Here is a 57671-nt window from a genome sequence, read left to right as displayed (position 1 = left end):
CGATGGAGATCAGCGACCAGGGGGCACCCTCCTGGGTCTCCCCCATCTCGAAGGCCCACAGGCTGTAGGCGGTCAGCGTGACCGCGGCCGACAGGCTCCAGACGAAGCGCAGGTAGCTGGCGGAGTACTCCTGCAGCGTCTTGCGGGTGGCCGCGGCGTCACCGATCAGCACCAGCTCGGAGTAGCGCTTGCCGGCCACCATGAACAGCGAGCCGAACGCGGCGACGAGCAGGAACCACTGCGACAGCTCGAGCCCGGCGGCCACACCGCCGGCGATGCCGCGCAGCAGGAAGCCGGAGGCGACGACCGCGAGGTCGATGACCGGCTGGTTCTTGAGGAACATGCAGTAGCCGAGCTGGATCACCACGTAGCTGCCCAGCACCCAGGCCAGCGCCGGGCGGGTGAGCAGCACCGCGACGACGAGCGCGACGGCGAAGAACAGCACCGCCATGGCCAGGGCCAGGCCCTTGGGCACCACGCCCGCCGCGATCGGCCGGAACCGCTTGCGCGGGTGCCGGCGGTCCTCCTCGACGTCGATCGTGTCGTTGACGAGGTAGACGCCCGAGGCCGCGACGCAGAACAGCAGGAAGGCCACCGCGGTGGGGCCGAGCACGTCGAGGTCGAAGACCTTCCCGGCGGCCAGAGGTGCGGCGAGGACCAGGACGTTCTTCGCCCACTGGCGGGGCCGCCACGAGCGGATGACGCCCCAGGCGAAGGTGCCGCGCCAACCGGGCAGGCGCGGGGCCAGCGGCGGGGCTGCGGGCGGGCCGGCCGGCGCCGGGGCGCCGGCCGCCGGGGCGGTGGCGGCATCCGGCGAGGCGGGTCCCGGGGGGCCGGGCTGGGAGATCGTCACGGTCATGCCTTCCTACCTTCGAACCGGGTCAGGCGCCGCCGGACGAGGGTGGCCGTGCCGGCCCCCAGCGCCGCTCCCGAGACGACGTCGGACGGGTAGTGCACCCCCAGGAGCACCCGCGAGACGAGCATCAGACCCGTCACGCCGGCCATGGGGAGGCGGCCGACCATGGGGCCGAAGCCCACGGCGGCCGCGGCGGTCGAGCAGCTGTGCGCGCTGGGGAAGGACAGCCGGCTCGGCGTCGCCACCAGGGCCGGCACGTCCTCCAGCGCCGGGCGCACCCGCCGCACGACGCGCTTGACGACCACCCCGGCGGCGTGCGCCGCCAGGACGCCCGCGGTGCCGGCCAGCCACTCCTCGCGGCGGCGGCCGGACAGCCAGCCGGCCGCGCCCAGGGCGACCCAGCCGAGCGCGTGCTCGCCGAAGTGCGAGAGGCCCTGGGCCACCGGGACCGCAGGGGTCGAGCCCAGCGTCCGCCGGGTGGATCGGAGCAGCGCGTGGTCCAGGCGGAGGAGCCCGGACCCGGCGCCGTCGGCAGTCGCGGTCATCGCGAGAACTGTAACCGCGCCGTGACCTCCGAGCCGGTGACGCGCGGGGCGAACCGCCCCGTCACAGGGCACTCTCGTCACGTGCGCACCACGCGGCCCTCCACCCCGTCCGACGTCCTCCGGGCAGCGCTCCGCCGCGCCGCGGCGGCCCCTCTGCTGACCCACTACGACGACGTGGCGGCCTCCCGCGTGGAGCTGTCGGCGGCGACGTTCGCCAACTGGGTGGCGAAGACCGCCAACCTGCTGCAGGAGGAGTTCGACGTCGGCCCGGGCAGCCGCGTCGCCGTGGTGCTGCCGGCGCACTGGCAGACGGCCGCGGTGCTCCTGGCCACGTGGAGCTGCGGCGCGACCGTGGTGGAGACCGCCGCCGAGGACGACGGCGCGCTGGCCGGTGCCGACGTGGTGCTCGCCGACGAGGGCCGGCTGCCGCCGCTGGAGGAGCTCGACCTCCCCGAGCTCGTCGGGCTGTCGCTGCACCCGCTCGGGACCGGCATGGCCGGCTACACCGGCCCGGCCCGGGACTACGCCGTCGAGGTGCGCACCCACGGCGACACGTTCACCCCCTGGCAGCAGCCCGACCCCGCCGCGCCCGGGCTGGCGGCCGGCGGGCTGGAGCTGACGCTGGGCGGCCTGGTCGAGACCGCCACCGAGCTGGCCGGCCGGCTGGGACTGGCCGAGGGCGACCGGGTGCTCGTCGACGCGCGGACCGCCGCCGAGGCCGGCCCCGTCGCCTGGTTGCTGGCCCCGCTGGTCGCCGGCGCCTCGCTCGTGCTCGTCACCGCGCCCGACCTCTCGCGGCTGCCCCGGCGGGCCGCCGACGAACACGTCACGGCTACGCTCGGCACCAAGATCGAGGGCATCCGCGAGCTGGGCCGCCCCGCCTGACGCGGGAGCCGGACGGCCGCCCGGACGGACGGTGGATCGGCGCATGGACAAGGTGGTGGCCTCCGCGCGCGAGGCCGTGGCGGACGTCGGCGACGGCGCGACCCTGGCCGTCGGCGGTTTCGGGCTGTGCGGCGTCCCGATCAAGCTGATCGACGCCCTGCTGGAGTCCGGGGTCCGGGACCTGACCACCATCTCCAACAACTGCGGCGTCGACGACCAGGCCCTCGGCGTGCTGCTGTACGCCGGCCGGATCCGCAGGACGATCAGCTCGTTCGTCGGCGGCAACAAGGAGCTGGCCCGGCTGTACCTGTCCGGCCAGCTCGAGGTCGAGCTCACCCCGCAGGGGTCGCTGGCCGAGCGGCTGCGCGCCGGCGGCGTCGGCATCCCGGCCTTCTACACCCCGACCGGCGTGGGCACGATGGTGGCCGACGGCGGGATCCCGGTGCGCTACGACGCCGAGGGCAACGTCGTCGCCACCTCCGCGCCGAAGGAGGTGCGGGAGTTCGACGGCCGGCAGTTCGTGCTGGAGACCGCGCTGACCGCCGACTTCGGGCTGGTCCGCGCCGCCGTCGGCGACCGGCACGGCAACCTGGTGTTCCACGAGTCCGCGGCGAACTTCAACCCGCTGGCCGGGATGGCCGGGCGGATCACCGTCGCGGAGGTCGAGCAGCTCGTCGAGCCCGGCGAGATCCGCCCCGAGCACGTCCACCTGCCCGGCGTGTTCGTCGACCGGGTGGTCGAGGTGGGCACCGACGGCAAGGGCATCGAGAAGCGCACCACCCGACCGCGCAGCCAGGGGATCTGACATGACACTCACCCGCGAGCAGCTGGCCGCCCGGGTGGCCCAGGAGCTCACCGACGGCGCCTACGTCAACCTGGGCATCGGCATGCCCACCCTGGTGCCCAACTACGTGCCCGACGGCGTGCACGTGGTGCTGCACTCGGAGAACGGCGTCCTCGGCGTCGGGCCCTACCCCTTCGAGGGCGACGAGGACCCGGACCTGATCAACGCCGGCAAGGAGACCGTCACGATCCTGCCCGGCGCCAGCTTCTTCGACTCCTCGACGAGCTTCGGGATGATCCGCGGCCAGCACCTCGACGTCGCCGTCCTCGGCGCGATGCAGGTCAACCCCCGCGGCGACCTGGCCAACTGGCTCATCCCCGGCAAGATGGTCAACGGCATGGGCGGCGCGATGGACCTCGTCCACGGCGCCCGCCAGGTGATCATCATGATGGAGCACGTGGCCCGCGACGGGTCCCCGAAGCTGGTCGAGGAGTGCACCCTGCCGCTCACCGGCAAGGCCTGCGTCGACCGGGTGATCACCGACCTCGCCGTCGTCGACGTCACCCCGAGCGGGTTCGTGCTCCGCGAGACCGCTCCCGGCGTCACCGCCGACGAGGTCGTCGCGGCCACCGGCGCCCCGCTGGCCGTCGCCGACGACGTCCGCGAGATGTCGCTGCCGGCCACCGCCTGACCGCTCCGCAGCCCGTACGGCCGCCCCGGTGACCTTCTCGATCGTCGCCCGCGACCCGGCGACCGGCGAGCTCGGCATCGCCGTCTCCTCCTGCATCCTCGCCGTCGGCCGGGCCGTGCCCCGCGCCCGGCCGGGCGTCGGCGTGGTCGCCGTCCAGGCGCGCAGCCCGCGCGGCCTCGGGGGCGTGCTGCTCGACGGGCTGGCCGAGGGCACGCTCCCGGCCGACCTGGTGCGGCGTGCGGCGCACGCCGCCGAGGACGCCGACCGGCAGCTGGCCGTGCTGTCCGCCGGCGGCGCGATCGCCGCCGACACCGGGCCCGGCGCCTTCCCGGTGAGCGGGCACGTCGTCGCCGAGGCGGTCAGTGTGCAGGGCAACATGCTCGCCTCCGACGACGTGCTGCCGGCGATGCTGCACGCCTTCACCGTCACCGCCGGCGCACTGGCCGACCGGCTGCTGGCGGCGCTCTGCGCCGGGCAGGACGCCGGCGGGGATCTCCGTGGTCGGCAGTCGGCGGCACTGCTGGTGGTCGGCGGGGAGCCGGCGACCGAGGAGGACGACGGGGTGCGCGTCGACCTGCGGGTGGACGACTCCGGTGACCCGGTGGCCCAGCTGCGGGTGCTGCGCTCCCTGCAGGGCGCCTACGCCGAGCGCGACTACGACACCCTGGCCGTGTTCGCCCCCGAGGGGGCCCGCGACCTCTACGCCGCGCTGGCCGCCTCTCGCCGCGGCGACGCGGCCGCCGCCCGGCAGGCGCTGGAGGCGATGCGGGCGCGGCCGGGGTGGTCGCGGTGGCTGGCCGCGATGGCCGGCGACCAGCGGCTGTCCGCCGTCACCCACCTGCTCGGCTGACAGCGCCGGCGTCCGGGCGGTCCCGGCGCCGGCGCCGTCGCCGGCTCAGCGCGCTCCGGCGCCGACCGGCTCGTGCTCGGCCGCGTCGCGCCGCTGCAGCGCCGCGCCCTCGACGTCGAGGTGCGGCAGCCGGCCCAGCCAGCGCGGCAGCCACCAGGCCCGGTGGCCGAGCAGGGCCAGCGCGGCCGGCACCAGCACCATGCGGACCACGAAGGCGTCGAACAGGATGCCCATGGCCAGGGCGAACGCGATCATCTTGATCGTCGGCTCGCCGGCCGGCACGAAGCCGGCGAAGACCGAGAACATGATCAGCGCGGCGGCGACGACGACCGGGGCGGCCTGCCGGAAGCCGGTGCGGACCGCCGTCAGCGGATCGGCGCCGTGGCTGTGCGCCTCGTGCATCCGCGAGACCAGGAAGATCTGGTAGTCCATCGCCAGGCCGAACAGGATCCCGATCACCAGGATCGGGGCGAGGCTGATCAGCGGGCCGGTGTCGTCCAGGTTCACCAGGTCGGCCAGCCACCCCCACTGGAACACCGCGACGGTCGCACCGAGCGAGGCCCCGACGGTGAGCAGGAAGCCCAGGACGCCGATCACCGGTACCAGCACCGAGCGGAAGACCAGCACGAGCAGCACCAGCGCCAGGCCCACGACCAGCACGAGGTAGACCGGCAGCGCGTCGTCCAGGGCCTGGGCGACGTCCACGCTCACGGCCGTCTGACCGGTCACCGACACCTCGACCGCGTCGAGGTCCCCGAGCTCGCCGCGCAGGTCGGCGACGAGCTGCTCGGTGGCCGGGTCGGACGGTCCGGACTCCGGGATCACGTTCAGCGTCGCCGCGGTGCCGTCGGGCGTCGCCTGGCCGGGCACGACCCGGGCGACGTCGTCGGTGCCGGCGACCACGCCCAGGGCCTCGTCGCGCGCCGCCGCGGCGTCCTCGCCCTCGAAGAGGACGACGAGCGGGCCGGTGAAGCCGGCTCCGAAGCCCTCGACGAGCAGCTCCTGGGCCCGCTGGGCGGTCGTGCCCTCCGGCGGCTCCTGCACCAGCGTGGTCTGCATGGAGCCGAAGGGGATCGCGATGGCGCCGAGCGCGAGCACGGTCGCGACGAGCGCCAGGACCCGCCGGTGGGTCACCGTGGCGATCCAGCCGGAGAGCAGACCGCCCCGCCGCGCCGGCCGGCCGGCCCCGTCCCCGCCGGCCGAGGCGCGCTGCCGGCGCGGCAGCGCCCGCGGTCCGAGGAAGCCCAGCACGGCCGGCACCAGGGTGAGCGCGACGAGGACGGCGACGACGATCGTCAGCGCCGCGGCGATGCCCATCTGGGTGAGGAAGGGGATGCCGACGACGGACAGCCCGGCCAGCGCGATCACGACGGTGAGGCCGGCGGTGACCACGGCCGATCCGGCCGTGCCGACCGCGGTGGCCACGGCCGTGGGCACGTCGGCGCCGCGGCGCAGCTCCTGCCGGTGCCGCGTGATGATGAACAGCGCGTAGTCGATGCCGACGGCCAGGCCGAGCATCGCCGCCAGGATCGGCGTGGTCGAGGAGAGCTCGGTGACGCCGGTGGCGATCGTGATGCCGGCGACGCCGATCCCGACGCCGACCACCGCGGTGAGCAGGTTCAACCCGGCGACGAGCAGCGAGCCGAAGGTCACCGCCAGGACGACCAGGGCGACGACGACGCCGACCACCTCCGCGGGACCGCCGACGTGCGGCGGCTCCTGCACCGCCTCGCCGCCGACCTCGACGGTCAGGATGCCGCTGCCGGCGTCCTCGACCGCGGCGAGCAGCGCGTCCTGCTGCTCCGGGGTCACCTCGCCGGGCGCGGCGTCGTAGGCGACGGTGCTGTAGGCGATCGTCGGCTGGGCCGAGTTCACGCCGGGGTTGGCCGGGTCGAACGGGTCGCTGGCCCCCACGACGCCGGGCAGCTGCCCGAGGTCGGCGACCAGGGCCTGCACCGCCGGGACGTCGATCACCCCGCCTTCGGGCGAGGCGAAGACGACCCGCGCCGTGGCCCCGGAGGGACCGTCGGGGAACTCCTCGGCGATCCGCTCGAGCGCGTTGGTCGACTCCTGCCCCGGGATCGAGAAGCTGTTGTCGGTCTCCCCGGACAGGGTGACGGCGCCGACGCCCCCGCCCACGAGGACCACCAGCCAGACGAGCACGACGGGCAGCCGGCGCCGGTACGCGAAGGCCCCGAGTCGGGACAGCAGGACAGCCATGCGGGATCAGGCCTCCACCTGGTGGGGATCGGGGGGCGGCGCGCCGGGGCGGCGGTGGCCCAGCGCGTCGGAGCAGGTGGCGACGATGTGCCGCCGCCACTCGGTGGTCGTGCCCGCGGAGTGCGCGGCGAGGGTGAGGACGGCGAGCGCGGACAGGGCGCCGACGACCCGGACGAGCCGCTCGGCCTCGGCCGTCTCCTGCTCCACGCCGAAGGCGCGCAGCACCTCGGTGCCCGCCGCCGCCGGCTCCTCGGTCGCGGGCCCGGGATCGGTGGCCGGTCCGAGCATCAGGGCGACGATGCCCGGGTGGGCGAGGGCGACGTCCACGAGGATCTCGAGGGCCCGCAGGTCGCGCTCGCGGCCCGGCGGCAGCTCCGCCACCGCGCTCACGACTCGCCGCCCCATCCCCTCGGCGTGCGCCAGCACGGCCTCGTAGAGGGCGTCCTTGCTCGGGTAGTGGTGCAGCAGACCGGCCTTGGACAGGCCGACGGCGACCGCGATGTCCTGGACCGACGTCTTCGCGAACCCGCGACGGGCGAACAGCCCGGCGGCGCGGTCGAGGATGCCCTCGTCCACCTGCTGCCGGAACGGTCGTGCCACGTGTCCACGGTAGGCGGATGCCGACCGGATCGGTCGGGAAACCGGCCGTAGGGGTCGGGTGGGTTTCGTCACGGCCCCTGGACACGCCGGTACGAGCAGTGCGGACGCCGAGCATGATCTGCGTCACGACGACAACTGACATCTCCATACGTAGCGTCTTGGCAGCGTTCCGCACAGTGAACGCGGCGACCGGTCCGCCCAACCCTGCCCACCGGTCGTCATCCACTCCTCCCAGGGCAGGGGTGGGGGACCCAGGTCTCCACGGCGCATCCGCGCCTCGGGGTGAAGCCGCGCAGCGGCCGGGCACCGATCGCCCGAACCCGACAGCTCACCTCACCGGCGGTGATCGGAGAACTCACACCCCGTGTCCAAGCACCGCGCTCCCCGCTACGTCCGCACCAAGAAGGCCCTCTCCCGCGCTCCCCTCGCCGCCGGCGCCACCGTCGTCGGGCTCGGCGTCTTCGGCTCGCCGGCCACGGCGCAGGCCACCCCCGCCGTCCCCGACTGGTCCGGCGCCGCCGACGCCCACGTGCAGCACGCACACGGCTCGGCGTCCTCGGCTCCCGAGACCTACGAGGACACCACCGCGAGCTACGGCCGGCACGCGGCTCCGGACGGCACCTACACCGTCGTCCGCGGCGACACCGTGTCCCGCATCGCCGCCGACTTCGACCAGCCGTGGCGGGAGCTCTACCACCGCAACGTCTCGGCGATCGGCGCCGACCCGGACCTGATCTTCCCCGGCCAGGTCTTCACCCTGAGCGGTTCGGTCGGGACCGTCCCGGGCACCAACGGCCCCGCGGGCGACTCGGTCCCGCCGGCCCCCGAGCCGGCTCCGGCCCCCGACGCCGCCCCGGCACCCGAGGCCGCCCCAGAGCCGGAGCCCGCGCCCGCGCCCGCGCCCGCACCGGAGCCCGCGGCGGAGGCGGCCCCGGAGCCGGCCCCTGCGCACGCCCCCGAGCCCGCGCCGGCCCCTGCTCCCGAGCCGGCCCCTGCGCCCGCCCCCGAGCCGGCTCCGGCTCCGGTCGCCGCAGCGGCCCCGGCTCCGGCGCCGGTCGCCGCGGCCGTCGAGGCGGTCGCGCGCATCACCAACAGCGCCGGCCCGATCCGGCCGCCGGCGCAGGCCGCCGCGAACGCGGTGGTGTCGAACGTCCCGGGCGCCGCCGCCATCACGCTCGGCGGCACCCGCGCCAGCGCGGTCGACCCGCACGGCCACCCCTCGGGGCTGGCCGTCGACTACATGGTCATGCGGGACAACGCCCTCGGCGACGCCATCGCCCAGTACCACCTCGACCACTGGGGCGAGCTGGGTGTCGAGTACGTCATCTGGGAGCAGCGGATCATCACCTCCCCCGGTGGCGCCTGGCGGGCGATGGCCGACCGCGGTGGCGTGACCGCGAACCACTTCGACCACGTGCACGTGAACTACGTCGGCTGAGCCGACACGGCGGGCACCCCCGCAGCACGACGACGGCCGCCCGGTCCTGCACCGGGCGGCCGTCGCCGTCGCGGGGTGTCCCCGGACCGGCGGACCGGCCCGCCGGTCATCCCCGGCCGGTCACCTCGCCGCGCCCCACGTCCCGGCCTCCTCGAGGAGGATGGCGGCACCGCTGTCGGCGGCCGCGTGGAAAGGCCGCAGGACGACGTCCACACCGGCGGCCTCGAGCCGGTCGGCATCGTGGTCGTTGTGCGCGGTCAGCGCGACCGATCCGGTGAAGCCGGCCTGCTCCAGACCGTGCAGGAGGGCCAGGTTGACCGACCGGTCGGGCACGGTGCTGACCACCCACGACGCGCCGCGCAGCGGCAGCGCGTCGACCAGCTCGGGCTCCTCAGCGTCCCCGTAGAGGGTCTGCGCGCCGTCCTTGCCGACCCGCTCCAGGGCCTGCGGATCGCTGTCGACGACGAGCACGCGGGCCTCCCGGGCCAGCAGCTGCCGGACGAGCCGGCCGCCGTAGCGGCCGGCGCCGACGACGACGAGGTCGACGCCGCTGTCGGCGGCGTCCCCGCTGTCGTCCGCGTGCCGCGGCCGCGCCCGCTCGAAGACCGACAGGAGCGGCGCCAGCCGGGCGTAGAGCGCTGCCGAGTAGAGGATCATGTAGGTGGAGAGCGCGATGGTGATGACGCCGACCGCGGTGACGAGCCCCACGGTGTCCGCGGTGATGTGCCCGAGGCTCAGCCCGAGCGCCGCCAGGACGAGGGAGAACTCGCTGATCTGGGCCACGGTCAGCCCGGCGAGGAGGCTGGTCCGCTTCCGGTAGCCCATGAACCCCATGATCACCAGGACGATCAGCGGGTTGCCGACGAGGACCAGCAGCGAGAGGGCGACGGCGGGGCCGATCCGGCCCAGCGCCTCCGCGACGCCCAGCCGTGAGCCGAGGTCGATGAAGAAGAACAGCAGCAGGAAGTCCCGGAGGCCGATCAGCCGGGAGCCGATCGCCTCCCGGTAGGGCGTGGCGGCCAGGGAGATCCCGCCGAGGAACGCGCCGACCTCGATGCTGAACCCCAGCGCGTCCCCGAGGCCGGCCAGGGCGATGCCCCACGCGAGTGCGGACAGCAGCAGCAGCTCTTTCGAGCGGGCCAGCCAGGCCAGGGCGCGCGGCAGCACGTACCGCATGGCCAGGAGGATGCCGCCGACGAAGAGCACGCCGCGGCCGAGGACCACGAGCAGATCCGGGACCAGGTCGTCACCCCGTCCGGCGGTGCCCACGGCGGTCAGGGTGACCATGACGATCACGACGACGATGTCCTGGACGATGAGGAAGCCGACCGCGATGCGGCCGTGCAGCTGGTCGATCTCCCGTTTGTCCGACAGCAGCTTGACGATGATGATCGTGCTGGAGAAGGCCATGGCCACGCCCGCGTAGAGGGCCGGGACCACCGGCAGCCCGACCAGCCGGGCCAGACCGAAACCCACGGCCGAGGTGAACGCGACCTGGCCCAGGCCGGTGGCCACGGCGACCGGTCCGGTCGTGCGGATCAGCTGCGGATCCAGCTTGAGCCCGACGAGGAGCAGCAGCAGGGCGATGCCGAGCTCGGCCAGCAGGGCGACCTGGTCGTTGCCCTCCACCCACCCGAGCCCGGCCGGGCCCACCAGGACCCCCACGGCGATGAACGCGATGATCAGCGGCTGGCGGAGCCTGACCGCCCCGGCGGCGACCACCGCGGCGACCGCGAGGAGAGCGGCGACGACGTGGAACGCGTGCTCGGGCACCTCACTCCCCTCCGGCGGTCAGCCGGCACCCCGCCCGCGCACCCGTCGGCCGCGGCGAGGGTGACGACGGGCACGACGCCGAGCCGTTCGCCGGCTCGCCGGGGACGGCGGCCACGGGCCTCCACCGATCGGCGGCTCGCACCGTGATCCACACCGGGCAGCGCCACGTCCGGACCGCGCCGCCCCGCGGTCCTCAGCCATCCCGCCTGCCGTCCGGTGGCGCCGCGGCGGGCGGCACCGGCCGGGGGCGTAGCCGGCGGCCCAGCCACTTCTCGACCTCGACGACCAGGAAGACGACCACCCCGACGCCGGTGATCCCCAGCCACCACAGCGGCGGGATCGGCGCGCTGTGGAACAGCCGGTTCATCCACGGCGCGTAGGTGAACAGCAGCTGGAGACCCAGCATGGCCGTCAGGCCCACCGAGACCCAGCGGTTGCCCAGCAGGCCGAGCCGCCACATCGGCCGGTCCAGGGACCGGCAGTTGAGCAGGTAGGCGACCTGGACGACGACGAAGACGTTGACCGCGACGGTGCGGGCGACCGCGACCTCCTCGCCCTGGTCGAGCGTCCACTCGAAGAGCGCGAAGGCGCCGACCAGCATCAGCGCGGAGACCAGCACGATCCGCCCGGCGAGACGCCGGGTGAGCAGGGGGCGTGACGGCGGTACCGGCGGGCGGCGCATCACGCCGGGCTCGAGCGGCTCGAAGGCGAGCACGAGGCCGAGCGCGACCGCGGTGGTCATGTTCACCCAGAGCACCTGGACGGGCAGGACGGGCAGCGTCGTCGCCAGCGCCACGGCCACCAGGATCACCAGGCCCTGGCCGATGCTGGTGGGCAGCACGAAGGTGATGAACTTTCGCAGGTTGTCGAAGACGCCGCGGCCCTCTTCCACGGCGGCCTCGATCGAGGCGAAGTCGTCGTCGGTCAGGACCATGTCGGCGGCCTCCTTCGCCACCTCCGTCCCGCCGGCGCCCATCGCCACACCGATGTCGGCACGGCGCAGCGCAGGGGCGTCGTTGACGCCGTCGCCGGTCATCGCCACCACGTGGTCGTGCGCCTGCAGGGTCTGGACCAGCCGCAGCTTCTGCTCCGGGCTGACCCGGGCGAACACCGCCGTCCCGGCCACCAGCCGCGGCAGGTCGTCGTCCGGGTGGGCCGCCAGCTCCGGCCCGGTGACCACGGCCGGGGCGCCGCCGGAGCCCAGGCCGAAGCGCTCGGCGATGGCGCGGGCGGTGGCGGCGTGGTCGCCGGTGATCATCTTGACCTCGATGCCGGCGTCCCGGCAGGCGGCGACGGCGGTGATCGCCGCGGGGCGCGGCGGGTCGAGCATCGCCTGCAGGCCCAGCAGGGTGAGCCGACCGTCGAGCAGCTGCTCGGACAGCGCGGTCGTGCCCGGGGGGAGCTCGACCCGGCCCGTCGCCAGCACCCGCAGCGCCCGCCCGGCCAGCTCGTCGGCGCGGGCGTGCACCGCGTCGGCGTCCACGGCGACCGTCGTGCCGTCGTCGCGCAGCTCGCAGGCGGCCATGCCCAGCAGCCGCTCGACCGCGCCCTTGACGTAGGCGACCGTCCGCCCGGACGGATTCCGGTGGAGCGTGGCCATGTACCGGCGGTCGGAGTCGAACGGCATCGCGTCCACCCGGGGCAGCTGCTGCCTGAGCCGGCCGGGGTCCAGGCCGGCCTTCTCCGCCGCGACCAGCAGCGCCGCCTCGGTGGGGTCACCGGCGACGTCCCGCCGATCGGTGGGTCCGGTCAGCCGTGTGTCGTTGCACAGCGCCCCGGCGACCAGGCACTCCCGCAGCACCGGCTGCTGCTCCAGGTCGACCGGGACACCGTCGGCCGGGATCCCGCCGGCCGGGACGCCCCCGGCCAGGACCCGGCCCTCGGGCGCGTAGCCGGTGCCGGTGACCGCGTAGCTCCGCGCGCCGGCCACGATCGTGGTGACCGTCATCGCGTTCGCCGTCAGCGTGCCGGTCTTGTCGGTGCAGATCACGGTGGTGCTGCCCAGGGTCTCCACGGCCGGCAGCCGGCGGATGATCGCTCGCCGGCAGGCCATCCGCGCCACCCCGATGGCCAGGGTGATCGTGACCACGGCCGGCAGGCCCTCGGGGATCGCGCCGACGGCCAGCGCGACGGCGGCGGCGAGCATCTCGCCGGCCGGTTCACCGCGCGTGGTCCCGAGGCCGAACGTCAGCGCCGCGAGCCCCAGGATGGCCACGGTGAGCACCCGGCTGAACCGGCCGATCTTCCGGGTCAGCGGCGTCTCCAGCGCCTCGGCCTCGCCGACCAGCCGGTGGATGCGCCCGATCTCGGTGTCGGCACCGGTGGCCACCACGATCCCGCGGCCCCGCCCGCGGGTCACCAGCCCGCTCGAGTAGGCCATGTTCGACCGGTCGGCCAGCGCGGTTCCCGCGGGGAGCTCCACCGGCACCTTCTCCACCGGCACCGACTCGCCGGTCAGCGCCGACTCTTCGACCTGCAGCTCGCGGACGGCGAGGAACCGCAGGTCGGCCGGCACCCGGTCGCCGGTCTCCAGGACCACCACGTCACCGCAGACGAGCTCCTCCGAGGGGATGCGGTGCCGGACGCCGTCGCGCACGACCGTCGCCCGCGTGCGGACCATCGCCATCAGGGCGTCGAGGGCCTGCTCGGCACGCGCCTCCTGCACGAAGCCGATTCCCGCGTTGATCAGCACCACGGCGAGGATGACGGCGGCGTCGACCACCTCGCCCAGCGCCAGCGTCGCCGCCGCCGCGGCCAGCAGGACGTAGATCAGCGGGTGGTGGAACTGCTGGAGGAAGCGGAGCAGGGGGCCGCGCCGGTCGATCCGCGGCAGCGTGTTGGGCCCCTCGAGGTGCAGGCGCCGGGCGGCCTCCCCACCGGCCAGTCCCCGCTCGGGGTCGGTCTCCAGCAGCAGCACGACCTCGTGTGCCGGCAGCTCGTGGTGGTCGCCGCGCCGAGCCGGGGGAGGGTCCGTTCCGGTGTGGCCATGCCCCAGCCTCACCGGCACCGGCGACGGGCGGGCAGGGACCTACGGCCGGGAGGGGCAGGACCAACGGGTCGGCGTGGCGGCCCGGGCCACGGTCCTCCGGCGGCCCCGGCACCGGCCGCGGGTCCGACGTCCCGTCGATGCGCGACCGTCGCCCCTTCCGGACCGGGGGCCGACGGCCGAGGGTGGGGCCGACCGAGCTGGGCACGGACCCGGAGGGAGTTCCGGCGGATGCCGACGTCGTGGTGGGTGGCCCTCGTGGTGCTGCTCTGGCTGGTTCTCGGGCTCGGTGCGGCGCTGCTGTTCCTCGGCCGGCACGGGCACCGCGCCGGCACGTGGTACTTCCTGGGGGCCGCGCTGGGTCCGCTGTTCGTGCCGATCGCGATGGAGCGCGGCCGGCGCGCCGGCCGGGTGCTCGAGCGCACGCCCGGGGCCGAGCACGGCGCCCCGGGGCGGCCGACCGTGCTCGTGGGGGTCGACGGGTCGGCCGAGTCCGACCGCGCCGTGCGCGACGCGGTCCGGCTGTTCGCCTCCGCACCGGCTCGCATCGTCCTGGCCGCCGTGCTGGACCCCGACGCCGCGGAGTTCGACGGCCCCGGAGCGCGCCGGGAGTGGCACGACCTGCTGGCCGAGCGGGCCGGCTGGTTCCCTCCCGGCGGGCCGGCCCCCGGGCTCGAGCTGCGGTGCGGGCAGCCCGACCTCGTCCTGCTCGAGGCCGCCGAGGCCGCGGGCGCCGACGCCATCGTCATCGGCCGCCGCGGCCGCGGCCTGTCCCACCGGCTGCTCGGCAGCGTCGCCCAGTCCCTGACCCGTCGGTCGACGGTCCCGGTCCTCCTCGCCGGTCCGGCGCCGCGGTCGGACTAGTGACCCTCTCCGCGACGGCGGCGATCCCGGCGCGAGCGCTTGCGGCCCGAGCGCACGACGATGGGACAACCCCGGCCCGGGCGGGTAGGGCCCCGCTCGACCTGCGCCGAGGGGAGGCCGGAGATGGCGAGACGGATGCCGTTCGCCGCGCTGCGGGCGGCCGCGGCGCGGCAGAACGCCTCCCCCGTCCCGGTGGCAGGGGTGGGCCGCCGCGTGCCTCCCTCGACCGACCGCGTGACGCTGCTGCAGCGGGAGGCGACGATCGCCGGGCGCTTCCTGGTGATCGGCCTGGCCGCCGTCGGCGCGATCTGGCTGGTGCTGCAGGTCCAGCTCCTCGCCGCCGCGGTGGTCCTCGGGCTCGCCCAGGTCGCCCTGCTGTGGCCGATCGCCCGGTGGCTCCGGGAGCGGGGCGCGCCGGCCGCACTGGCCGCGATCGTCTGCGTCGTCGCCTACGTGGCCTTCTTCCTCAGCGTGCTCACGTTCCTCGTCCTGCGCGTGATCGACGCGTGGCCCGGACTGGTGGCTGCGGGGACCGACGCCGTGCAGTCGCTCACCGAATGGGCGCAGAACCGGACCGCCGATCTCGACAGCCCGGTGCTCGACCAGCTCATCGACCAGCTCGAGGCCTCCGCGGGCGGCGCGCTCGGCGGCCTCGGCGGGGCCGCGACCCAGGCCGTGAACGCCGCGGGCCAGGTCGTCACCGTCCTGCTCATCGCCCTGTTCTTCACGCTCTTCGCGCTCACCGGCGGCGACGGCCTGTGGCGCGGCTTCGTCGGCATGCTGCCGGGGGGCTACCGCGCCCCGACCGACGCCGCCTTCCGGTCGGCGCTGCGCACGGCCGGCGCCTGGTTCTACGCGGCCACGGCCACCGGGCTCATCGACGGCGTCCTCATCGGCCTGGGGCTCTGGGTGCTCGACGTCCCCCTGGCCCTGGCGATCGGCGCGCTGACCTTCCTGTTCGGGTACGTGCCCCTGGTCGGGGCGACCATCGCCGGGGCGGTGGCGGTGGCGGTCGCCGGCGTCACCGGCGGCTGGACGACCGCCCTGTGGGCCCTGCTGATCGTCGTCGCCGTGCAGCAGATCGAGGGCAACCTGCTCGCGCCGCTGCTGCTGTCCCGGGCGATCAACTTCCCCCCGCTGGTCGTCCTCCTGCTGACGACCGGGGCGGCCTCCGTCTTCGGCCTGCTCGGGCTGTTCCTCGCCGTCCCCGTGGCCGGGGTGCTGGCCGCCGCGATCCAGGGCTGGCGCCGGGAGGTCGCGGAACCGGCCGCTCCACCGGCCGCTCCACCGCCCGAGGAGCCGGAACCCGTTCCGGAGGAGGACCCGGCCGAGGAGGTCCCGCCCCGGCCGACCGGGGGCTAGACCGGCGCCACCCCCGGGGACCCCGCACGCCACCGGGGGCCGGGTTCACGCCTCCGACGGGTCGGCCAGCCCGTGCCGGAAGGCCACGGCCGCAGCCTCGGTGCGCGAGGCCACGTCGAGCTTGGCGAAGATGTTGGACAGGTGCCGGGCGACGGTCTTCTCGCTGAGAGTCAGAGCCGTGGCTATCTGCCGGTTGGTGCGGCCGGCGCAGACGGCGCGCAGCACCTGCACCTCGCGGGCGGAGAGCCCACCCGGCGGCTCACCGCTGCCGAGCACGCCGTCGAGCCCGCGGAGGTCGTCGACCGCGCCGAGCTCGACGAAGACCGCCCGAGCCGCCTCGACCTCGTGCGCGGCGGCCTCGCCGTCATCGACCCCGGCCAACGCCTGCGCCCGTCGCACCCTCATCCGTGCGGCGTCGTAGGGGACCTCGAGGTCTCGCCAGCGCCGCCAGGCCTCGCGCAGCACCGGCAGTGCCTCGGCCGCCTCGCCGCGGGCCAGGCGGGCGAGACCGACCGCCTCGGCGGCGCAGGCCAGCAGGCCGGGGGTCTGGAACGTCCCCGCCAGCCGGTCCAGCTCACCGGCCGCCAGCGCCGTCACGTCGGACTGGCGGCAGGCGAGGGCGACCTGGGCCTGGGCGAGCAGCAGCGGGACGCGGTCCAGGTCCCGGTCGGCGCTCGCCAGCGCGCTGCGCAACGCCGCGGTCGCGCCCCTGCCCTCGGCCAGGCGCAGCAACGCCAGGCCGGGCTGGGGGTCTCGGCCGAGCTCGTGCGCCCGCGTGAAGTGCTCCTGCGCGGCGCGGTGCCGGCCGCGCAGCCGGTGCAGCTCGGCGATCCGGTAGTGCCCTTCGGCGACCACGCCGACGTTCATGTCGGCGAGGTCGCGGCACGCCGTGGCGGCCTCCTGCGCGGCGGCCGTCCAGCGCCCCTCCAGGTGGTGCAGGTGCGCGCGGTGCACCCGGCAGATGCCGGTGGACATCGCGGCGTTGCTGTGCTCGTCGCACCAGCGCTCGGTGGCCCGGGTCCAGGCGCGGGCCCGGTCGAGGTCGGCGAGCTCGAAGAACAGGTCCATCACGTGGCAGTAGAGGTTGCCCGCCCAGTTCGGGGCCACCTGACCGGCCCGCACCGGCAGCATGGCCTCGTCGATCACCGCCAGACCCGACGTGACGCGGCCGCGCCGCACCTGCGCCCCGCCCTCCAGGACCAGCGCGACGGCGCACAGGGTCGGATCGTCGTGCCGGTCGGCGAGCTGCTGCATGGCCCGGCTGCGCTCGATCGCCTCCTCGTAGCGGCCGGCGCCGAGTGCGCCCTCGACGTCGAGGTAGGAGAGGTAGCCGTGCGCGGCTGACTCCGGGGCGTCCTCCAGCAGCCGCTTGGCGCGGCTGATCCACCCCGACCCCACGGTCGGCTCACCCCGCAGCATCCACAGGAAGCCGATCTCGATGGCCAGCATCGCCGCCTGTGGCACCTGCGCGCCGTGCAGGTGCCGTCGGTACACCTGCTCGGACAGGGCCAGTGACTCCTCGGTGTGCCCCAGCCACCAGGCCGCGTCGGCCAGCGCTGCCAGGTCCTGGGCTCCCAGCGGCTCGTTCTCGGCCGCCGCGCGGTAGAGGGCGTAGGCCTCGTCCCACCGGAAGCGCCCGGACGCCTCGCGGCCCCGCTCGAGCACGTCGCCGGCCATGCGCGCGACCTCCCTCCGCGGTATCGAGGTGTCAGTACCCGATGGGTCGAACCACCCACACCGGCCCTGCGGGAGTGGGTCACAGGCCCGATGCCACGCCCGCGGGCGCCCGGCACGGTGAGGGGACAGCAGCGCTCGGACAGCGACGGTCGACCGGACCAGCAGATGGAGTTGACGGCCATGACGCTCGACACCGCCACCCAGGCCTTCCTGGAGCGCTACGGCGCGGACCAGGCCGCCGCCGCGCACGCGGCCACCGTCGTGATCGGCGACCAGCTGGGCCTGTACCGGGCCCTGGCCGACGGCGGCGCCCAGACCGCCGAGCACCTGGCTGCGGCGACCGGCTGCCAGCCGCGGCTGGTGCGGGAGTGGCTGGGCGCCCAGGTGGCCAGCGCCTACGTGCGAGCACGACGACGGGCGCTACTGGCTGACCTCCGAGCAGGCCGCCTGCCTCGCCGACCCGGACAGCCCGACCTTCGTGGCCGGCGGGGCGCTGGTGGTCAGCGCGAACCACAAGGACACCGAACGCGTGGCGAGCGCGTTCCGCTCGGACGGCGGCATCGGCTGGGACGAGCACCACCGCGACCTGTTCGAGGGCACCCGCCGGTTCTTCGAGCCGGTGTACCGGGCCCACCTGGTGCCGTGCTGGATCCCGGCCCTCGCCGGGGTGCACGACCGGTTGGTGGCCGGCGCGCGGGTTGCCGACGTCGGCTGCGGACTCGGCGCGGCGCTGATCCTGCTCGCGGACGCCTACCCGAACTCGAAGTTCGCCGGGTTCGACGACCACGCCGGGTCGATCGACGGGGCGCGCAAGGCGGCCGCCGCCGCCGGGGTCGCCGACCGCGTGACCTTCGAGGTGGCCGGCTCGGACGACTTCGGAGGCCACGGGTACGACCTGGTGTGCATGTTCAACGCCCTGCACGAGATGGGCGACCCGGTCCGGGCCGCCCGCCACGTCAGGGACGCGCTCGCCCCCGACGGCACGTGGATGTTCACCGAGCCGCGGGCCGACGACGAGCTGATCGAGAGCACCCGGGCCAGGACCTTCTACTCGGTGTCGACCTTCGTCTGCACGCCCAGTGCGCTGTCCCAGCCGGGCGGCGAGGCCCTCGGTGCGCAGGCCGGCGAGGACGAGTTGCGCCGGGTGGTCACCGCCGCCGGGTTCTCCGCCTTCCGCCGCGCGACGGAGACGCCCACCTTCATGGTCCTCGAGGCCCGCCCGTGAGCGGCCGCCCGCAGAGCCCGGACCCCGTGCTGCCGGACGCCCGACGACAGTCGGGCACAGGAGCCCCGGTGCCTTCCGACGGGACCGACCCCTTCTACACCCCCGACCAGCGGGCGTTGCAGGAGGCGACCGGCAACCGGGCGCTGGCCGACCGGTTGGTGGACGCGATCGTGCGTCCCCGCCTCGACCCGGACTCCGCGGCCTTCGTCGCCTCCCGCGACTTCTTCCTGCTCGCCACGGTCGATGCGGCTGGTCGTCCGACCGTGTCCTACAAGGGCGGGGCACCCGGCTTCGTCCACCTGCCCGACCCGGGCACGCTGGTGTTCCCCAGCTACGACGGCAACGGCATGTTCCTGTCGCTGGGCAACATCGCGACGAGCGGCAGGATCGGGATGCTCTTCCTGGACCTGGAGACCCCGCACCGGCTGCGCGTGCAGGCGACCGCCTCCGTCCACGACGACGACCCCGCGATGAGCCGCTACCCGGGCGCCACCCACCTGGTGCGGGCGCGCGTCGAGGCGACGTTCGTCAACTGCGGCCGCTACCTGCACCGCTACCGGCGGGTCGCGCCGTCGCGGTTCGTCCCGGACGTCGAGGGAGACCAGCCCTACCCGGCGTGGAAGCGCATCGACGCCCTCCAGGACGCGCTCCCGGCCAGGGACCGGGGACGGGCCGCGCAGGAGGGCGGCGAGATCACCATGGACGAGTACGCGGCGCGCGTCGTGGCCGGGGAGCCCTGAGCACCGGGGATCCGGGACGGGCGAGGTTTGTGCCGCAGGCCCGACCGGGCAGCCGGCGGCAGCCCCCGGACGACCCACGAGCCTCGGTGGAGCCGGTGCCGATCACTTCGGCGGCCCTCCCCCGGCACCCCCGTGGAGGGGCCTGCGACTCCCCGCGACCTGCGGGAACGCTCGCTACTTCAGGAGGCTCCGGGCGATCACCATGCGCTGGATCTGGTTGGTGCCCTCGTAGATCTGGGTGATCTTGGCGTCGCGCATCATCCGCTCGACCGGGAAGTCGGAGGTGTAGCCGGCGCCGCCGAACAGCTGGACGGCGTCGGTGGTCACCTTCATCGCGACGTCGGAGGCGAACGCCTTGGCCGCGGCGCACAGCCGGCCGAGGTCCGGGTCGACCCGGCCGCCCTCGTGGGCGGCCTCGCCGCGGGCGGCGGCCACGTAGACCAGGTGCCGGGCGGCCTCGATCTGGATGGACATGTCGGCCAGCATGAACTGCACGCCCTGGTTGTCGGCGACCGCGCGGCCGAACTGCTTGCGCTCGCGGGTGTAGGCGACCGCGGCGTCCAGCGCCCCCTGCGCGACGCCGACGGCCTGCGCGCCGATGGTCGGGCGGGTGAAGTCCAGGGTCCGCAGCGCGGTCTTGAAGCCGGTGCCGGGCTCGCCGATGATCCGGTCGGCCGGGATGGTGCAGCCGGTGAAGTAGAGCTCGCAGGTGGGCGAGCCCTTGATGCCCATCTTCTTCTCCTTCGGGCCCACCTCGAAGCCCGGGTCGTCGCGGTGCACGACGAAGGCGGAGATGCCGTTGGCCCGCTTCTCCGGGTCGGTGACGGCCATGACCGTGTACCACTCGGAGACCCCGGAGTTGGTGATCCAGGCCTTGGTGCCGTCGAGCACCCAGGAGTCGCCGTCGCGGCGGGCGCGGGTCCTCATCGCCGCGGCGTCCGAACCCGCCTCCCGCTCGGACAGGCCGTAGCTGATCATCGCCCGGCCCTCGGCGATCGAGGGCAGCACGCGCTGCTTGAGCTCCTCCGAGGCCGACAGGATGATCGGCATCGAGCCGAGCTTGTTCACCGCCGGGATGAGCGAGGCCGACACGTCGACCCGCGCGACCTCCTCGATGACGATGCAGGTCGCGATCGCGTCGGCGCCCTCGCCGCCGTAGGTCTCGGGGACGTGTGTGGCGTGGAAGCCGGCCGCCGTCAGCGCCTTCTGCGCCTCGACCGGGAAGCGCGACTCCGCGTCCACCTCTGCCGCGAACGGCGCGATCTCCCGCTCGGCGATGTCGCGGACGGCCGCCCGGATCGCCTCGTGCTCCTCGGTCAGCTGGTACAGCCCGGTGCCACTCACGCCCCGATGCTAGGACGTCCACGCACCCGTGGCGTCCCTCAGCCGGGGGTGACGTCGCTCGCCAGCCGCTCCTGCAGGGCCGCATCGCGGGCCAGCACCGACGCGGCGAGGTCGGCCTGGAAGCGCTCGACCGCCGCACGCAGCGTGTCGTCCGCGGCGGCGAGGATGCGCACCGCCAGCAGCCCGGCGTTGCGGCCACCGCCGATGGAGACCGTCGCGACCGGCACGCCGGCGGGCATCTGCACGATCGACAGCAGGCTGTCCAGGCCGTCGAGCCGGTCCAGCGGGCGGGGCACGCCGATCACCGGCAGCGGCGTGGCGGCGGCGACCATGCCGGGCAGGTGCGCCGCTCCCCCGGCGCCGGCGATCACCACCCGCAGGCCGCGGCCGGCGGCGGACTCCGCGTAGTCGAGCATCCGCCGCGGCGTGCGGTGCGCCGACACCACGTGCATCTCGTGCGGGACGCCGAACTCCGCGAGCGCCTCGGCGGCCGGCCGCATCATCGGCCAGTCGGAGTCGCTGCCCATGACGATGCCGACCAGCGGGCCGGCTGCCGGGCCTGCTCCGGAGACCGCTCCGGGGCCCGACCGGGGATCTGCCACTCAGTGCTCCTCGGGAAACGCGAAGGCCGGGTCGACGACGCCGTCGGCCAGGTACCGGGCGGCGGCGACGGCGCGGGCGCGGACCTCGACGAGGTCGTCGCCGAGCGCGGTCACGTGCCCGAGCTTGCGGCCGCGGCGCTGCCCCTTGCCGTACCAGTGCAGCTTCACGTCCGGCCAGTGCGCCATGAGGTGGTGCACCCGCTCGTCGAGGCCGGGCCCGGACCACCCCTGCTCGGCGGCGTCCCCGCCGAGGACGTTGGCCATCACGACGACCGGGGCGGTCATCGCCGTCGACCCCAGCGGGTAGTCCAGGACGGCGCGCAGGTGTTGCTCGAACTGGCTGGTCCGGGAGCCCTCGATGGTCCAGTGCCCGGAGTTGTGCGGGCGCATGGCGAGCTCGTTGACCACGACGCCGCCGGCGGTCTGGAACAGCTCGACGGCCAGCAGGCCCACGACGCCGAGCCGCTCGGCGATGCGGATCGCGAGCTCCTGCGCGGCGGTTGCGGTGGCCTCGTCCAGGCCGGGCGCCGGCGCCAGGACCTCGGTGTTGATCCCGTCGCGCTGCACCGTCTCCACCACGGGCCAGACCGCCACCTGCCCGAACGGCGAGCGGGCGACCTGGACGGCGAGCTCGCGGACCATGTCCACCCGCTCCTCGGCCAGCAGCCGGCCGTGCTCGGCGAGCACCGCGAGTGCTGCGTCGAGGTCGTCGACCACGAACACCCCGCGCCCGTCGTACCCGCCGCGAGGGGGCTTGAGCACGATGGGCCAGCCGGAGGCGCCGGCGAAGTCGGCCAGCCCCGTGTCGGTGGTGACCTCGGCCCAGGCCGGCTGCGGCTCCCCGGCCACAGCGAGGGCGGAGCGCAGCACGAGCTTGTCCTGCGCGTGCACCAGCGCCGCCGGGCCCGGCGCGACCCGCACGCCGTCGGCCTCCAGGGCCTGCAGGTGCTCGGTCGGGACGTGCTCGTGGTCGAAGGTGAGCACGGTCGCCCCCTCGGCGACCGCGCGCAGCGCGGCGAGGTCCCGGTGGTCACCGAGCCGGACGTCGGCGGCCACGAGGGCGGCGGACTCCGCGGGATCGGTGGCCAGCACGCGCAGCGACTGCCCCAGCGGGATGGCCGCCTGGTGGGTCATGCGCGCGAGCTGACCGCCGCCGACCATCGCGACGACGGGCAGACGGTCCCGCGGGCCTCCGGATGCGCTCATCGCGACGGCACCCTAGCCGCCGGCCGGGCGCCGGCCGGAGCGCGGTGACCGGCGCACGCGCCACACGGCCCTCTCCCGGCCCGGAAATGCCGTGACCACGCAACTCCGGACCGTAACCTCGGTCCGCGACCGGCGGCCTCGATCTCCCCACGGGCATCCCGCCGGGCACGGACCGGAGGACAGCCATGGCCAGGAGACGACGTCTCGTCGCGTCCGGGGCCCTGCTCGCGGCGGGCGCCGTCGCAGCGGGCATCTGGATCACCAGCGGGTGGACGGACTCCCCGGACGCCGCCGACACCGCCGCGGCCGGCGCCACCGGCCGGGCGGGGACCGCGAGCACCCCGGGCGCGGCCGCGCCGGCCACCCCCGACGCCGCCTTCCCCTCGGGCGCGGTGCCGGAGGACGAGCTGCCCGACGTGGACGACGTCGTCACCGACGCGCCCGCGCCGGCGCCGTCCGGCGGCGACGTCGGCGTCCTCGTGACCTACGCCGGCTGGGACCCCGCGTCCTCGGCGGTCGAGGTGGCCGGGATCGTGGACCGGGTCGTCGCGACCGAGGGCGCGTGCACCGTCACCCTCACCTCCGGCGATCGGACGGTCACCGCCGGGGGCCCGGCGACGCCGGACGTCACGACGACCGCGTGCGGCTCCGTGTTCGTCGACGGCGCACAGCTGGCGCCGGGCACCTGGTCGGCGGTGCTGAGCTTCGCCGCGGGCACGACCTCCGGTGCGTCCGCCCCGGTCGAGGTGCAGGTCCCGTGAGGACGACGCTGACCCGCCTGGTCACCGTGCTCGCGCTCGTCGGGGCGGTCCTGCTGGCGCCGGTCTCCGGCGACCGCCCGGCCGGAGTCGCGCAGGCGGCCCCGATCCAGGGCTTCGACGCGGGCAACATCATCTCCGACGCGGTGTTCTTCGACGGGACCTCGATGGACGCGGCATCGGTCGACCGCTTCCTCGCCGTGCGCGGTGCCTCCTGCGTCGCCGGGGAGATGCCCTGCCTCAAGGACTTCGCGCAGACGACGGTGAACCAGGCTCCCGATGCGATGTGCTCGGGCTACCAGGGCGCGGCGAACGAGTCGGCCGGCACGATCATCGCCAAGGTCGGCCGCGCGTGCGGTGTCAGCCCGCGGGTGCTGCTGGTGCTCCTGCAGAAGGAGCAGGGTCTCGTCACCAGGACGCGGCCGACGACCACGCAGTACCAGAAGGCCACCGGCTTCGCGTGCCCGGACACCGCGCCGTGCGACCCGGCCTTCTCCGGCTTCGTCAGCCAGGTCTACTTCGCCGCCCGCCAGTTCCAGCGCTACCGGATCGAGGCGGCGCGCTACGGGTACAAGGCCGGCCGGGTCAACACGATCCAGTGGAACGTGCCGGCCGACTGCGGCACCTCGCAGGTCTACATCGCCAACCAGGCCACCGCGGGCCTCTACAACTACACGCCCTACCGGCCCAACCAGGCCTCCCTCGACGCCTACCCCGGCGAGGGCAACCGCTGCTCGAGCTACGGCAACCGCAACTTCTACGCCCACTTCGTCAACTGGTTCGGGACGACGCAGTCGGTCGGTGGCAACGCGATCCACGACAGGTACCAGCAGCTGGGCGGGGCGACCGGGCCGCTCGGCCCCAGCACCGACGTCTCCCGCTGCGGCCTGACCGGCGGCGGCTGCTACCAGCTGTTCCGGTCCGGGGCGATCTACTGGTCACCCGCCTCGGGGGCGCGCGTCCTGGTGGGCGCCATCTGGCAGACCTGGGGCGCCCAGGGCTGGGAGAACGGGCCGCTGGGCTACCCGACCACCGACGAGAACTGCGGCCTGGTGGACGGCGGCTGCTGGCAGGGCTTTCAGAAGGGGACGATGCACTGGAGCCACGGCACCGGGGCGCACGCGATGCTCGGCGCGGTCCGGGACAAGTGGGGCGCCACGGGCTGGGAGGCGGGCCCGCTGGGGTACCCGACCGGCGGGCTGTGGTGCGGGCTCACGCGCGGCGGCTGCGTCCAGGAGTTCCAGCGCGGAGCGATCTACTGGGCTCCGGCCACCGGCGCGCGCGCCGTGCTGAACGGTCCGGTCCGGGACCGCTGGGGCGCGCAGGGCTGGGAGGGCGGCTCCCTGGGCTACCCCACGGCCGACACGCGCTGCGGATCGTCCGGCAGCGGCTGCGTCCAGGACTTCGAGCGGGGCACCATCGCCTGGTCGACGCCGACGGGGGCCCGCGTCGTCGCCGGCGCCGTCCTCGCGCGCTGGACCGAGGGCCGCCGCGAGGCGGGCCCCCTGGGCTTCCCCACCGCGGAGATGTGGTGCGGGCTGAGCCAGGGCGGCTGCGTGCAGCAGTTCCAGCAGGGCGCCGTCTACTGGTCGGCGGCCACCGGCGCCCGGGCGGTCAGCGGGCCCGTCCAGCAGGCGTGGGGCGCCCAGGGCTGGGAGACCGGCCCGCTGGGCTACCCGCGGCGCGAGATGCACTGCGACCTGGTCGGCGGCGGGTGCTGGCAGGAGTTCCAGAACGGTGCCCTGTACTGGACGGCGGAGACCGGCGCGCACGGCGTCGTCGGCGCCATCCGCCAGCGCTGGGGCGCGCAGGGCTGGGAGACCGGGGCGCTGGGCTACCCGACGACCGGGGTCTACTGCGGCCTGGTCCGGGGCGGCTGCTTCCAGCAGTACCAGGGGGGCTCGATCTACTGGTCGCCGGGCACCGGCGCGCGGGTGGTGTCCGACCCGCTGCGGGCGTACTGGGGCACCCGCGGCTGGGAGGCCGGCGCCCTCGGGTACCCGGTCGAGGAGGCTCGCGTGACGGCCGACGGGCAGAGCCAGCGGTTCGCCGGCGGCACGCTGGTCTACTCGACCCTCACCGGCCAGGTGACCCAGCGGTGACCGGGGCGCCGGCGGCCCGGTCCCTAGACTCCGACGACGTGAGCGACTCACCCGGGCCCCGACGGTCGGGGACCACCCGGGCATGACGGCGACCACCGAGACCACGACACGCCCGGTGAGCAGCGGCACCGCCCGCCGCGACGCGCTGCGCGCCCTCGCGGAGAGCTACGCGCGGCACACCCCGGTGCGCTCGGTGGCGGTCGTCGGGAACCGGCCGATGAGCCCGGATCCCGAGCGCGCCGCGGCCGTCGACGGCTGCGACCTGGTGCTGCGGGTCAACGGCTTCCGGCTGGACGGCGCCGGGGACGCCCCCACCTACGGCCGGCGGGTCGACGTCGTCTTCTTCCACCGCGGCGTCGTCGCCAGCCGGTGGTTCTTCCAGGACTACCAGGACCGGCTGTACCTCCTGGTCGAACCCGGCCGGCTGCACGGCGAGCGTGAGGCGCTGCCCGACTGGTGGCCGGCCGACCTCGGCCAGGTCCACGTCTCCAACGACGACCTCACCCTGCCCCTCTCCCGCGACCTGGGCTTCGACACCGTCGGGGCCGGGACGTGGGCCACGACCGGGACGATGGCGGCCTGGTGGGCGCGCGACGCCTTCCCCGGCGCGCGCCTGGAGGTGACCGGCTTCTCCTTCCACGAGGAGGACGTGCCTCCGAGCTGGGCGCACGCATCCGGCCGGGTGATGGAGATCAACGCCGAGCACGACCTCGGCCCCGAGCGCCGGTTCATGCACGAGTGGGTCCGCGGCGCCGCCGTCCGCTACTGGACGTGACCGGCCCCGGGACCCCGCCGCCCCCGACATCCACCTGCCGAGGAGGACGACCGTGAGGTTGCCCCACCGCCTGAGGCGACGCCTCGAGGCAGCTCTGAACGACCGCGTCGACCGCCGGACGGAGGCGCTGGTCGCCCGGCTCGACGCGCTCGCCGCCCGGGAGGCCGAGCTGCGTGAGCAGGTGCGCGCCGACCTGCGCGCGGAGCTGGCGGAGCGCGCCTTCGCCCGGGACCTCACGCACGTGTCCGAGCGGGTGGACGAGCTGGAGCGGCGCCTGGGCGCCTGGTCCGAGGGGTACGAGGCCCGCTTCGGCGCGCTGGAGGAGCGGGCCGACTGGAACGCCCACCAGCTCTCCCGCCTCGCCCCGCAGGCCGCGGCCCTGGAGGAGCGGCTCGAGCGCGCCGCCCGGCCGGTGGTGGTCACCCCCGGGGACGACGCGGACGTGGCCGAGGCGCGGATGCTCGTCGAGGTCGTCCGCGAGGAGCACGCCCGCGTCCGCTCCCGCCTCTCGCTGCTGTCGGCCTACGAGGAGAGGCTCCGCGTGCTCGAGGCCCGGGCCTTCCCACCGGGGGCCGACGGCTCCTGAGCCCTCGCCGGGCGGCGCCGCCCGGGCCGCGCCGCCCGGGTCCGCCGCCGGCGGTCAGCCCGCGAGGCGGGAGCCGTGCCGGCCGGCGAGCACCTCCACCGTGGTGGGGATCCGCTGGCGCAGCTCCTCGAGGTGGCTGATCAGGCCGACCGTGCGACCGCCCCGGCGCAGCTCGTCGAGCACGCCCATCACGGAGTCCAGCGCCCGGGCGTCGAGGGTGCCGAACCCCTCGTCGACGAACAGGGTGTCCATCTGGATGCCGCCGCTCTCCGCGGTCACCACGTCGGCGAGGCCGAGGGCGAGGGCCAGCGAGGCCATGAAGCTCTCCCCGCCCGACAGCGTCTTGGTCGGCCGCAGCGTCCCCGTGTACTCGTCGAAGACGTCCAGGCCCAGACCCCCGCGGGCGCCGTTGCGGCCCAGCGCGTCGCTGTGCCGGAACGTGTAGCGGTTGCCCGACATCTCCAGCAGCCGGCGGCTGGCCACCGCGGCCACCTGCTCGAGCCGGGCGGCCAGCACGAACGACTGCAGCCGCATGCGCAGCGTGTTGGCCCCGCGCCCGTTGACCAGGTCCGCCAGGCCGGTGACCTGCTCGGCGACGGCCCGCCGCTCGTCCAGCCGCACCTCTGCCGCGACGAGGTCACCGGCGAGCAGGTCGAGGTCGGCGGAGCGCCGGCGGGCACGGTCGAGGGCCGCGACGGACTCCTCCCGCGCCCCGGTGAGCCCCGCGCACCGGGTCTCCAGCGCGGCGACGTCCGGTCGGGGGCCCAGGTCGGCGAGCTCGGGGGCGGCCAGCGTGGCGCGCACGGCGGCCAGCGCCTGCTCGTGCGCGGCGACCCGGCCGTCCAGGGCCGCCAGCTCGGCCGGATCGAGCAGCGCGCCGGCGGCCGCCGGTACGTCGGCGAACCCGGCGGCGGTGGCCCGCTGCCCGGCGACCCGGCGCGCCTGCTCGGCGACCGCGCGGGCGCGCGACTCCTCCGCCTCGGCGTCGAGCACCGCCTCGCAGCGCTCGGCGGCCGCGCTCAGCCGGCGCACCCGGCTCTCCAGGTCCGGGTCCTCGCCGCGCACGGCGTCGAGCCGTGCCGCGAGCGCGGTCAGCTCCGCTTCCTGCGCGGCGCGTTCGGCGGTGCGCCGGCCGAGTTGCTCGCGGTCGGCGGCCAGCCGGCGGGCCAGCTCGTCGCGCCGGGCGAGGGAGCCGTCGAGCCGGGCACGCGCCGCCGGGAGCTCCCCGGCGGCCGCGGCCAGCGCAGCCAGCCCGCGCTCGGCCTCCGCGGCGGCCGCGGCCAGCTCGGGCAGCGGCCGATCACCCGCCCGGGCGCGCAGCACGGCGAGCTCCCGGGCCCGCTCCTCCGCCGCGGTGGCGGCGGTGGCGGCCGCGGCCTCGGCGCGGTCGGCGGCGGCTCGCGCGCGCTCCTCGTCCCCCGCTCCGACCGGCCGGCCGCCCGGCGTGGCCGGGCGCGGGTGCTCCGCGGAGCCGCAGACCGGGCAGTCCTCGCCCTCGACCAGGCCGGCGGCCAGCTCGGCGGCCATGCCGTCCAGGCGTCGGGCGCGCACGTCCAGCAGCGCCTCACGGGCGGTCAGCCAGCGGTCCCGCGCCGCCGCGGCGGCGGCCTGCGCCTCGGTCAGCGCGGCCGCCAGGTGCTCGGCGTCCCGTCCGGCCGCCAGGGCCGCGCGCGCGGCCTCGGCCACGGCCGTGCGGGCCGGCATCCGGGCGGCCGCGCCGGCCGCCGCCTCGACCCGCTCCTGCTCGGCCGCGACGAGCGCGGGCAGCTCGGCCGCGGAGACCTCGGCGGTGGTGCAGCGCCGCCCGAGGCGCGCGATCTCCTCGGCCAGGCCGGTCACGCGGGGGGCCAGCTCCGCCGCCCGGAGAGCCTCCGGCTGCAGGGCGCGGGCCTCGGCCGCGTCGTCCCGCAGGCGGCGGGCGAGGTCGCGGTCGGGATCCACCCCGTGCCCGGTCGCCGCCCAGGCGGAGCGGGCGGCGGCCGAGGCGCGGGCGCAGCGCTCGGCCTCGAGCGCCGCGCGGCCGGCGGCCTCCAGCACGTCCCGCAGGACCTCCGCGGCCCGGCCGGCGGCCAGCCGGGCCCGGACCGGCGCCAGTCCGGGCTCGGCGGCGCGCAGCCGGGCCAGCTCCTCCTCCGCCCGGGCCCGGCGGGCGTGCCGGTCGTCGACGGCTCGGGCGGTGGCCAGCGCCTGCGTGGCCGCGGTCGCGGCGGTGGCCGCCGCCGCAGCGGCCCGGTCGGCCGCGGCGAGCTCCGATGCGGCCCGGGACCGCACGCCGCCGACCCACTCGCCGACCGGGCCGCTGCCGCGGGCCCCCACCAGCTCGGGGGCCAGTTCCTCGGGCACGTCCTCGTCGGCGGTCTGGGCGACCCGGGCGAGCAGCGTCGACAGGTGCAGCCGCTCCCCGCGCAGCGCCTCCTCGGCGGCGCGGCGCTCCCCGGCCAGCCAGTCCTCCACGCGGGCGAACCGGCCGACGTCGAAGAGCGTGCGCAGCAGGTCGGCGCGGCGCTCCGGCTCGGCGCGCAGGAAGCGGGCGAAGTCGCCCTGCGGCAGCAGCACCACCTGGCAGAACTGGTGGACGTCGAGGCCCACCCGGGTGCGCAGGTACTCCGACCCCTCGTCGATGCGGGTGCTGACCGGCTCCCACCCGTCGCCGGTGAGCCGCTGCACCGTCAGCCGGGCCTGCTCGACGGTGAGCCCCGTGCCGCGCCGCTTGGGCCGGGACTGCTCGGGCCGGCGGGTGACCAGCAGCCGCTCCCCGCCCAGGGTGAGCTCGCAGGCGACCTCGGTGCGGGTCGCCGCGTCGGCGTGGTCGCTGCGCAGCCGCTTCTCCTCGCCGCGGGCGCCCGGGACGGTGCCGTAGAGGGCGAAGACCACCGCGTCGAGCAGCGTGGTCTTGCCCGACCCCGTGGGACCCCAGAGCAGGAACAGCCCGTCGCCGGCCACCGTGTCCAGGTCGACGGTCTCGGTGCCGGCGAACGGCCCGAAGGCGGTGACCGCCAGCCGGTGCAGCCTCACCGGGCGACCTCGTCGCGCGCGGCCACGGCCAGCGCCCGGCCGAGCAGCTCGCGCTCCACGGCGCTCGCGCCGATCCCGTCGCGGACGTGGGAGACGAACTCCCCCACCACCTCGAGGTCGCCGCGGCCCTGCAGCCGCTCCTGGTAGCTGCGGCCGTCGGCCGAGGCCGGCCGGCCCGCCCACTCGAGGTGGACGCAGTGCGGGAAGCGGGCCTGCAGCCGGCGCATCGGATCGGCCGGGCGCACCGGGTCGGTGAGCCGCGCGGAGACGAACGCGGCCTCCGCCGCGGCGTGCGCGGGGTCGGCCAGCAGCTCCTCGAGCGCGCCGGTGAGCACGACCAGCGGCCGCGGGGTGGGCAGCGGGACGGCGCGCACCCCGGCCAGCCCCGCGGCGTCGAGGTCGACCAGCCAGACCTGCTTGTGCTGCCCGGCCTCGCCGAACGAGTAGGCGAGCGGCGAGCCGCTGTAGCGGACCCGCTCGGTCAGGGCCTGCGGGCGGTGCAGGTGCCCCAGCGCCACGTAGTCGACGCCGTCGAACACCGGCAGGGGGACGACGTCGACGCCCCCGACGCAGATGTCGCGCTCGCTGTCGCTGGGCAGCCCGCCGCCGACGAACGCGTGGGCGAGCACCACCGAGCGGGTGCCCGGCCGCAGGAACAGGTCGGCCCGCACGCGGTCCATCGCCTCGGTGAGCACGGTCTCGTGGCCGACCGCGCGCCGGAGCCCGGCCGCCTCCGCCCCGCCGGCCAGGCCCAGCTCGTGCCGGGCGACCTGCGGCTCGAGGAACGGCAGGCCGTAGAGGGCGACCTCGCCGTGCTCGTCGGCCAGCAGGACCGGCTCGTCGAGCCCGGCGGTGGTGGCCCGCACGTGCACGCCGGAGACGGCCAGCAGGCCGGCCGCGAACCCCAGGCGGCGGGCCGAGTCGTGGTTGCCGGGGGTCAGGACCACGGTGGCACCGGCGGCCCGCAGCCGGGAGAGCACCCGGTCGAGGACGGCGGTCGCGTCGGCCGGGGGCACCGCCCGGTCGTAGACGTCGCCGGCGACCACCACGACGTCGACGCCCTCGCGGACGACCACCTCGGCCAGGCCGCCGAGGACCGTCTCCTGCTCGGCGAGCAGGTCGGCGCCGTGCAGCGACCGCCCGAGGTGCCAGTCGGAGGTGTGCAGCAGGCGCATGGACCGAGACGGTAGGTCGGGGTACCGACAGAACGCCCACGGCACGCCGTGACCGATCCGTCACACCCCGGAGGGCGGGGGTGGGACGGTCAGCCGGCCGCGCCGGAGCGCACCCGCGCGGGGGGCCGGCTCCCCGCGGCGGGCGCGACCGCGCGCAGCGGGCGCACCGGCGGGACGTCGGTGCCGCGCCCGACGGCGAGCAGCCGCTCGGTCCGCGGGCCCGCGGCCACCGCCACGGGGACCTCCGCGGTGGGGACCACCTCGGGCAGCACGACCGGAAGCGGGGTCCCGGCGGCGCGGCGCCGCGGGGCGCGCCGGCCGGTCAGCCGGGCGACCCCGGCCAGCACCAGGCGCCGTCCCGGCTCCTCGACGCCGTGGTGCAGCGCGGCGCTGAGCAGCAGGCACGCCAGGACCAGTGCCGGCATGGCCAGGGCGAGACCGGGGGTGAGCTCGCCGCGCGTCGCGGGGTCCTGCCACCACAGCGTGATGACCACGTCGAGGACCAGGAAGTGCACCAGGTACAGGGCGTAGGAGATCTTCCCCCCGTAGACGAGCGGCGCGGAGGACAGCCAGCGGGCGGGGCCCCGGCTGGTCAGGGCGAGCGCGGCCACGATCACCGGGAAGGCCACGACGACCACCGCGGAGTAGTCGGTGTCGTAGTCGGTCCCGCGGTTCCACATCGCCCACGTGGACCCGGTGACCACCAGGCCGATCGACGACACCAGGGCGGCCAGGGCCACGGACTCGACCCGCTCGGTCACCCGGATCCTGCGGACGGCGAGCGCGGTCAGCATGCCGGCCGTGAAGCCGCAGGCGATCCGCAGCATCCAGTCCTGCTGGTGGTCGGGGGTCCCGGTCGTGAAGGCGATGTAGGACAGCGGCGACATCGCGGCCACCGCGAGGACCATCAGCAGCCACGCCGGCAGCCGGCGCAGCTGCCACACCAGGACGACGACGACGGGGAACAGCAGGTAGGCCGTCCACTCCGCGCTGATCGACCAGCCCGGGAGCACGAAGCTCGCCCCGGCGTGGTCGATGCGCCCCCACATCTGGGTCATGGTCAGCTGGGACACCAGCGAGCCCAGGTCCGCGTCGGCGTGGGTGGTGATGACGTCGGCGTCCCAGCCGCCCTTGCGCAGCGACCACACCCACGCGCCGGCCAGCACGGTGACCACCGCCCACGCCGGCCACACCCGGGCCACCCGGTTCACCAGGAAGTGGACCCCCTGGCCCAGCCGCGGCCGCGAGCCCATCCGCTGGCCGTAGGTCAGGGTGATGACGAAGCCGCTCAGGACGAAGAACAGCTCCACACCGGTCCAGCCCGCCGCGATCAGCGGCCGCACGAGCGGCAGCTGGTCCAGGTAGGGCCAGGTGAACATCTGGACGTGGAAGAGGACGACCCAGCAGGCCGCGACCGCGCGCAGTCCGGTCAGCGCCGGGATGTCGCGACGCCGGGTCGCGTCCGGTCCGGTGGCCGTGTCTTCGCGCATCGCAGAACCCCTCGGTGGAGACGTGGAACGGTCCGTCCCTCGGAGCTCCGACGCTAGTGACGGCCTCTGCCGGGATGCAGTCGAGCCACGCACAAAGATGTCGCGCTCCGTTGTCACATCGCGACACTTCGCGGTCGCCCGCATCGGGCCGCGGGGCGGGCAGGAGGCTGGTCCCGCGTCCGCCGCTGCGCGATGCTGTCCGGCGTGCCGCTGGCCCCCGGGGACGTGTTCGCCGGCTACCGCGTCGTCCGGCAGCTGGGCAGCGGCGGCATGGGCGCCGTCTACCTGGTCCGGCACCCCCGGCTGCCCCGGGTGGAGGCGCTCAAGGCGCTGCGCCCGGAGTACTCGACCGACGCCGACTTCGCCCGCCGCTTCCTGCGCGAGGCCGAGGTCGTGGTCGGCCTCGAGCACCGCAACATCGTCCCGGTGCTCGACCGCGGTGAGGACGAGGGCCGGCTGTGGCTGACGATGCGCTACGTCGACGGGATCGACGCCGAGGAGGCGCTGGCCGCGGCCGGGGGGCTGCTGCCGGCGCAGCGTGCGGTGCGCATCGTCGGCGAGGTGGCCGCCGCGCTGGACTGCGCCCACCGCAGCCACCTCGTGCACCGCGACGTCAAGCCGGCCAACGTGCTGCTCAGCCGGCCGGAGCCCGACGAGCCCGAGCATGTCTTCCTCACCGACTTCGGCATCGCCAAGTCGCTGTCGGCCGACACCCGGTTGACCCGCACCGGCATGGTCGTGGCCACCTTCGAGTACGCCTCGCCGGAGCAGATCGAGTCCCGGCCGCTCGACGCCCGGACCGACGTCTACTCGCTGGGCTGCCTGCTGCACAAGCTGCTCACCGGCAGCGTCCCCTTCCCCGGCTCGTCGGTCGCCGCGGCCCTGCACGGCCACCTGGCCCTGCCCCCGCCGCGCCCGTCGTCGCTGGTGCCGTGGCTCCCGCCGGGCCTGGACGGCGTCGTCGCCCGGGCGATGGCGAAGGACCCCGCAGACCGGTACCCGTCCTGCCGGGCACTGGCCGCGGACGCGCGCGCCGCGCTCGACGGCTACCCCGAGCTGCCCCCCGGGGACCTGCGCGTGGGCATCACCGCGGCCGGCGGGCCGGCCCTCGCGCTGGACACCGGGTCGATGGCCGCCGCGGACCGCGACCGCCTGCTGCAGCTGCTGCGGCGCACCCGCTTCTTCGACCTGCCGGAGACCCTCGCCGGCACGACACCGGCGCCGGGGCCCGCGGGCCCGGCAGCGGACCGGGTGACCGTCGAGGTGAGCGGCGGCGGGCGCACGCACCGCGTGGTCGCCGACCTGGCGACCGCCCGCCGTCCTCCGGAGCTCGCGGACCTGGTCGACACGGTGCGCGAGCTCGGGACGGCGGCCGCGCCGCGACCTCCGGCGCCGCGCACCGTCGTGGAGCCGCCCCGGCCGTCGCCGCCTCCCGGCCGGCCCCCGACCGCGCCCGCCCTGCCCCGCGCGGCGGCCACCGGCACGCCCCGGGCGGCGGGCACCGCTGCCGGGACGGGCGCCACCGCGACCGGCCCCGCGGCCGGCCCGGCGGGCACCCCGGCGGCCACCCCGGCGCCGGTGCGGCGCCTGCCCGAGCACCCGCCGCCGCCTCCCTCCCGCGGGCCGGTCACACCCGCGCCGTGGCTGAACCGGCCGCCTCCCGGCGATGCCGGTCCCCCCGCTGCGCCGGCGCAGCGGCCGGCCGCGTCGCCGTCGCGCCCCACCGGCGCTCCCGGGCCGCGGGGCCCGGCGAGCCGCCGCCGCGCCGTCGTGGCGATCGCCGCGGTGGCCGCGCTCGCCGGCGCCGGGGCGACCACCTGGGTGCTGGCGCGCGGGGACGACGGCGGCGGCGGTGACGGGGGGACGACCGGCGCGGGCACCACGCCGCCCGGGGACACGCCCTCCGACGCCGCGGCCGCGGCGCTGGCGGCCCTGCCCACCGCGGACCCGCTGCCCGCCACGGCCGTCGTCCTCGCCCGCGAGGTGGACGGCGCGGCCGACCTGTACGCCGTCGACGGCACCACCGGGGAGCAGGTGATCCGGCTGACCGACGACCCGGCCCCCGACGTCTCCCCGGTCCTGCTGCCCGGCCGCGGGTCGGTGGTCTACGGCCGCGCCGGGGACGCCGGCCTCGAGTGGCGCGTCGTGGCCGCCGACGGCAGCGGCGACCGCGCGCTGTTCCCGGACGGGCCGGCCGACTGCCCCGATCCCGGCCGGCCCACCTTCGACCCCACCGACCCGACCCGACTCGCGGTGGTGTGCCGGCCGGCCGACGGGCCGCCGTCGCTGCGGCTGCTCACGCTCGACGGCGCCCCGGTGGTCACCCTGCACGAGTCCGAGGCGGTGCTCGACGACCCGGCGTTCTCCCCCGACGGCTCGCGGGTGGCCTTCTACGCCGGGAACGACCCCGACCGCGACGGCGGCGCGCTCTACGTGGTCGCGGTCGACACCCCCGGCGTGGCCACCGCGGTCACCGAGGGCGAGGACGGCGAGGACGCCGACCCGTCCTGGTCCCCGGACGGTCAGCAGCTCGCCTGGCGCCGCGAGATCGTCCCGGGCAACCGGGCCATCGTCGTCGGCTCGCCCGACGAGGTCGGCAACGCGCTGATCCTCACGTCAGGGACCTTCGACCAGGACCCCGTGTGGTCGCCGGACGGCGCCACGATCGCCTTCAAGAGCGACCGGGACGGCGACGCGGCCCCGGCCGGCGAGCAGCTGTGGCTGATGGACGCCGACGGCTCCGACTCTCGCCAGCTGCCCTTCGACGACGGCGTCATGGTGGACGCGCCCGCCTGGGCCGACCACGGGGGCTGAGCACGGTCGGCCCGGCGGCCGGTCGGAGTCAGCGGGCGGGCGTCCCCGAGGCCTGGTCGTCGCCGCGCAGGTAGCCGGCGTTCTCCCGGCCGCGCCGGTCGGCGTCCTCCTCGATCATGTGGTTGATCAGCTGCTGGACGCCGTCGCTGTCGGGGATCTGCCTCAGCACGGTGGGGCCGCTGTCGCCGGCCGACTCGATGCTGATGGTCCCGGACTGGATGATCCGCTCCCACAGGCTCTGGCTGTAGGACACGTCGGTGATCCGGGACAGGCCGATGTCGCGCCCCTTGCGGGCCAGGATGCCCTCGCGGAACAGCAGGCGGTGCGTGGTGATCACGTAGTGCGTGGTCCGCCAGCGCAGCAGCGGCACCAGCACGAGGACGAGCAGCAGCAGCAGCGCCGCGACGGCGATCAGCAGGCGGTACAGCCCGGTGCGGTCGTCGCCCGACGGCACGATCGCGGCGCCGAAGGAGGCGCCGCCGACGATCAGCAGGAGCAGCACGACCGGCCAGAAGACGGTCAGCCAGTGCGGGTGCAGGTGGCGCACGACCTCCTCGTCGGAGGCCAGCAGCTTGTCGGGGTAGCCCATGGCGACAGGGTGACGCAGCCGGGGCCCCGCCGGGAACCGTCCGGGCGCCGCGGCGCCGTGTCGTCCCAGGGGCACCACCGGCCCCCGCGCCTCCCGCTACGGGCGCGGGCGCACGTGCCGGACGTCCCCGCTGGCCATCTCCACCGTCCCGCCGGAGGTGCGGACGACGAGGCGGCCGTCCCAGTCGACGGCCTGCGCTACGCCCTCCAGCGCCGAGCCGTCGGGCATCGTCACCACGACCTCGGTGCCCACCGTGGCGCACCACGCGAGGTAGTCGGCGGCCAGCCCGCTCTGCACCGGATCACCGAGCACCGCCGTCCACGCCGAGTAGCGGCGCTCCAGCGCGCGGAGGAACTCCAGCAGCACCGGCGCCCGGTCGACCGTGCGGCCGACCTCCATCGCCAGGGACGACGCCCCCTCGGGCAGCTCGCCGGGGCGGGTGGAGACGTTGAGCCCGACACCGACGACGACGGCGGGCGGGGCGGCGGGGACCGCCTCGGCGAGGATTCCGGCGAGCTTGCTTCCGTCGGCGGCGAGCAGGTCGTTGGGCCACTTGAGCGCCGTCCGGACGCCGGGGACCTGGCCGACGGCCTCGGCCAGCGCGACGCCGGTGAGCAGCGGCAGCCAGCCGCGGCGCGCGGCCGGCACGTCGGGTCGCAGCAGCACCGAGACGGTGAGGCCGGCCCGCGGGGGCGAGGTCCACACCCGGTCCAGCCGGCCGCGGCCGGCGTCCTGGTGCTCGGCGACGAGCACGGTGCCCTCGGGCGCCGGACCGTCGTCGGCCGACGCGCGGGCGACCAGCTCGGCGTTCGTCGAACCGATCCGCCCGACGACCTCCACCTCGCGCCACAGCCGGCTGTCACGGGTGAGCGCGGCGGTCAGCGCGGCGGCGTCCAGGGCCGGCCGCTCGAGGTCCGACCAGCGGGAGTCCGACGGCGACGGGGAGGGCTCTCCGGGCACTCCCCTACGCTACGCACCGCGAGCCCGGCACCCGGTGGGAGCCGGCGGCCTGATTCCCGAGCAGAGCGAGGCAGGGTCTGTGAGCGCGGCTGAACTGGAGAGCGCGGGCGACAGCGTCCCCGGCGACATCGACATCCACACCACCGCCGGCAAGCTGGCGGACTTCGAGCGGCGGGTCCAGGAGGCCACCCACGCCGGCTCGGAGCGTGCCGTGGAGAAGCAGCACGCCGCGGGCAAGATGACCGCGCGCGAGCGCATCGAGGCGCTGCTGGACCCCGGCTCGTTCACCGAGCTCGACGAGTTCGCCCGGCACCGGTCGACGAACTTCGGGATGGACGCCCGCCGGCCCTTCGGCGACGGCGTCGTCACCGGCTACGGCACGGTCGACGGGCGCCCCGTCTGCGTCTTCTCCCAGGACGTGACCGTCTTCGGCGGCAGCCTCGGCGAGGTCTACGGCGAGAAGATCGTGAAGGTCCTCGACCTGGCCATCCGCAACGGCTGCCCGATCATCGGCATCAACGAGGGCGGCGGCGCGCGCATCCAGGAGGGCGTGGTCTCCCTCGGCCTCTACGGCGAGATCTTCCTGCGCAACGTGCACGCCTCCGGCGTCATCCCGCAGATCTCGCTGGTGATGGGCGCCGCGGCCGGCGGGCACGTCTACTCCCCGGCCCTGACCGACTTCATCGTGATGGTCGACCAGACCAGCCAGATGTTCATCACCGGGCCCGACGTGGTGAAGACCGTGACCGGCGAGGAGGTCACGCTCGAGGAGCTCGGCGGCGCCCGCACCCACAACACCAAGTCCGGCGTCGCGCACTACATGGCCGAGGACGAGAACGACGCCCTCGACTACGTGAAGGCGCTGCTGTCCTACCTGCCGAGCAACAACCTCGACCCGCTCCCCGCGGTCGAGGTCGGTCCGGTCGACGCCAGCCCCGACGGCGTCACCGACGACGACCGCGAGCTCGACACCGTCATCCCGGACTCGGCCAACACGCCCTACGACATGCACTCGGTGCTCGAGCACGTGCTGGACGACGGCGAGTTCCTCGAGGTGCAGCCGCTGTTCGCGCCGAACATCATCGTCGGCTTCGGCCGGGTCGAGGGCCGCCCGGTCGGCGTCGTGGCCAACCAGCCCACGCAGTTCGCCGGCACCCTCGACATCGACGCGAGCGAGAAGGCCGCGCGGTTCGTGCGCACCTGCGACGCGTTCAACGTCCCGGTGCTGACCTTCGTCGACGTCCCGGGCTTCCTGCCCGGCACCTCCCAGGAGTGGGAGGGGATCATCCGCCGCGGCGCCAAGCTCATCTACGCCTACGCGGAGGCGACCGTCCCCAAGGTCACGGTGATCACCCGCAAGGCCTACGGCGGGGCGTACGACGTCATGGGCTCCAAGCACCTCGGCGCCGACCTCAACCTGGCCTGGCCCACCGCGCAGATCGCGGTCGTGGGCGCCCAGGGCGCGGTGAACATCCTCTACCGGCGCGAGCTCGCCGACGCCCCGGACGCCGACGCCCGCCGGGCCGAGCTGATGACCAGCTACGAGGACACGCTGCTCAACCCCTACGTCGCCGCCGACCGCGGGTACGTCGACCAGGTGATCCGGCCCTCCGAGACCCGCGTCGAGGTCACCAAGGCGCTGCGCCTGCTGGCCAACAAGCGCCAGACCCTGCCGCCGAAGAAGCACGGGAACATCCCGCTGTGACGGAGCGGACCGAGCAGCCGCGGCTCCGTCCCGGGACCCGCCCCGAGCCTGCGAGGGGTGGGGAGGACGGAGTCCTTCCTCCGCTGCTGAGCGTCGTCCGCGGGGAGCCCACCGCCGAGGAGCTGGCCGCGCTGACGGCCGTCGTGGCCGCGCTGTCCCAGCGGCGGGAGCCCCGGCGTCGGCCCTCCCCGGTGGGCGCCTGGGGCGCACCGGTGCACCGCCGTCCCCTGCGGGCCGGGCCGGGCGGCTGGGCGTCGTCCGGACGGCCGTCGTGACCGCGACCGCCGCCCGCCGGCTGGTCCTGGCCTCGGCGTCCCCGGCCCGCCTGGCCCTGCTGCGCCAGGCCGGGCTGTCCCCGGACGTCGTCGTCAGCGACGTCGACGAGTCCACCGTGACGGCGCCGCGGGTCGCCGAGCGGGTGGCCCTGCTGGCCGCCGCCAAGGCGACCGCCGTCGCCGCCCGCGAGACCGACGCCCTGGTGATCGGGGCCGACTCGCTGCTGGAGTACCGCGGGCGGGCCATGGGCAAGCCGGCCGACGAGCACGAGGCGCGCGAGCGCTGGCAACTCATCGGGGGCCGCTCCGGCGTCCTGCACACCGGGCAGGCCCTGTTCGACGTGCGCGACGGCGCCGTGGCCGGCCGCGACGTGGCCGTCGTGTCGACGACGGTGCACTTCGCCCGGCCCAGCGACGCGGAGCTCGCCGCCTACCTGGCCACCGGGGAACCGCTGGCCGTGGCCGGTGCCTTCACCCTGGACGGGCTGGGCGCGTCCTTCGTCCGCCGGGTCGACGGCGACCCGGCGGCCGTCGTCGGCCTCTCGCTGGCCACGCTGCGCACGCAGCTGGCCTCGCGGGGCGTGACGATCACCGATCTCTGGCGCCGCTGAGGCGCCGCCCCCCGGCTGTCCCGGCCGGCCGGGGGGTGCACGGATACTGTCCCGCCGGCCGCACACTTCGAGGGAGAACGACGGTGCAGAAGGTCCTGATCGCCAACCGCGGGGAGATCGCCGTCCGGGTCGCCCGCGCCTGCAGGGACGCCGGCCTCACCAGCGTCGCCGTGTACGCCGAGCCCGACCGCGACGCCCTGCACGTGCGCGCCGCCGACGAGGCCTTCGCCCTGGGCGGGACCACGCCCGGCGACTCCTACCTGGTGATCGACAAGATCCTCGACGCGGCCAAGCAGTCCGGCGCCGACGCGATCCACCCCGGCTACGGCTTCCTGTCCGAGAACGCCGACTTCGCGCAGGCCGTGATCGACGCCGGGCTGACCTGGATCGGGCCCTCCCCCCAGGCGATCATCGACCTCGGCGACAAGGTGGCCGCCCGGCACATCGCCACCCGGGCCGGCGCGCCGCTGGTGCCCGGCACCAAGGACCCGGTCGGCGGCGCCGACGAGGTCGTGGCCTTCGCCGAGGAGCACGGCCTGCCCGTGGCGATCAAGGCGGCGTTCGGCGGCGGCGGTCGCGGGCTGAAGGTGGCCCGCACCAAGGAGGAGATCCCCGAACTGTTCGACTCCGCCGTCCGCGAGGCCGTCTCCGCCTTCGGCCGCGGCGAGTGCTTCGTCGAGCGGTTCCTGGACAAGCCCCGGCACGTCGAGGCGCAGGTCCTGGCCGACACCCACGGCAACGTGATCGTCGTCGGCACCCGGGACTGCTCGCTGCAGCGGCGCAACCAGAAGCTGGTCGAGGAGGCCCCCGCGCCGTTCCTCACCGACGAGCAGCGCGCCCGGATCCACTCCTCGGCCAAGGCCATCTGCAAGGAGGCCGGGTACCACGGCGCCGGCACCGTCGAGTACCTCGTCGGCACCGACGGCTCGATCTCGTTCCTCGAGGTCAACACCCGCCTGCAGGTCGAGCACCCGGTCAGCGAGGAGACCAGCGGCATCGACCTGGTCCGCCAGCAGTTCCGGATCGCCGAGGGCCTGCCCCTGGAGATCACCGAGGACCCCACCCCGCGCGGGCACAGCATCGAGTTCCGGATCAACGCCGAGGACGCCGGCCGCAACTTCATGCCGGCCCCCGGCCCGGTGACCCGGCTGGAGATCCCGCAGGGTCCCGGCGTCCGGTGGGACTCCGGCGTGGAGACCGGCGGGGAGGTCGCCGGCGCGTTCGACTCGATGCTGGCCAAGCTGATCGTCACCGGCGCCACCCGCGAGGAGGCCCTGCAGCGCTCCCGCCGCGCGCTGGACGAGCTGGTGGTCGAGGGCATGCCGACCGTCATCCCGTTCCACCGCGCCGTCGTCCGCGACGAGGCGTTCACCAGCGAGCCGTTCACCGTGCACACCCGCTGGATCGAGACCGAGTGGGACAACCAGGTGCCGCCGTACTCGGCCGCGCCCGCCGAGGGCCGGGAGGCCGAGGAGCGGCAGACCGTCGTCGTCGAGGTCGGCTCGCGCCGGCTCGAGGTGTCGCTGCCCGCCGGCCTGGCGGCCGGCGGCGGTGGGCTGGGCGGGGGCGGTGTCGCGGCGGGTGCCGGCGCCAAGCCGCGCAAGCGCGGTGGCGGCCACGGCGGTTCCGCGGCCTCCGGGGACTCCCTGACCTCGCCGATGCAGGGCACGATCGTCAAGGTCGCCGTCGAGGACGGCGCCACCGTGGAGGCCGGCGACCTGGTCGTCGTCCTCGAGGCGATGAAGATGGAGCAGCCGATCACCGCGCACAAGGCCGGCACGGTCACCGGCCTGGCCGCCGAGGTCGGCGCCACGGTGACCAGCGGCGCGGTCATCTGCACCATCGCCGACGCGGAGTAGCACCGGCAGGTCCACGCATCGAGGGCCCGTCACCGGATCTCCGGTGGCGGGCCCTCGTGCCGCCGAAGTAGCCATTCCGGCGGGGCGAGCCGCCGAGATGGCCACTCGGGCGAGGTGGCGAGCCGCCGAAGTGGCCACTCGGGCGAGGTGGCGAGCCGCCGAAGTGGCCACTTCGGCGGAGCGGGCCGCCGACGTGGCCACTCGGGCGGACGTCGGGTCCTTCCTCGGGCGACGTCGAGCGGTGCCGGTCAGCGGAAGCGGACGTCGATCCCGGACACCGCGTTCCACGAGATGACCCCGCCCTGGAAGTCCTGGCGGCACCCGGTGGGGCTGCAGGTCTCACCGGCAGTCGGGTAGCCCAGCCGGCCGCTCTCCCAGCCCCGTGCCGCCCACGCGTCGCGGATGGCACCCCACGTCACGCGGGCGCCCGTCGCCGGCGACCAGTGCACCGATCCGCCCTGGAACGCCTGGTAGCAACCGCCGCTCCGCAGCCCGCAGTTCTCCCCCGACAGCGGGTAGCCCAGCCGGCCGCCCTCCCAGCCGTAGGCGCCCCACACGTCCCGGATCGCCCCCCACGTCACCCGCGCACCGGAGGCCGGCGACCAGTGGATCGACCCACCCTGGAACGCCTGCCAGCAGCCACCGCCGCGCAGCCCGCAGTTCTCCCCCGACAGCGGGTAGCCCAGCCGGCCGCCCTCCCAGCCGTAGGCGCCCCACACGTCCCGGATCGCACCCCACGTCACCCGCGCACCCGAGGCAGGAGACCAGTGCACGTACCCGCCCTGGAACGCCTGCCAGCACCCGCCGCCGCGCAGCCCGCAGTTCTCCCCCGACAGCGGGTAGCCCAGCCGCCCGTTCTCCCAGCCGTAGGCGCCCCACACGTCCCGGATCGCACCCCACGTCACCCGCGCACCCGAGGCGGGAGACCAGTGCACGTACCCGCCCTGGAACGCCTGCCAGCAGCCTCCGCCGCGCAGGCCGCAGTTCTCCCCCGTCACCGGGTAGCCCAGCCGGCCGTTCTCCCAGCCGTAGGCGCCCCACACGTCCCGGATCGCACCCCACGTGACCTGCGCACCCGTCGCGGGAGACCAGTGCACGAAGCCGCCCTGGAACGCGCGCCAGCACCCGCCGCCGCGCAGACCGCAGAACTCGGTGCCGACCGCGGGCCCCAGCCGGCTGCCGTCACCGCCCATCTGCGAGTGCTTGACCGTGATGGGGCTCGCGCCGCCCGTGGCGTCAGCCGCCGTCCGCACCGCGATCGTGGCACCGGTGGGCGAGGCTGCGGTGACCTCGATCACGACCTGCCCGCCGGCCAGCGACAGCCGGTCCCCGGGCGCGAGCGTCGTCTGCCCGTCCTCGTCCCACGCCGCCGCGGCAGAGGGCGTCCCGTCGAGCAGCAAGGACGTGTCGCCGCCCGGTCCGGGACCGGCGACCCGGACGAGCACGCCCTGGTCGAGCGGGGAGCCGCTCGACGGGTCGAGCCAGGCGTCCTGCCCGACGGCGCTGCGGTACTCGACCCAGTAGCGGGTGCCCCCGGTGTCGAGCGCGAGCACCCGCAGGCCGGTGCGGCCGCCCATCGGGGCGAGCGTGTAGGTCCCGCCGGGACCCGTGGCGGGGACCACCTGCTGCGCCGACGAGGGGAGGACGTTCAGCCGGGCCGCGTGCGGGGCGCCGAGAGACCCGACGTTCTGCCAGGAGACGCCCATGACGTCGTAGAGGTCCCAGTAGGGCACCGTCCGGCACGGGCCCGCGTCGGCGGAGCCGTCGCACTGCACCGCCGACGCGTGGCCCAGGCCGAAGTTGTGCCCGAGCTCGTGCGCGATCACCGAGGTGGACAGGCCGCGGACGTAGAGCGCGCCGCCGGCACCGGGACCCGGGCGGACCTGGGCCAGCCCGTAGGCGCACCCGCTGGACAGCCCGGTGGGGTACCGGGGGACGTACAGCAGGAGGTGCTTGCCCGGCCCGCTGGTCCAGCCGATCTGGCCGGCGATGTCGTTCCACAGCGCTCCGGACGAGTCGCAGGCGACGTTCGCGGTGACCCAGGTGGATCGCGCGGCCGTGGCGTTGATGCGCACCGCACCGTTGCTCTGGGTCTCCCAGAAGGCCGCGACGGGCCCGTTCACCGCGTCCACCACCTGCTGGGCCGTGGTGCCGTCCGGCGGCAGCGCGGCGGTCGCGGCCAGGACGACGGTGACCTCGTTGGTGTAGGGCGCCGAGGCAGGCAGCACCGGGGCCGGGTCCGCCGGCGCCACGACCTCGGCCGCGACCACCTCGTGGACGGGCTCGCTCGTCTGCGGCCCCCCGGGCTCGGCGGGGAGCTCGCCGCCGAGGGTGACCTCGACCGTCGCGCCGACCGGGACCTCGCCGACGCCGGCGGAGTCCACCAGGACGTCCGTGCCGTCGTCCGCGGCCACCCAGCTGAGCAGCGCCGCGTCGGCGTGCGCGGCCGCCTCCTCGGCGTCGGCGTACTCGGCCCACGCCTGGACCAGCTCGCCGACGACGGTGTCCCCGGCGGCGGGGGCTTCCCCGGTGGCGGGGCCGTCCTCGGCGCGGGCCGGCAGCCCGGCGAGCACGGTCAGGGCGACCGCGCCGGCGAGGAGGAGCGGCAGCCGCGGGGACCGCGGCCGGGAAGCAGTGTGCACGGACGACTCCTGGACGAGGGGGACCACCTCCCTCATCGGCCACCCGCGGGCCGAACTGGAGCCGGGCGGGGTCAGGCGCGCCGCACGCGCAGCCGGCGGAGGGCGCGGGCGCCGGCCAGCACCGCCCCGGTCACGCAGCAGCCGGTCAGCAGCGGGAGCAGCCAGGACGACGAGGCGCTGCGGGTCTGCGCCGCCAGCTCCTGCCCCTCGCCGGGGGCCGCCACCGCGGTCACCGGACCGGCCTCGACCGCCGGCGCGGTGTCCACGGCACCGGCGGCCGGCGGGGCCGCGGGCACGCCCCGCCCGCCCGGCACGACCGGCGCGCCGGCGGGACGGGCCGCGCCGGTCGCCCCGCTGCCCGGCTGCACCTCGGGGGCCGGGCCCGTGCCGGTGCCGGCCGGGGGGACGGGAACCGGGCGGGCGGCGGGCTGCACGAGCACGGTGACCCCCGCGCTCCCGTCGGCGCCCGGGCCCTGCACGGTCACGGTGAACGCCCCGCCGCCGACCGGGACCGGGACGCCGACGGGCAGCGCCGCCTGCAGGTCGCCGTCCCACCCGGCGGCGGCGCTGGGCGTGCCGTCGAGCAGCAGCGCCGTGTCGGTGTGCTCGCCGGCCCGGTGCAGGAGCACGCCGGAGTCCAGCCGGAACCGGTTCGCCGCACCGGACAGCCAGCCGTCCTGGCCGACCGCCGCCCGGTTCTCCAGCCAGTAGACGGCGCCGTCCGCGGCGGTCAGCCGCACGGCGCGGGTGCCGCCGGTCGCGCCCAGCGGCGCGAGGGTCACGGCGGTCTCCGGGTCACCGACGGCCAGCACCTGCTGCGCCGCGGCCGGCAGGACGCCGAGCTGGTCGGCCTGGGCGGCGTTGAGCGAGCCCAGCTGCTCCCACGAGGCGCCCATGACGTCGTAGTAGTCGCGGTAGCCGGCGGTGCGGCACTCCCCGGTCTCCACGGCGCCGTCGCACTGCCGGGCCGAGGAGTGCCCCAGGCCCATGTTGTGCCCCAGCTCGTGGGCGATCAGCGACGGCATGAGGCTGCGCACGTAGACCCGCCCGCCCGAGCCCGGGCCGGTGCCGACCTGCGCCAGGCCCGCCGAGCAGCCGGCGAGCTGCGCCGGCCGGCTGCTCACGTACACGACGAGGTGCCGCCCGGGGCCGGGCCGGAACCCGGAGGCGGCCGCGGCCTCCGCCCACAGCCCGGCGGGGTCGTCGCAGCCGGCGGTGGTGGTCACCCAGTCCGGGTGGACGTGCGCCACGGCGAAGCGGACGGCGTCGCCGGTCTGCCCGGCCCAGAAGCGGGACACCGGGCCGTCGACCACCGCGGCCAGTGCCGCGACGTCGGTGCCGTCCGGCACCCCGCCGGCGGGCACGACCCGGACCACGGTGACGGCGTTGCTGGGGGTGGCGGCCGCGACCGGAGCGGCCTCCCGCACCTCACCGGCCAGCACGGCGCGGGCGTCGTCCGCGGTCGCCTCCCCCGCCGGGCCGGCGCCCGGCTCGAGGGTCAGCTCGACGGTGGACCCGACGGGCAGCCCGGCGACGTCCTCGGTGGACACCGGCACGGCCTCGCCGGCGGCGGTCTCCACCCAGCTCAGCGGCTGCTCGGCCCCGTGGTCGTGCCCGGCACCCGGGAGCGTCTCCGGCCAGGCCTGCACCAGCTCGCCGACGACCGTCTCGGCGGCCACGGCGGTGTCGTCGGCGGAGGCCGCACCGGGCAGCACGAAGGGCGCCAGGACGGCGGCGGCGACCAGCAGCAGCGGGGGGACGCGACGACCGGTGGGCAGAGGAGGCATCCCCTGCTCCATCGGCGGCCCGCGCGCGCGTCGGCACCGGATCGGCGGAGTCGAGCCGAACTCCCGTCACAGCCGCCGCACCGGACCCGCCCGGCGCTCTCCCACCGTCGCGGCCGGCGCACCCGCCCCACCGGTCCCCGGCGCGGCGCACCACCCGCCCCGCCGACATCACGCCAGGGCGTCGGCCCCCATGAGACGCCGGCCGGCCTCGGTGATCGATCCCGACAGCGAGGGGTAGATCGCGAAGGTCTGGGCCAGGTCGGTGACGGTGAGTCCCTTGGTGACGGCCAGGGCGATCGGCAGGACCAGCTCCGAGGCGCCGGGCGAGACGACGACGCCGCCGACGACGACCCCGGTGGCCCGGCGGGCGAACAGCTTCACGAAGCCGTCGCGCATGTCGGCCATCTTGGCCCGGGCGTTGGTGGCCAGCGGCAGCCGGACGGTGTCCAGCGGCATGCCCTCCGGGAACGCCCCCTCCTGCACCCCGACGGTGGCGATCTCCGGGTGGGTGAAGACGTTGGCCGCGACGGTCTTGAGCCGGATCGGCTGCACCGCCTCGCCCAGCGCGTGCCACATGGCGATCCGGCCCTGCATCGCCGCGACGCTGGCCAGCTGGAAGACCCCGGTGACGTCACCGGCGGCGTAGATGCCGGGCACCGAGGTGCGCGAGACCCGGTCCACGACCACGTGGCCGCTCTCGCTGACGGCCACGCCGCACTGCTCGAGGTTCAGCCCGCCGGTGTTGGGGACGGTTCCCACGGTCATCAGCGCGTGCGAGCCCTCGACGGTGCGCCCGTCGGTGAGCGTGACCAGCACGCCCTTCTCGGTGCGCTCGACGGTCGCCGCGCGGCCCCGCTGGGTGATCTTCCCGCCGCGGGACTGGAAGACCTGCTCGAGCACCTCGGCGGCGTCGGCGTCCTCCCCGGGCAGCACGCGGTCGCGGGAGGAGACCAGCGTGACCGGGACGCCGGCCTCCAGGTAGCCGGAGGCGAACTCGGCGCCGGTGACGCCGGACCCGACGACGACCAGGTGGTCGGGCATGTCCTCGAGGTCGTACACGTCGCGCCAGTCGAGGATGCGCTGGTGGTCGGGCTCGGCGCCGGGCAGCACGCGCGGGTCGGCCCCGGTGGCGATGAGGACGACGTCGCACTCGATCCGCTCGGTGACCGCGCCGGAGCGGTCGAGCACCTCGACCCGGTGCTCGACCAGCCCGCGGACGTCGTCGGCCAGCCGCCCCTGACCGGCGAGGATGCGCACGCCCTCGGCGGTCAGCCGGGCGTGGATGTCGGCCGACTGCGCCACCGCCAGCCCCTTGACCCGGTGGTTGACCGCCGCCAGGTCCATGCCCGCGGTGCGCAGGTCGGCGCCCTGCACCCCCAGCGCCGCGGAGTCGCGGACGCCGGTCATCGCCCCGGCCGAGGCGATGAACGCCTTGGAGGGGACGCAGTCGGTCAGCACGCTGGCACCCCCGACCCCGTCGCGCTCGACCACGGTGACCGAGGCACCGAGGGAGGCGCCGACCAGCGCGGCCTCGTAGCCGGCGGGACCGCCGCCGATGATGACGATGCGGGTCATGGCTGTGCTCCTGTGCTCGCGGACGTGCCGGGGCCATTGTCCCCGCTGCGGCACCCCTGTGCGGTCAGGGGGCGGCCCGGGCGGGCACCGGCGGCCGGCGGCGGCGCCGGTGCCACCACGCGGCGCCGAGGGCCGCGAGGACGCCGGCCACGACGACGGCGTCGGCGAGCGGCCGGCCGAGCAGCGGCAGCGTGCCCTGGCCGCCGGGGAGGGCGAGGAACACCGCGGCGACGGACGCCACGACGACGATCCGGCGCTCGAGGGCCACCCCGGTCAGGGCCAGGAACGCCAGGGGCCAGGACAGGTACCACGGCCAGACCACGCTGCCGGACACGACGACGGTCACGAAGATCCACCCGGTCGCGCGCAGGATCCCCCACTCGGGCACGCGGGTCAGCAGCCAGAGGCAGACCAGCGCGCCGATGCCGAGCGCCACGGCGCGGATCGGGCCGACCGGCGGGTCGTCGGTGCTGAACAGGTAGGCCAGGGCCGTGGGCGGGGACAGCGGCTCCTGGGCCAGGCCCGGGACCGAGACGTTGCCCACCCAGGTCAGCCCGTAGCCGCAGGCGGTGACCGCGATCAGGAACACGCCCAGCCCCGTCCCGCCGACCTGCGCCAGCCGCCGGACCCGCCGGGCGGTCCCGGTCAGCCGCCAGGCCGCGTCGACGGCGATCACGGCGACGACGGCGAGCGCCATGATCTTCACCCCCGCCCCCACCGCGCACAGGGTGACCGCCAGGTACGGGCGGTGGGCGAACGCGGCCCACGCCCCGGCCAGCACGAACGCGAGCATGATCGCGTCGTTGTGGCTGCCGGAGACCCCGTGCAGCAGGAGCACCGGGTTGGCGACGACGAGCCAGAGCGAACCGGCCGGGTCCAGGCCGCAGCGCCGGGCGATGCCGAGCACGCAGACGGCGGAGGCGACGATCGCCAGCACGGTGAGGACCCGCAGGGCGACGACCATCAGCCGCACGTCCTCGTCGAACAGCCACCCCAGCAGGCCGAGCAGGCGGACGAACAAGGGGCTGTACGGCGAGGGCTGCTCCAGCCAGATGGGCTCCCCGCCGCGGATGCCGGGCAGGTCTCCCGCGGCGTCGGGCCCCTCGGTGAACGGGTGGACGCCGTTCTGCATGCTCGCGCCCACGGCCGCGTAGTGGTAGACGTCCGGGCTGAACAGCGGGATGCCGATCGCCAGGGGCACCGACCACAGCGTGGCGACGACGGCCACGGCCCGGGTGCCCGCCCCCAGCCGCACCGCGAGGCCGAGCAGCAGCCAGGCGCCGGCGAAGACGGCCAGGGCCAGCCCGGCCAGGACGAGGGCGGGCCGCCCGCCCAGCTGCGTGCGGGTGAGGGACTCGACCTGGAAGAACCACAGGTCGTCGGCGGCGACCTTGCGGCCCACCGACGTGCCGGCCAGCGCGAGGTAGGTGGCCGCCAGCGTCCCGCTCACCGCGGCGGCGAGCAGGGCCCACCGGCGCCGGGCGTCCCGGTCCGGCGCCGGGCCGGGCGCGGCGGGGACGGCGGTGCGCGTGCTGCCGGTCACGGGCTGCCCGGCCCCTTCCCGGCGGCACCGTCGGGGGTGCTCCGCGCCTCGTCCGGGCCGTGCAGGAACAGCTCCAGCAGCTCCTGCGCGGCACCGGCCGGTGTGACCTCGCCGGCCAGCACGGCCCGCTCGAGCTCCGGCCCGCGCGACCGCACGCCGGGGTGCGCCCGCAGCCGGTGCTCCAGGCCGCTGCGCACCAGCTGCCAGGTCCAGCGCACCTGCTGGGTGCGCCGGCGCTCGTCCAAGGCGCCCGAGGCCCTCGCCCGGTCCTGGTGCTCGACCAGCTTGGCCCAGACCTCGTCGAGGCCCTCGCCGGTCAGCCCCGCGCAGGTCATGACCGGCACGTCCCAGTCCTCGCCGTGGCCGCGCAGCATGCGGATGGCGCCGGCCAGCTCGCGGGCAGCCTTGCGGGCGTCGGCGGCGCCGGGCCCGTCGGCCTTGTTCACCGCGATCACGTCGGCGATCTCGAGGATGCCGCGCTTGATGCCCTGCAGCTGGTCGCCGGTGCGGGCCAGCGTCAGGAAGAGGAAGGAGTCGACCATCTCGGCGACGGTGACCTCCGACTGCCCGACGCCCACGGTCTCGACCAGGACGACGTCGTGGCCGGCGGCCTCGACCACCACCATCGACTCCCGGGTCGCCTGGGCCACCCCGCCGAGGGTGCCCGCGGTGGGCGAGGGCCGCACGAAGGCGCGCGGGTCGACCGACAGCCGCTGCATCCGCGTCTTGTCCCCCAGGATCGACCCCCCGGAGCGCGCCGAGGAGGGGTCGACGGCGAGCACCGCCACCTTCGAGCCGGCGCCGGTGAGGGTGGAGCCCAGCTGGTCGATGAACGTGGACTTGCCGACGCCGGGGACCCCGCTGATGCCCACCCGCCGGGCGCCACCGGCGTGCGGCAGCAGCTCGACCAGCAGCTCCTGCGCGCGCTCGCGGTGGTCGGCCCGCCGGGACTCGACGAGGGTGATGGCGCGCGCCATCGACCGCCGGTCGCCGGCCAGGACCCCGTCGACGAGCGCCGCGACGTCGACAGCGCCCATCAGTGACCGAGGCGCGCGGACAGCGTTCGCAGCAGCCCCTGCGCGGCCTCGGCGATGACCGTGCCGGGCAGGAAGACCTCGGCGGCGCCCATCTCCTTGAGCGTCGGCACGTCGTCGGGCGGGATGACCCCGCCGACCACGATGACGACGTCGTCGGCGCCGAGCTCGGCCAGCGCCTCCTTGAGCGCGGGCACGAGCGTGAGGTGGCCGGCGGCCAGCGACGAGACGCCGACGACGTGCACGTCGGCCTCCACCGCCTGCCGGGCGACCTCCTCCGGCGTGGAGAACAGCGGGCCCACGTCGACGTCGAAGCCGAGGTCGGCGAACGCGGTCGCGATGACCTTCTGGCCGCGGTCGTGGCCGTCCTGACCCATCTTGGCCACGAGGATCCGCGGACGGCGGCCCTCGGCCTCCTCGAACGCCTCGGCCAGCGCGCGCGTCTCCTCCACGGGCCCGGACGCTCCTGCCTCGTCGCGGTACACACCGGAGATGGTGCGGATCTGCGCCTGGTGCCGCCCGTAGACGGCCTCCAGCGCATCGGAGATCTCCCCCACCGTGGCCTTGGCGCGGGCGGCGTCGATCGACAGCTTCAGCAGGTTGGCGTCCAGGTCGTTGCCGCGGCGGCCCTCGGCGGCGGCGCGGGCGGCGTCGGTCAGCCGGGACAGCGCCTCGCGGGCGGCCGCCTCGTCGCGCTCGGCCCGCAGCCGTTCCAGCTTGGCGGTCTGCTCGGCCAGCACCTGGGCGTTGTCGACGCGGAGGACCTCGATGGCCTCGTCGGCGTCCACCCGGTACTTGTTCACGCCGATGACCGGCTGGCGGCCGGAGTCGATCCGGGCCTGGGTGCGGGCCGCGGCCTCCTCGATGCGCATCTTCGGGATGCCGTCGTCGATCGCGCGGGCCATGCCGCCGTGCTCGGCGACCTCCTGGATGTGCGCCCACGCCCGGCGGGCCAGGTCGTAGGTCAGCTTCTCCACGTACGCCGAGCCGCCCCACGGGTCGGCGACCCGGGTGGTGCCCGACTCCTGCTGCAGCAGCAGCTGGGTGTTGCGGGCGATCCGGGCGGAGAAGTCGGTGGGCAGGGCCAGCGCCTCGTCCAGGGCGTTGGTGTGCAGCGACTGGGTGTGGCCCTGGGTGGCGGCCATCGCCTCCAGGCAGGTGCGGACGACGTTGTTGTAGACGTCCTGCGCGGTCAGCGACCAGCCCGAGGTCTGCGAGTGGGTGCGCAGCGACTGCGACTTGGGCGAGGTGCCGCCGGCCTCCTTCACGAGCTTGGCCCACAGCAGGCGCCCGGCCCGCATCTTGGCGACCTCCATGAAGAAGTTCATGCCGATCGCCCAGAAGAAGCTCAGCCGCGGGGCGAACGTGTCGACGTCCATCCCGGCGGACCGGCCCGCCTTCAGGTACTCGACGCCGTCGGCCAGCGTGTAGGCCAGCTCCAGGTCGGCGGTCGCCCCGGCCTCCTGGATGTGGTAGCCGGAGATCGAGATGGAGTTGAAGCGCGGCATCTTCTGCGCGGTGAAGGCGAAGATGTCGCTGATGATCTGCAGCGAGGGCCCGGGCGGGTAGATGTAGGTGTTGCGGACCATGAACTCCTTGAGGATGTCGTTCTGGATGGTCCCGGCGAGCTGCTCGGGGGCCACCCCCTGCTCCTCGGCGGCGACGACGTAGAGCGCCAGCACCGGCAGCACCGCGCCGTTCATGGTCATCGAGACGCTCATCCGGTCCAGCGGGATGCCGTCGAACAGCTGCCGCATGTCCAGGATCGAGTCGATCGCCACGCCGGCCATGCCGACGTCGCCCTTCACCCGCGGGTGGTCGGAGTCGTAGCCGCGGTGCGTGGCCAGGTCGAAGGCCACCGACAGCCCCTTCTGCCCGGCGGCGAGGTTGCGCCGGTAGAAGGCGTTGGACGCCGCGGCGGTCGAGAAGCCCGCGTACTGGCGGACCGTCCACGGCTGCGTCGTGTACATGGTCGGGTAGGGCCCGCGCAGGAACGGCGGCAGCCCCGGGTAGGTGTCCAGGAAGTCGACGCCGGCCAGGTCGGCGGGGGTGAACAGCGGCGGGACGTCGATGCCCTCGGGCGTGTGCCAGGTGGCCTCGGCGACGCTGCGGCCGGTGGCCTCCTCGTAGCGCTTGGCCCAGTCGTCCGGCGATGCCCCGCCCGAACCACTGGCCGCGGGGCGGCCCAGCTCGGCGGACCCGAAGTCGGGGATGGTGGTCATGCCGTCACTCCTGCCCGTCCGAGTCGCCGGAATGGCCATTCTGGCGACCATCCGGGACTCCCAGCTGCTCGTGGGCGGTGCGCAGCGCCTGCAGCGCGTCGCATCCGGCGTACACGTACCCGTCGACGCCGTCCACCGCCAGGGACGGCTTGCCCGCCAGCCACACCGCGGTGGCGCCGGCGGCCCGCAGCTCGGCGGCGAGCGCCGCGGCCGACCCGGCGTAGTCCTTGTCGGTGCCGCAGATGCAGGCCACCGTCGTCCCGGCGTCGGCGAGGCCGGAGGCGCCGTCGGCGGCGGGGGTCTCCAGGCCGCCGGCCTGGAAGAGGTTCGCGGCGAAGGAGGCGCGGGCGGTGTGCCGGGCCTCGGGACCGAGGGTGGCGAGGTAGACGCGCGGGCGCTGCGGTGCGGCGTCGGCGCGGTCGCGCAGCTCCTCGAACTCCTGCGCGGCGCGCACGCGCGGCAGGCCGGCGCCGGTGGCCGGGAGGACCTCCGCGGTCGGCTTGCGCTGCGGGAGCTTCTCGGTGAGGTTCGGGAACTCGCTGACGCCGGTGATCGCGTCCGACCGCGTCGCCAGGTGCTTCCGGCGCTCCTCCCAGGCCGCGGTCACCCGATCGCGGACCAGCCCGTCGGCCAGCGCCCGGACGATGCCACCGGCTCGCTCGATCTCGGTGAACCACGTCCACGCGGCCTGCGCGAGGTCCTCGGTGAGCGACTCGACGTACCAGGAGCCGCCGGCGGGGTCGAGGACGCGGGCCAGCGACCCCTCCTCCACCAGCAGGCTCTGGGTGTTGCGCGCGATCCGCCGGGAGAAGGCGTCGGGCAGGCCGAGGGCGGCGTCGAACGGCTGGACGGTGACGACGTCGGCCCCGCCCACGCCCGCGGCGAAGCAGGCGACCGTCGTCCGCAGCATGTTCACCCAGGGGTCGCGCCGGGTGGTCATCACCGAGGAGGTGACCGCGTGCTGGCGCTGGGCGCGGGCCGCGGGCGAGGCGCCGGAGAGCTCGCCGACGCGGTCCCACAGCCGGCGCGCGGCGCGCAGGGCGGCGATGGTCGTGAACTGGTCCGCGGTGGCGGCGTATCGGAAGTCGAGCTGGCCGAACGCCTCGTCGACGGAGAGACCGCCGTCGGTGAGCGCGCGCAGGTAGGCGACGCCCGCGGCCAGCGAGCAGCCGAGCTCCTCGACCGCGCCGCCGCCGGCGTCGTGCACCACGGTGGCGTCGACGGCCACGGTGCGCAGGCCCGGGTGGGCCATCGCCCGGCGGGCGAGGCCGGCGAGGCCCGACAGGTCCTGCTCCTGTCCGGTCGTCGCCTGCACGCCGAGCGGGTCCAGCCCCAGCGACCCGCCGGGGGCGATGTCGTCGCGGCTGTCGATCAGCGAGAGGAACGCCTCGGCCGCCGCCGTCCCGCCCTGCACCGTGACCGGCGCCAGGTCGAGGTAGACGTCGGCGAGCACCTCGCCGAGCGAGCCCACCGGGACGGCGCCCTCGCCGACCACCAGCCACAGCGAGGAGACGCCGTTCTCCAGGTCGGCAGCGATCGCCTCCCGGGTGGCTGCCACGTCGGGGTCCGCGTGCCGCTGGCGCACGTCCCAGCCGCCGGGCACGTCGCTGTCGGCGCCGCCGGCGGCGGTCTCCCCCGCCGCGCCGGCGCGCGCGCCCCGCACGAACGGCGGGATGCCGGGGACGCCGACCGCGGTGGGCAGGTCGCCGGCGTCCTCGGCGGTGTACAGCGGGGCCACGCTCACGCCGGTGGCCACGGTGCGGCGCAGGGCGTCCTCGGCGCGCTCGGGCAGGTCCTCGCGGCCGGCCTTGCGCAGCACACCGGCGACGAGCTCGCGCCACTGCTCGCGGGTCGCGGCGGGGAACTCGCCGGCCAGCACGAGGTCGTCGGGGACCTCGTGCTCGGCCGGGACGTGGTCCTCGACGGGTGTGGCGTCGGCCGGGGCCGGCTGTGCGGGGGAACTCATCGATGGGCTCCGGTGCTTCCGGGCCTCCGGAGAGGCGGTGCGCGCTGGGACCGTTCTACCGGCGCTCCCGTGGCGCCGGGCGGCCGGGTGCCGGGGAGCGGCCCTCCGAGGGGGTCCCGCGGTCGGCGACGAGGGCGTGCAGCGCGGTGCGGGCCAGCAGCCGCACGGCCACCCCGATGGCCTGCTCGTCGACGTCGAACGTGCCGCGGTGCAGGTCCAGCGGGGGCCCGCCGCCGTGGGTGCCCAGCCGGGCGAGCGCGATCGGCAGGACGTCGGCGAACCAGCCGAAGTCCTCCCCGCCCATGCTCTGCGGCGACAGCCGGACGCCGTCGGCACCCACGGTCTCGATCGCCGCCGAGCGCAGCAGCGCGACGGCCCGCGGGTCGTTGACCACCGGTGGCACGCCGCGCACGTAGTCGACCTCCACGCTCGCGCCCGTGGTGGCGGCGACCCGCTCGACCAGGCCGCGCAGCAGCTCCTCGGCGGACTGCCACGCCTCGCGGTCCAGCACCCGGACGGTGCCGCTCAGCTGGCCGCGCTGGGGGATGGCGTTCGCGGCCTTCCCGGCGCGGACCGCGCCCCACACCACCGACATGCCCGCCCGCGGGTCGACCTGGCGGGAGAGCAGGCCGGGCAGGTCGGTGATCAGCCGGCCGAGGGCGTCGACGAGGTCGACGGTCATCTGCGGCCGGGCGGTGTGCCCGCCGGGGCCGGTGAGGACGACGTCCATCCGGTCGCAGGCGGCGGTGATCGCCCCCGTCCGCAGGCCCACGGAGCCGGCCGGGAGTGACGGGTCGCAGTGGAGCGCGAAGGCGCGGGACGCGCCGTCGAGGACGCCGGCGGCCACCACCCCGGTCGCCCCGCCGGGCACCGTCTCCTCGGCCGGCTGGAAGACGCAGCGGACGGTGCCGGGCAGCCCGTCGAGCGAGGCGAGGGCCAGCGCGACCCCGAGGACGGCGGTCGTGTGCACGTCGTGCCCACACGCGTGGCACATGCCCTCGCGGGTCGAGGCGTAGGGGACGTCCTTGAGGTCGGGGATGGGCAGGGCGTCGATGTCCCCGCGGAGGACCACGACAGGGCCCTCCCCCGAGCCGACCTCGACGACCAGGCCCGTGCCGCTGGGCAGCCGCTTGGGCGTCAACCCGGCGTCGCGCAGCTTCTGCTCGAGGAAGGAGGTGGTCTCGAACTCCGCGTAGGCCAGCTCCGGGTGGGCGTGCAGGTGCCGGCGGACGGCGACCAGCCGGTGCTCGCGGTCGCTGGTCCACCGGTCGACCGCCGCCCCGAGATCGTCGACGACCGACGTCATGCCGCCGACCCCGGCGCGGGCGACGGACCGCCGGCCGGCCGGGCGGTGCCGGACGGCGTGGCGCCGAGGCCGTCGCGCAGCTCGGCCACCAGCGCGTCCACCACCGCCCGCAGGTCGCCGTCGTGCGCGGCGGCGACGGCCCGCTGCCGCTGGTAGGACGCACCGGCGGCGAGCACCCGCTCGATGTCGGCCAGCTCGTCGGCGCAGCCCAGCCGGCGGGCGGTGGGCGCGAGGTCCTCGGCGAGGTCGAGCAGCGCCTGGCGCACCGGCCGGACCGTGCCCTTCTCGTCCACCACGATGTCGGCGTCCAGCCCGTAGCGGGCCGCCCGCCACTTGTTCTCCCGCAGCACCCAGTCCGGCGGTGTCGGCAGCGTGTAGCCCCGATCGAGCTGGGTGTCGAACTGCTCGACCAGGCACTGGGAGAAGGCGGCGACGACGCCGACCTCGTCGAGGGTGGGCAGGCCGTCGCAGATCCTCAGCTCGACGGTGCCGAAGTCCGGGTGCGGGCGGATGTCCCACCACACCTCGCGGACGGTCTCGATCGCGTGGGTGGAGATCAGCGTCTCCATGTAGCTCTCGAACTGCGGCCAGCCGGAGAGCTGATACGGCAGGCCCGCCGTCGGCATCGACTCGAAGACCTTGCTGCGCGCCGAGGCCAGCCCGGTGTCGGCGCCGACCCAGTACGGCGAGGACGCCGACAGCGCCAGGAAGTGCGGCACGTACTGGGTGAGCGCGTTGACGATCGGCACGGCCTTCTCCGGCGCGCGCACCCCCACGTGCACGTGGACGCCGAAGATCTGCAGCCGGCGGGCCAGCCACTGCATCTTCTCGACCAGCTCGAGGTAGCGCTCCTTCGGCGAGATGCGCTGGGTCTGCCAGTCGGTGAACGGGTGGGTGCCCGCGCACATCAGGTCCAGCCCGCGGCGGTCGGCGGCGGCCGCGACCTCCGCGACGGTGCCGGCCAGGTCGGCCTTCGCCTCCGCGACGGTCGTGCAGACCCCGGTGATCACCTCGACGGTCGACTGCAGCAGCTCGTGCTTGGCCTTGGCCGGTTCGGTCTCGCCCTCGGGGGTCAGCTCCGCGAGGATCTCGATCGCCCCCGCGGTCAGCTCACGGGTCTCCCGGTCGACCAGCATCAGCTCCCACTCGACACCGAGGCTGGCCCGCTCGGAGGAGTTGAAGGGGATCTGCACCCCCGGAGTCTAAGAACGATCACGCTCCTCCACCGGCCGAGCGGCGCGTGGGCGCTTGCTCGCCGCGCGACGGCCGCCGCGGGACGGTCACCGCCGCACCGTCGGCGACGCCGCCGAGGACGACGGAAGGACGGCGCCCTACACTCGCTCGCCGGCGTCCCAGAGGGCGGCCTGTGGAACACGGGCGCCCGAGTCGGGACGCTGTGCGCTGATGTGCAACTTCCGGCTCGAGGACTACCCACCTGCGCACACTGTTGCGTCTGCAACCGCTGCAGACCGGTGTCCTCGAGTGGGCCGCGCTGGGACCCTTGGCCCGCTCGCTCGGGGGGCGGCACATGAGACAGATCGATCTTGTGGCCTGCACGTTCGGGGGAGTCCGGTCGCCCGGCCTGCTTTCGGGGCGACGCGCGGCGCATCCTGGCGCGATGACGAAGCAGACGACCTGGGCGGTCCTCACCGCAGTGCTCATGATCGTGTGGGCTCTCGCCGTCGGTCTGCTGTCCGTCTTGGCCGACTGGACGAGTGGCAAAGGACTGGTAGTCGCCGGTGCCGTCTCCGGCGCGGGAGGGGTGGCGATCCTCTGGCTTCGACTCCGGCGACTGCCGAAGTCACCCACGCGGTGACCCGAGTCGCGAGTGGGCCGCTCGGAGCCAGTTCTCGCAGCAACTCAGGCGACATCGATGTCGGTCAGGACGCTCACATCAGCGAGCGGCACGAGGACCCTGCCGCCGGCAAAGACCTCGAGCTCGCAGATCCGTCCCTCCAGGACATGCAGAGAGATCTCCACCGACGCCTCGCCGGCGATGCGAGCCGTGCCCGCTATGCGGGCTCTTCGTACCTGCGGTGGGTGTGAGGGACTCGCGCGTGTGAGTTGAGGCCGGGATGGGGTCGAGGCCTTCCAAGATCGGAAGCGACCAAGCTGCCCGACCGGAAGGCCTCGACTGTGGTTCCCCCGAGATCGTGGAGGGCTTCCCTATGCCGCTGCTCGGTCGAGCGCGGTCGTCTCGTAGGTGATTGGTGACAGGTTCCCGGCGGCACTGT

43 protein-coding genes, 1 pseudogene and 1 riboswitch (1 of these 45 running past the window's edge) are annotated in these 57671 nt (G+C 75.7%); of the genes and pseudogenes, 20 read left to right on the top strand and 24 right to left on the bottom strand.

The window, feature by feature from the left end:
* Both ACK586_RS10790 and ACK586_RS10785 read right to left on the bottom strand, forming a co-directional pair.
* On the bottom strand, positions 1 to 859 hold the 5' portion of the coding sequence (locus tag ACK586_RS10790) for a decaprenyl-phosphate phosphoribosyltransferase (RefSeq protein ID WP_409330478.1). The gene continues 152 nt to the left of window position 1, outside the view; 859 of the gene's 1011 nt are visible here — the first part of the coding sequence; its start codon is at positions 857 to 859; its stop codon lies beyond the left edge, outside the window.
* On the bottom strand, positions 856 to 1401 hold the full coding sequence (locus ACK586_RS10785) for a phosphatase PAP2 family protein (RefSeq protein ID WP_409330477.1): 546 nt from the start codon (positions 1399 to 1401) through the stop codon (positions 856 to 858). Before ACK586_RS10785 ends, ACK586_RS10790 begins: the two co-directional genes overlap by 4 nt.
* Positions 1402 to 1482: 81 nt before the next feature.
* Between ACK586_RS10785 and ACK586_RS10780 the strand changes: the two genes are divergently transcribed.
* From ACK586_RS10780 to ACK586_RS10765, 4 genes are read left to right on the top strand one after another with little or no spacing between them, the layout of a single operon-like run.
* Positions 1483 to 2286 (top strand): TIGR03089 family protein, encoded by an 804-nt coding sequence (locus ACK586_RS10780; RefSeq protein WP_409330476.1) that lies wholly within the window; start codon positions 1483 to 1485, stop codon positions 2284 to 2286.
* 43 nt (positions 2287 to 2329) lie between these two features.
* On the top strand, positions 2330 to 3091 hold the full coding sequence (locus tag ACK586_RS10775; protein ID WP_409330475.1) for a CoA transferase subunit A: 762 nt from the start codon (positions 2330 to 2332) through the stop codon (positions 3089 to 3091).
* Between the two features lies 1 nt (position 3092).
* Positions 3093 to 3761 carry a CoA transferase subunit B gene (locus tag ACK586_RS10770; protein ID WP_409330474.1) on the top strand — a complete coding sequence of 223 codons (669 nt, stop codon included), beginning with the start codon at positions 3093 to 3095 and terminating at the stop codon, positions 3759 to 3761.
* Between the two features lie 28 nt (positions 3762 to 3789).
* On the top strand, positions 3790 to 4611 hold the full coding sequence (locus ACK586_RS10765) for a DUF1028 domain-containing protein (protein WP_409330473.1): 822 nt from the start codon (positions 3790 to 3792) through the stop codon (positions 4609 to 4611).
* Between the two features lie 45 nt (positions 4612 to 4656).
* Here ACK586_RS10765 and ACK586_RS10760 read toward each other — a convergent pair whose 3' ends face one another.
* The gene (locus ACK586_RS10760) at positions 4657 to 6831 is read right to left on the bottom strand and encodes an MMPL family transporter (protein ID WP_409330472.1); all 2175 of its coding nucleotides are present in this window, start codon (positions 6829 to 6831) and stop codon (positions 4657 to 4659) included.
* A gap of 6 nt (positions 6832 to 6837) precedes the next feature.
* The gene (locus ACK586_RS10755) at positions 6838 to 7431 is read right to left on the bottom strand and encodes a TetR/AcrR family transcriptional regulator (RefSeq protein ID WP_409330471.1); all 594 of its coding nucleotides are present in this window, start codon (positions 7429 to 7431) and stop codon (positions 6838 to 6840) included.
* Positions 7432 to 7644: 213 nt separating this feature from the next.
* A riboswitch (cyclic di-AMP (ydaO/yuaA leader) is annotated at positions 7645 to 7788 on the top strand.
* A 7-nt stretch (positions 7789 to 7795) separates the two neighbouring features.
* Between ACK586_RS10755 and ACK586_RS10750 the strand changes: the two genes are divergently transcribed.
* Entirely contained in the window at positions 7796 to 8869 is a 1074-nt protein-coding gene (locus ACK586_RS10750; RefSeq protein ID WP_409330470.1) for a LysM peptidoglycan-binding domain-containing protein, read from the top strand.
* Between the two features lie 120 nt (positions 8870 to 8989).
* On the opposite strand, the gene ACK586_RS10745 is transcribed toward ACK586_RS10750, so the two are convergent.
* Positions 8990 to 10642, bottom strand: coding sequence for a cation:proton antiporter (locus ACK586_RS10745; RefSeq protein ID WP_409330469.1), 1653 nt, complete (start codon positions 10640 to 10642; stop codon positions 8990 to 8992).
* Between the two features lie 193 nt (positions 10643 to 10835).
* Positions 10836 to 13643 carry an HAD-IC family P-type ATPase gene (locus tag ACK586_RS10740; protein WP_409330468.1) on the bottom strand — a complete coding sequence of 936 codons (2808 nt, stop codon included), beginning with the start codon at positions 13641 to 13643 and terminating at the stop codon, positions 10836 to 10838.
* A 216-nt stretch (positions 13644 to 13859) separates the two neighbouring features.
* Between ACK586_RS10740 and ACK586_RS10735 the strand changes: the two genes are divergently transcribed.
* Together ACK586_RS10735 and ACK586_RS10730 are read left to right on the top strand one after the other, a co-directional pair.
* Positions 13860 to 14492: a universal stress protein gene (locus ACK586_RS10735; RefSeq protein ID WP_409330467.1), complete on the top strand. Its 633-nt coding sequence runs from the start codon at positions 13860 to 13862 to the stop codon at positions 14490 to 14492.
* 123 nt (positions 14493 to 14615) lie between these two features.
* Entirely contained in the window at positions 14616 to 15854 is a 1239-nt protein-coding gene (locus ACK586_RS10730) for an AI-2E family transporter (RefSeq protein WP_409330466.1), read from the top strand.
* Between the two features lie 45 nt (positions 15855 to 15899).
* Here the strand turns inward: ACK586_RS10730 and ACK586_RS10725 are convergent, their stop codons facing one another.
* Positions 15900 to 17531 carry a LuxR C-terminal-related transcriptional regulator gene (locus tag ACK586_RS10725; protein ID WP_409330465.1) on the bottom strand — a complete coding sequence of 544 codons (1632 nt, stop codon included), beginning with the start codon at positions 17529 to 17531 and terminating at the stop codon, positions 15900 to 15902.
* A 90-nt stretch (positions 17532 to 17621) separates the two neighbouring features.
* Between ACK586_RS10725 and ACK586_RS10720 the strand changes: the two are divergent.
* The 3 genes and pseudogenes from ACK586_RS10720 to ACK586_RS10710 all read left to right on the top strand — a co-directional run.
* Positions 17622 to 17924, top strand: a pseudogene (locus ACK586_RS10720) (hypothetical protein); the annotation flags it as partial.
* Between the two features lie 85 nt (positions 17925 to 18009).
* The gene (locus tag ACK586_RS10715) at positions 18010 to 18756 is read left to right on the top strand and encodes a class I SAM-dependent methyltransferase (protein WP_409330464.1); all 747 of its coding nucleotides are present in this window, start codon (positions 18010 to 18012) and stop codon (positions 18754 to 18756) included.
* Between the two features lie 68 nt (positions 18757 to 18824).
* Complete coding sequence (locus tag ACK586_RS10710) at positions 18825 to 19496, top strand: pyridoxamine 5'-phosphate oxidase family protein (protein WP_409330507.1); 672 nt, start codon at positions 18825 to 18827, stop codon at positions 19494 to 19496.
* Positions 19497 to 19670: 174 nt separating this feature from the next.
* On the opposite strand, the gene ACK586_RS10705 is transcribed toward ACK586_RS10710, so the two are convergent.
* Genes ACK586_RS10705 through ACK586_RS10695 form a run of 3 tightly spaced genes read right to left on the bottom strand, consistent with a single transcriptional unit; the run spans position 19671 to position 22648 of the window.
* Positions 19671 to 20840 (bottom strand): acyl-CoA dehydrogenase family protein, encoded by a 1170-nt coding sequence (locus ACK586_RS10705; protein ID WP_409330463.1) that lies wholly within the window; start codon positions 20838 to 20840, stop codon positions 19671 to 19673.
* Between the two features lie 38 nt (positions 20841 to 20878).
* The gene (gene purE / locus ACK586_RS10700; RefSeq protein ID WP_425330375.1) at positions 20879 to 21442 is read right to left on the bottom strand and encodes a 5-(carboxyamino)imidazole ribonucleotide mutase; all 564 of its coding nucleotides are present in this window, start codon (positions 21440 to 21442) and stop codon (positions 20879 to 20881) included.
* The gene (locus ACK586_RS10695; protein ID WP_409330462.1) at positions 21443 to 22648 is read right to left on the bottom strand and encodes a 5-(carboxyamino)imidazole ribonucleotide synthase; all 1206 of its coding nucleotides are present in this window, start codon (positions 22646 to 22648) and stop codon (positions 21443 to 21445) included.
* Positions 22649 to 22833: 185 nt separating this feature from the next.
* On the opposite strand from ACK586_RS10695, the gene ACK586_RS10690 reads away from it, so the two are divergent.
* The 4 genes from ACK586_RS10690 (at position 22834) to ACK586_RS10675 (ending at position 26869) form a co-directional block, all read left to right on the top strand.
* Positions 22834 to 23409: a hypothetical protein gene (locus ACK586_RS10690; RefSeq protein ID WP_409330461.1), complete on the top strand. Its 576-nt coding sequence runs from the start codon at positions 22834 to 22836 to the stop codon at positions 23407 to 23409.
* Complete coding sequence (locus tag ACK586_RS10685) at positions 23406 to 25508, top strand: hypothetical protein (protein ID WP_409330460.1); 2103 nt, start codon at positions 23406 to 23408, stop codon at positions 25506 to 25508. Before ACK586_RS10690 ends, ACK586_RS10685 begins: the two co-directional genes overlap by 4 nt.
* 82 nt (positions 25509 to 25590) lie before the next feature.
* Positions 25591 to 26283, top strand: a complete 693-nt coding sequence (locus ACK586_RS10680) for a hypothetical protein (protein WP_409330459.1) — start codon at positions 25591 to 25593, stop codon at positions 26281 to 26283.
* A gap of 52 nt (positions 26284 to 26335) precedes the next feature.
* A complete protein-coding gene (locus ACK586_RS10675) occupies positions 26336 to 26869 on the top strand; it encodes a hypothetical protein (protein ID WP_409330458.1) in 534 nt (177 codons plus the stop codon).
* Positions 26870 to 26923: 54 nt separating this feature from the next.
* Here ACK586_RS10675 and ACK586_RS10670 read toward each other — a convergent pair whose 3' ends face one another.
* The 3 genes from ACK586_RS10670 to ACK586_RS10660 all read right to left on the bottom strand — a co-directional run bounded on the left by ACK586_RS10670 (position 26924) and on the right by ACK586_RS10660 (position 32549).
* Positions 26924 to 29884: an AAA family ATPase gene (locus ACK586_RS10670; protein ID WP_409330457.1), complete on the bottom strand. Its 2961-nt coding sequence runs from the start codon at positions 29882 to 29884 to the stop codon at positions 26924 to 26926.
* Entirely contained in the window at positions 29881 to 31059 is a 1179-nt protein-coding gene (locus ACK586_RS10665) for an exonuclease SbcCD subunit D (protein ID WP_409330456.1), read from the bottom strand. The genes ACK586_RS10670 and ACK586_RS10665 overlap by 4 nt, the downstream gene beginning before the upstream one ends.
* A gap of 89 nt (positions 31060 to 31148) precedes the next feature.
* Positions 31149 to 32549, bottom strand: coding sequence for an acyltransferase family protein (locus ACK586_RS10660; protein WP_409330455.1), 1401 nt, complete (start codon positions 32547 to 32549; stop codon positions 31149 to 31151).
* Positions 32550 to 32753: 204 nt separating this feature from the next.
* On the opposite strand from ACK586_RS10660, the gene ACK586_RS10655 reads away from it, so the two are divergent.
* The gene (locus ACK586_RS10655; RefSeq protein WP_409330454.1) at positions 32754 to 35363 is read left to right on the top strand and encodes a protein kinase domain-containing protein; all 2610 of its coding nucleotides are present in this window, start codon (positions 32754 to 32756) and stop codon (positions 35361 to 35363) included.
* Positions 35364 to 35391: 28 nt separating this feature from the next.
* Here ACK586_RS10655 and ACK586_RS10650 read toward each other — a convergent pair whose 3' ends face one another.
* Entirely contained in the window at positions 35392 to 35952 is a 561-nt protein-coding gene (locus ACK586_RS10650) for a PH domain-containing protein (RefSeq protein ID WP_409330453.1), read from the bottom strand.
* Between the two features lie 96 nt (positions 35953 to 36048).
* A complete protein-coding gene (locus tag ACK586_RS10645) occupies positions 36049 to 36912 on the bottom strand; it encodes a biotin--[acetyl-CoA-carboxylase] ligase (protein WP_409330452.1) in 864 nt (287 codons plus the stop codon).
* A 79-nt stretch (positions 36913 to 36991) separates the two neighbouring features.
* Here ACK586_RS10645 and ACK586_RS10640 point away from each other — a divergent pair, with 79 nt between their 5' ends.
* From ACK586_RS10640 to ACK586_RS10625, 4 genes are all read left to right on the top strand, one after another.
* The gene (locus tag ACK586_RS10640) at positions 36992 to 38617 is read left to right on the top strand and encodes an acyl-CoA carboxylase subunit beta (protein ID WP_409330451.1); all 1626 of its coding nucleotides are present in this window, start codon (positions 36992 to 36994) and stop codon (positions 38615 to 38617) included.
* A complete protein-coding gene (locus ACK586_RS10635) occupies positions 38614 to 38892 on the top strand; it encodes an acyl-CoA carboxylase epsilon subunit (RefSeq protein ID WP_409330450.1) in 279 nt (92 codons plus the stop codon). The genes ACK586_RS10640 and ACK586_RS10635 overlap by 4 nt, the downstream gene beginning before the upstream one ends.
* Positions 38889 to 39503, top strand: coding sequence for a Maf family protein (locus ACK586_RS10630; protein WP_409330449.1), 615 nt, complete (start codon positions 38889 to 38891; stop codon positions 39501 to 39503). The genes ACK586_RS10635 and ACK586_RS10630 overlap by 4 nt, the downstream gene beginning before the upstream one ends.
* A gap of 83 nt (positions 39504 to 39586) precedes the next feature.
* Entirely contained in the window at positions 39587 to 41362 is a 1776-nt protein-coding gene (locus tag ACK586_RS10625) for an acetyl/propionyl/methylcrotonyl-CoA carboxylase subunit alpha (protein WP_409330448.1), read from the top strand.
* Between the two features lie 248 nt (positions 41363 to 41610).
* On the opposite strand, the gene ACK586_RS10620 is transcribed toward ACK586_RS10625, so the two are convergent.
* The 9 genes from ACK586_RS10620 to ACK586_RS10580 all read right to left on the bottom strand — a co-directional run bounded on the left by ACK586_RS10620 (position 41611) and on the right by ACK586_RS10580 (position 56630).
* Positions 41611 to 44004, bottom strand: coding sequence for a hypothetical protein (locus ACK586_RS10620; protein ID WP_409330447.1), 2394 nt, complete (start codon positions 44002 to 44004; stop codon positions 41611 to 41613).
* 71 nt (positions 44005 to 44075) lie between these two features.
* Positions 44076 to 45791, bottom strand: coding sequence for a reprolysin-like metallopeptidase (locus ACK586_RS10615; protein WP_409330446.1), 1716 nt, complete (start codon positions 45789 to 45791; stop codon positions 44076 to 44078).
* Positions 45792 to 45959: 168 nt separating this feature from the next.
* Entirely contained in the window at positions 45960 to 47366 is a 1407-nt protein-coding gene (locus tag ACK586_RS10610; RefSeq protein ID WP_409330445.1) for an NAD(P)H-quinone dehydrogenase, read from the bottom strand.
* A gap of 64 nt (positions 47367 to 47430) precedes the next feature.
* Positions 47431 to 48909 carry a polyprenol phosphomannose-dependent alpha 1,6 mannosyltransferase MptB gene (gene mptB / locus ACK586_RS10605; protein ID WP_409330444.1) on the bottom strand — a complete coding sequence of 493 codons (1479 nt, stop codon included), beginning with the start codon at positions 48907 to 48909 and terminating at the stop codon, positions 47431 to 47433.
* Complete coding sequence (meaB, locus tag ACK586_RS10600) at positions 48906 to 49946, bottom strand: methylmalonyl Co-A mutase-associated GTPase MeaB (RefSeq protein ID WP_409330443.1); 1041 nt, start codon at positions 49944 to 49946, stop codon at positions 48906 to 48908. Before meaB ends, mptB begins: the two co-directional genes overlap by 4 nt.
* Positions 49946 to 52165 carry a methylmalonyl-CoA mutase gene (scpA, locus tag ACK586_RS10595; protein ID WP_409330442.1) on the bottom strand — a complete coding sequence of 740 codons (2220 nt, stop codon included), beginning with the start codon at positions 52163 to 52165 and terminating at the stop codon, positions 49946 to 49948. The genes meaB and scpA overlap by 1 nt, the downstream gene beginning before the upstream one ends.
* 4 nt (positions 52166 to 52169) lie before the next feature.
* On the bottom strand, positions 52170 to 54131 hold the full coding sequence (locus tag ACK586_RS10590; RefSeq protein WP_409330441.1) for a methylmalonyl-CoA mutase subunit beta: 1962 nt from the start codon (positions 54129 to 54131) through the stop codon (positions 52170 to 52172).
* 55 nt (positions 54132 to 54186) lie between these two features.
* Positions 54187 to 55437, bottom strand: a complete 1251-nt coding sequence (locus tag ACK586_RS10585; protein WP_409330440.1) for an amidohydrolase — start codon at positions 55435 to 55437, stop codon at positions 54187 to 54189.
* On the bottom strand, positions 55434 to 56630 hold the full coding sequence (locus ACK586_RS10580; RefSeq protein WP_409330439.1) for a glutamate--cysteine ligase: 1197 nt from the start codon (positions 56628 to 56630) through the stop codon (positions 55434 to 55436). The genes ACK586_RS10585 and ACK586_RS10580 overlap by 4 nt, the downstream gene beginning before the upstream one ends.
* A gap of 425 nt (positions 56631 to 57055) precedes the next feature.
* On the opposite strand from ACK586_RS10580, the gene ACK586_RS10575 reads away from it, so the two are divergent.
* Positions 57056 to 57253, top strand: coding sequence for a hypothetical protein (locus ACK586_RS10575; protein ID WP_409330438.1), 198 nt, complete (start codon positions 57056 to 57058; stop codon positions 57251 to 57253).
* The last annotated feature ends 418 nt before the right edge of the window (positions 57254 to 57671 follow it).

Source organism: Trujillonella humicola, from assembly GCF_046233715.1.
Taxonomy (GTDB): domain Bacteria; phylum Actinomycetota; class Actinomycetes; order Mycobacteriales; family Geodermatophilaceae; genus Trujillonella; species Trujillonella humicola.
The sequence above is the reverse complement of the archived record's forward strand: the minus strand, read 5'-3'. Positions and strand labels throughout refer to the sequence as shown.

Excerpts from the sequence above, each read along its gene's own strand:
- ACK586_RS10785 (WP_409330477.1), bottom strand. The coding sequence starts at position 1,401 with ATGACCGCGACTGCCGACGGCGCCGGGTCCGGGCTCCTCCGCCTGGAC.
- ACK586_RS10775 (WP_409330475.1), top strand. The coding sequence starts at position 2,330 with ATGGACAAGGTGGTGGCCTCCGCGCGCGAGGCCGTGGCGGACGTCGGC.
- ACK586_RS10770 (WP_409330474.1), top strand. The coding sequence starts at position 3,093 with ATGACACTCACCCGCGAGCAGCTGGCCGCCCGGGTGGCCCAGGAGCTC.
- ACK586_RS10760 (WP_409330472.1), bottom strand. The coding sequence starts at position 6,831 with ATGGCTGTCCTGCTGTCCCGACTCGGGGCCTTCGCGTACCGGCGCCGG.
- ACK586_RS10735 (WP_409330467.1), top strand. The coding sequence starts at position 13,860 with ATGCCGACGTCGTGGTGGGTGGCCCTCGTGGTGCTGCTCTGGCTGGTT.
- ACK586_RS10730 (WP_409330466.1), top strand. The coding sequence starts at position 14,616 with ATGGCGAGACGGATGCCGTTCGCCGCGCTGCGGGCGGCCGCGGCGCGG.
- ACK586_RS10725 (WP_409330465.1), bottom strand. The coding sequence starts at position 17,531 with ATGGCCGGCGACGTGCTCGAGCGGGGCCGCGAGGCGTCCGGGCGCTTC.
- ACK586_RS10695 (WP_409330462.1), bottom strand. The coding sequence starts at position 22,648 with ATGAGCGCATCCGGAGGCCCGCGGGACCGTCTGCCCGTCGTCGCGATG.
- ACK586_RS10690 (WP_409330461.1), top strand. The coding sequence starts at position 22,834 with ATGGCCAGGAGACGACGTCTCGTCGCGTCCGGGGCCCTGCTCGCGGCG.
- ACK586_RS10680 (WP_409330459.1), top strand. The coding sequence starts at position 25,591 with ATGACGGCGACCACCGAGACCACGACACGCCCGGTGAGCAGCGGCACC.
- ACK586_RS10665 (WP_409330456.1), bottom strand. The coding sequence starts at position 31,059 with ATGCGCCTGCTGCACACCTCCGACTGGCACCTCGGGCGGTCGCTGCAC.
- ACK586_RS10660 (WP_409330455.1), bottom strand. The coding sequence starts at position 32,549 with ATGCGCGAAGACACGGCCACCGGACCGGACGCGACCCGGCGTCGCGAC.
- ACK586_RS10650 (WP_409330453.1), bottom strand. The coding sequence starts at position 35,952 with ATGGGCTACCCCGACAAGCTGCTGGCCTCCGACGAGGAGGTCGTGCGC.
- ACK586_RS10615 (WP_409330446.1), bottom strand. The coding sequence starts at position 45,791 with ATGCCTCCTCTGCCCACCGGTCGTCGCGTCCCCCCGCTGCTGCTGGTC.
- ACK586_RS10610 (WP_409330445.1), bottom strand. The coding sequence starts at position 47,366 with ATGACCCGCATCGTCATCATCGGCGGCGGTCCCGCCGGCTACGAGGCC.
- meaB (WP_409330443.1), bottom strand. The coding sequence starts at position 49,946 with ATGGGCGCTGTCGACGTCGCGGCGCTCGTCGACGGGGTCCTGGCCGGC.
- scpA (WP_409330442.1), bottom strand. The coding sequence starts at position 52,165 with ATGACCACCATCCCCGACTTCGGGTCCGCCGAGCTGGGCCGCCCCGCG.
- ACK586_RS10590 (WP_409330441.1), bottom strand. The coding sequence starts at position 54,131 with ATGAGTTCCCCCGCACAGCCGGCCCCGGCCGACGCCACACCCGTCGAG.
- ACK586_RS10585 (WP_409330440.1), bottom strand. The coding sequence starts at position 55,437 with ATGACGTCGGTCGTCGACGATCTCGGGGCGGCGGTCGACCGGTGGACC.
- ACK586_RS10575 (WP_409330438.1), top strand. The coding sequence starts at position 57,056 with ATGACGAAGCAGACGACCTGGGCGGTCCTCACCGCAGTGCTCATGATC.